The sequence below is a fragment of the Paraburkholderia sp. RL17-383-BIF-A genome, from assembly GCF_046028015.1.
Classification (GTDB): domain Bacteria; phylum Pseudomonadota; class Gammaproteobacteria; order Burkholderiales; family Burkholderiaceae; genus Paraburkholderia.
This window is the reverse complement of the sequence record NZ_JARESR010000037.1, coordinates 1-57671: the sequence shown is the minus strand read 5'-3', so window position 1 is coordinate 57671 and position 57671 is coordinate 1. Positions and strand designations below refer to the sequence as shown.

Here is a 57671-nt window from a genome sequence, read left to right as displayed (position 1 = left end):
GAGAAGCGACTTCAGTTGAACCCCCGAATACGGTGGATGAAACCGCTTCGGCGCAGGCGAGCGCTGCATCCGCCGAGCCGATGCCTGCCGCGCAGACATCGACGAATTCATCGGCATCCGCACAAGCGAGCGCCGAGTTCGCCACGCCGTGGCGCGAAGCCCGGCGCGCCGAAGCGGCCGCGGCCGCGCTGCGCGCCGCGCCGGAACTCGATCGCGCGCGGGCCACCGCCTTTGCCGATACCGTCGACGCGCTGTATGGCGTGATCGCCGATCAGCGCCGCGCCGCGACCGATCATTCGCGCCGCATGAAGTGGATGCTGTCGATCGTGGTGGGCGCGTTGCTGGTGACGGTTGCGATCGGCATCACGCAGACCGTGTTGCTGATGCGCCTGACGCGTGAAACCACTGCCCAGCAGCATCGCATCGAACAGATGATGCAGAACCAGCAAGCGGCGATGGCCAGTTTGCTCGACACGCATATGGCGATGGCGAATGCCGCGGCCGCCAGTGCCGCTTCCGGCGCGGCCGCGGCCGCCGCCGCCACTGCTCCGCAAGCTGCCGTCACGGCGGCGCATACCAAACGCGCCGCGCGGGCGCAGCATTCGCATAGGCCGAAAGCGGTTATTCCGCAGTGATGGTCAGTGACCGCCGCGCTGGTAACGCACCGGCCGCGGCGATCCGAACAACGATCGCCGACCGGCGGTGTTCTTGCTCCCTTCCCCTCTCAAAGCCGGTTTCAACAGAAATCGCGTCAAGACCGCGCTGCGCGCGGCTCTCCCTTCCGGCCCTGAATGCCCGAAAACGGGGACGTTGTCATGATGCGACGCACAATGTGGGAAATGCGCCGTGACAAGACGCCGCGCCAAAAAATTGCTGCATTGCACTAGCGTTAATCTAGGGAAAACCCTATAATGCTTCTTAAGGGAAAACCCTAGCTAATGCAGTAACCAACCGGGAGTCGCCATGAGCTTCATCTTTGCATTGTTCCAAAAGGTCAGCGACCTCTTTGCGTCGCCCCATCTGCCGCTGGACGCTGAGTATTCGTACGAAGCACGCAGCCGCGAAGCAGAACGCGTGCGCAGGGCACAAGCCACGTTGTTCGGCATCAAGCTGACCGACTAAAAGCCACGCTGCACCGGCCTGAAGCGCGGATCACCGCGTACGGGCGCGCACTTCGGGTGCGCATCGAATGATTGAAGCCACAGTTCGCGAAACGCGTACCGTGGCTTTTGTTTTTTGGGGCCCATTTTTCGCCCGCAGGCCTGCTGTCCGAATATTTCTACCCCGAAATGAATGTAACGGCGGCTGACACTGCGCCGGTTTGCCGCACGGTCAAATCATCTCGCATGGCCTGACGGACGGGCGTTGACCGCTAAAACGCGGGCCTTTCATCCGTCCCCTTCTTTGAAATGAGCGCTTACAAGTGCTCACGTCTTCACGCGGTTTGCGCCGCTAAAGTTGGTCTCAAGCGTACGGCGTCTGGTTCGAGCCTGACATTGCAGTTCGAGGCCGATCGACGGACGCCGGCTTGATACAAAACTTTGATGGGAGGTCACTATGAAAACCTTTAACAAGACATCGCGTTCGATCATTGCAACGCTGCTGGCGGGCGGCGCGCTGCTCGCAGCCGGCAGCGCATTCGCCCAGGAACGGGTGGTCGTGGAGAACGGTCCGGGACCGGCGGTGTACGGTCAGCCGCACATGACGCCTGTTGGCGTGTCGATCAATATCGGCTGGCATGGCGATCGTTACTACGACGGCCACCGCTACTGGGCTCATGACGACTGGATGCGCCATCACCCGCACGATTACGACCCGCACCACCACGGCGACCATCGTCCGCCGCCGCCGCGCTACTGATGGCCGCATGACCGCGCCGCGCGACGCGGCGTGAAGTGCACAAAGCCGGTCCTTCCTCGCGGAAGACCGGCTTTGTCGCGTTCGGCCTTGCGAATCGGCGCGCTGCGCTATGCTTCGAAGCTTTTATCGACGGCAGCGGGAGAGCGGCGTGGACAAGGCAGTCATAGGCGTAGTTGGCACAGGATTGATGGGCGTCGGCATTGCGACGCAAAGCGCGCTGCACGGACACAGAACGATCGTCCACGACGTCGATCCGGCGCGTCTTGCGAGCGTTGCGTCGAAAGCGGAAGCGGTGCTCGACGAGCTGATCGACGCCGGGCGCATCGATCAGGCGGCACGGCAAGCGGCGTTGGCGCGCATCGAAACCCATGCGCAACTCGACGTGATGGCGTCGGCGCAATTCGTGATCGAGGCGATTCCCGAAGTGCTCGAACTGAAGCATCGCCTGTATGCGGCGCTGACTGAGTTGCTCTCCGATGACGCGATTCTCGCGAGCAATACCAGCGGTTTCCCGCCTGATCAACTGGTCACGCCGTTGCGCGCGAAAGAGCGCTTCGTGATCGCGCATTTCTGGAACCCGCCGCACATGATTCCGCTCGTCGAAGTCGTGCCGGGCACGGCGACCGCGCCGGAAGTGACCCAGCAGACCGCCGCGTTGATGAGCGCGATCGGCATGGAGCCGGTGGTGCTGGCGAAGGCGATTCCGGGCTTTGTCGGCAACCGCTTGCAGTTCGCGGTGCTGCGCGAGGCGTTGAACATTGTCCGATCCGGGGCGGCGACGCCTGACGTGGTCGACCGCGTGATGAAGGCGTCGCTCGGACGCCGCTGGGGGATCGTTGGGCCGCTCGAGGGTGCGGATATGGGCGGGCTCGACACCTTCCTCGATATCTCCACGCATCTGATGCCCGAACTGGCCAAAGACGAAGACGTGCTCGACTTATTGCGCGAGCAGGTCGACGCGGGGCGCGTCGGCGTGCGCAGCGGCGCCGGTTTCTACGAATGGGACGACGCGCATCTGGCGCAGGTGAAAGAAGGACGCCGCCGCGTGATCAGTCGCGGTTGATGAACGGACACGGCGACGGCGGCTGATTGCCGGAACGGGGGCGAGGCTTCTTGCGCATCATCACGGCCTCACCGGAAATGGCGCGGGGTGCCTTGCGGGAAATGCCATGCCCAGCAGCGGCCGCCGCTCTGCTGTATAAATGCCCTCTAGCCCACAATCCAGGCTCAATCCGTCAAGCCGACTCAGCGCCATGTCCCACTACTTCTACGATCCCGCCACGGGCCACGGCCTTGCGCACGATCCCTTCAAAGCCATCGTCGCACCGCGGCTGATCGGCTGGATTTCGTCGCGCGACGCCGAAGGTACTTTGAATCTCGCGCCATACAGTTTCTTCGGCGCGTTCGCCACCTTCCCGGCGATCATCGGTTTTTGCAGCGAAGGTCGTAAAGACAGCGTCACCAACATAGAAGCCACCGGCGAATTCGTCTGGAACCTGGCCACCAAACCGCTCGCCGAGCAGATGAACCGTTCGTCGGCGCCGGTCGCGCCGTCTGTCGACGAATTCGCACTCGCGGGTCTCACGCCTGCGCCGGGCCGTAACGTCGCCGTGCCGCACGTCGCCGAATCGCCGGCCGCGCTCGAGTGCAAGTTGCTGCAAGTGGTGCGTCTGCATACACTCGACGGCAAACCGATGGACAACTACCTGTCGCTCGGCCAGGTGGTCGGCGTGCACATCAACGAGGCCTATCTGAAAGACGGCCTGTTCGACACGCATGCGGCGCAGCCGATCATGCGCGCCGGCTATCGCGGGGACTATGCGGAAATCGGCGACATGTTCCAGATGTTCCGCCCGAGCGCCTAAGCACCGCAGCGTTTGAAACCAGATCGCGCCGCGCGAGGCGGCGCGGCAATCAGCGCAGCGCCTGCGAATCGTGCAAAACCGGCTCCAGTGGACTGGCCCGCTTGATGCTTGCAACCGACGCTCCAATGCGTCGTTTTCAACTGCCGGCTCACTCGCGAGGAGCGCGATCATGTCCACCGAATTCGCCACGCAATTCAGCCATGTCCGTCCGCAAGACACGTCCTACGTGGATCAGGGCTTACGCGACTTTTTTCTCTACCGTGATTTAGGCATCGCGCAGGCGACCGGCGGCAAGGTGCTCGCGCAACTCGTCAAGGCGAATCACGCACCAGAGCAAGGCACCGGCTGGCACCGTCATGAGGCCGACTTCCACATTGTGATCATGCTGAAGGGCTGGGCGCGCTTCATGTACGGCGACAAGGAGACGCTCGTTGCCGCCGGCGATTGCGTGCATCAGGCGCCGGGCATCGTTCACTATCTGTTCGATTATTCGGAAGATATGGAGTACATCGAAATCGTCTCACCGGCCGATTTCAAATCGATCGACGTCGAAGGGCCGTGTGACGTGCCGCCGGTGACGCCCTGGAAGAGCGTCGCGGCATAGCGAAGGGAACGCGTCTGCGTGTGCAGCGCGCATCAACGCGCGGCCACGCACGCAGACCGCCCATCGAGACAGCGCCGCTAAAGGTGCTGGGAAAGCGCTAAGAAAGCACCAAGAAACGCGCATTACGCTGCAGGCGGCCGCCTGCGCGGAGCGCGCGGCGTCTGCGGCTTGATGGCAGCGGCCGCCCCTTCACTCGATGCAGCGCCCGATCCATTCGACCCGACCCTCACCGCCGCATCCACTTCCACATCGACCACCGCCGTCGCGGCCGGCGCTGCCGCCGTGACCTCGGCAGCCTTGGCCGCGGGCACTGGCTGGATCGTGCGCGCCCGCGAACCGACCAACACCGCGCGCGGCTCATTGTCGTAAATCACGGCCCGCACGCGCGGATAGATTTGCCGCTCCCAGCGGTGTCCATTGAACACGCCGTAATGCCCGACGCCGGTCTGCACGTGGTGCGTCTTCAGATAGGGCCGCAATTTGTCGCACATGTCTTGCGCCGCGAGCGTCTGCCCGACGGCGCAGATATCGTCCTTCTCGCCTTCCACCGTGAGCAAGGCCGTGCGGCGAATTTTCGACGGCTCGACGAGACGCCCCTTGACTTCGAGCGCATGCAACGGCAGCGCATGCCGCTGAAAAACCGTATCGACGGTCTCCAGGTAGAAGTCGGCCGTCAGGTCCATCGTCGCGAAGTATTCTTCGTAGAACGTGTGAATCGTGTCGGCTTTCGCGGGATCGCCTTTGGCGCGTTCGTAATGCATCGTCTCGAACGAATCGAGATGGCGGTTGAGATTCATCGCCATGAACGCGGTCAACTGTACGAAGCCCGGATACACGCGCCGGTGCGCGCCCGCAAAACCGAACGGCACCGCGCTGATCAGATTCTGCTCGAACCACTCGATCGGCTTGCTCTTCGCGAGGTCGTTGACGCGCGTCGGGTTGATGCGGGTGTCGAGCGGACCGGCCATCAGCGTCATGCTCGCAGGCTGCGCGGGATGATCGTCGGCGGCCATGAGCGCGACCGCTGCCAGCGCGGCAACGGTCGGCTGGCACACGGCCAGCAGATGCGCGCCGGGCCCGATCGCTTCAGTGAAGTCGATCACGTGCTGCACGAATTCGTCGAAGCCGAAGCGGCCTTGGCTCAATGGAACGTCGCGCGGGTTGTGCCAGTCGGTGATGTAGACGTCGTGTTCGGTCAGCATGGTGCGCACAGTGCCACGCAGCAGTGTCGCAAAGTGACCGGACATGGGTGCGATCACCAGCACACGGGGCTGCGGCACCGACGGCGGGGTCTGCTTACGGAAATGCAGCAGCGAGCAGAATGGCGTGTGCGCCGCGACTTCTTCGACGATCGCCACGGATTTGCCCTCTGACACCACGCTATCGATGTCGAACGGCGGCCGCACGGGCGTGAGACCGGCGAGTGTCAACAATTCGCAGGCGGCGCGGATCGATCGGCCATGCGACGTTTCGCCGAACGCGGGCCACGCGTCGAGCGAATGATTCATCAGTGCCGCACCGTGCCGCATGGGCAGCATCATGTCGGCGAAAGCCTGATATGTGGGATATGCGAACAGGTTCATAACCTTCGCACGAATGCTGAAGAGGATGGAACCCAAATAGAGGCAAGTCATGTGCCAATCAGCATAAGCACGGGGGCGGCCCTGCCTGCACGTTGGCATAGCATTTGCGCGAGTCAGGGCAACGGGCCGAAATTGCCGCGCTTTGGTGCGCGCGCGCACGGCAACGTGCACGCATGGCGTCAGGCGCCGACCGAACGCCTCATCTGGAGGAGAATCGTATGGCGAATACCACGCTCACTATCAGCAGCAAGAATTATTCGTCGTGGTCGTTGCGCGGCTGGCTGTTGACCCGGTTTAGCGGATTGCCTTTCGAAGAAGTCGTCATGCCGATCGACGATCCAGCGGCACGCGCCGAACTGCTGCTGCTGTCGCCATCGATATTGGTGCCGTGCCTCGTTCACGACGGCATCGAGATCTGGGACACGCTGGCGATTGCCGAATATCTGAACGAACTCAAACCGGACGCAAAGCTGCTGCCGGAAGACATTCGCGCACGCGCGCATTGCCGCTCGATTTGCGGCGAGATGCATTCGGGTTTCGGCTCCCTGCGCTCGGCCTTGCCGATGAACCTCAAAGCGCATTTTCCAGGCTTCAAGGTGTGGGCGCGGGCTCAATCGGACATCGACCGGATCGTGACGATCTGGAGCGAATGCCTGAAGCAGTATGGCGGGCCGTTTCTGTTCGGCGAGCGGACCACGGCGGACGCGATGTACGCGCCTGTGGTGACGCGATTCGTCACCTACGACGTCAAGCTCGATCCGGAAATCGTCGAATACGGACAGCGGATCATGGCGCTGCCCGAGATGCAGGAGTGGATCGCCGACGCGCAACAGGAAGTGGAAGAGATCGACGAGCTGGACGTCGAATTCTGAAGCGGGTGTATTGAAGAAACGCTGTTGCTGCTGCAACGGCGCGCGGCGCGCTGCGGCACGCAACGCCGTGCCGCGATGCTCACCCTCAATCGCGCGCGCTTTCCAGCTTGAACACGCTGACCACCTGCGCAAGGCGCGCGGCCGGATCGCGCAACTCGGCCGCTGCAAGTTCCGCTTCGCCGACAATCGTAGCGTTCTGCTGCGTGGCTTCGCCGATCTGCGTGACGGCGAGATTCACCTGTTCGATGCCGCCCGATTGCTCGCGCGAGGCGACGCTGATTTCGCCCATGATCGCGCGAACCTGGCCGACCTGTTGAACGATGCCCTGCATCGTCGAACTGGCTTCTTCGGCTATCCGGAAGCCGCTTTGCACGGTCGTCGTGGAACTCGCGATCAGGCTCTCGATCTCCTTCACCGAGGCCGCGCTGCGCTGCGCCAGCGCGCGCACTTCCGAGGCCACGACCGCGAAGCCCTTGCCGTGCTCGCCGGCGCGCGCCGCTTCCACGGCGGCGTTCAGCGCGAGGATATTGGTCTGGAAGGCGATGCCCTCGATCACGGTCGTGATCTCGGCGATTTTCTGCGACGAGCGGCTGATCTCGCCCATGGTCGACACCACGCGTTCAACCGCGCGGCCGCCTTCGAGCGCGGCGTCGGCGGCGCGCGTGACGAGCGTGTTCGCTTGCGCGGCATGGTCGGCGTTCTGCTGCACGGTCGAGGTGATCTCTTCCATGCTCGCCGCTGTTTCTTCGAGGCTGCTCGCCTGCGTGGCGATTCGCGCCGCGATGTTGCCGCTGCCGGTGGCGATCTTTTCGGTGCCGTGGGACATGTCCGTCGACGCATTGCGCACTTGCGAAACAATGCGCGCGAGTCCTTCGCCGATGCCGTCGATCGACTGCATCAGGCGGCCAATTTCATCGGCGCGCGCGTTTGCGCCATTCGCCACGCGCACGCTCAGATCGCCCGAGGCGAAACGTTCGGACGCCTTGGCGGCTTCTTCGAGCGGACGGCTCACGAGGCGCCGCACCGCTATCAGGAACACCACCGCGAACACGCCGACGAGGATGAAGCCGAGCAGTAGAAATTCATTGCGGGTGGCGACGACGTCGGCCATCACTTCGTCGCGCGGCGCGACGCCGCCAACCAGCCATTGCCATTCCGGCACGGTAACGAACGACACGAACTTGTCGCGCGAGCCGCGCTCGCCGAGCGTGGCGTCGGCCGAGCTGTATTCGAGCTGGCCGTCCTTCATGTCGAGCATCTGCTGATACGGTGCGTTCGCGTTGTCGGCGTTCTGGCCGGCCGCTGCCGGATGCACGATCAGCTTGCCGCGCTCCGCGCCCTTCGACGCATCGACAACAAAGTAGTAACCGCTGTCGCCGATCTTCAGATTGCGAATCCCGTCTTCGACCGACTGAATTTCCTTGTCCACATTGACGCCGACAAACAGCGCGCCGATCACGCGACCGCTCGCGTCGGTGATCGGGCGGTATTGCGTGATCAAACGTTTGCCGAAGAGCGCGGCGAGTCCCGTATAGGGTTTGTTCGCGAGGAGTAGTGCGTAGGCCGGTGCCTTGCGGTCGAGCAGCGTGCCGATGGCGCGCGAGCCGTCCTGTTTCTTCAGCGAAGTGGTAACGCGTACGAAGTCGTCGCCATTGCGCGCGAACACGGTGGCGACCGCGCCGCTGCGTTCGAGAAACAGATCGGGGATGGAAAAGTCCAGGTTCAGGACTTTGTCGCCCGCCTTGATGGTCGGCGTGGCGACACCGCCGATATCGACTTTCTGGGTCTCGTCGAGCGTGTAGCCGGTGGGCAGGAAACTCGCGAACAGCGACATTGAGCGGTCGACCTCGTTCGATAAGGCCTTGTCGAACAACTTGATCATCGCGGCGATCGAGCGGTCTTTATCGGCGATGCGTTCGAGCACCTGGTCGCTGATCTGCTTGCCGGCGGTGCGGGTGAGCGCCCATGTGAACGCGGCGAAGATCAACGCGACCAGCACGCACGAAAGGATAGCGAGCCGCGCGCCAACGCTGGCACGGCGCAAAGAGAGAAATTCCATGGGCGGTTGCGGAGTAAAGAAGCACAAGCGGAATGCGTGGTCCATGCATAGGCATGACCGGCATCGATGGCTGGTTTACGGCCGCTGCGTCCGCCTTCTTTAAAAATTCGAAAGTAGTTCGTAATAACCGTACGGCCCACAGGGTATTTAGGCTCGTACTCGCTTAGCGTGCCGAACCATCCTGCGCACCGCGCCACGTGCGCAGCAGCAGCGCATTGGTGACTACGCTGACGCTCGAAAACGCCATTGCCGCGCCGGCCAGCATCGGGTTCAGCAGGCCGAAGGCGGCCAGCGGAATGCCGATCAGGTTATAGACGAAGGCCCAGAACAGGTTCTGCTGGATCTTGCGCCAGGTCCTGCGTGAGATGTCGATGGCGTCGGCCACCAGCGCCGGATCGCCGCGCATCAGCGTGATGCCGGCTGCATGCATGGCGACGTCGGTGCCGGTCGCCATGGCAATGCCGATGTCGGCGGCGGCGAGCGCGGGCGCGTCGTTGATGCCGTCGCCGGCCATCGCGACAATGCCGGCGCTGCGAATTTTCAGGTCGCGGATAACGCGGGCTTTGTCGTCGGGCAGCACTTCCGCGTGGAATTCGTCGATGCCGAGCGCCTTGGCGACGCTCGCCGCGCTGCCGCGGTTGTCGCCGGTGACCAGCACGCTCGTGATGCCCATGCGTGCCAGCCGTTCGATGGCCGCGCGCGCCGTCGGTTTGACGGTGTCGCCGAACGCGATCAATGCCAGAGCCGCGGGCGCTTGCGGATCGCGCTGCATGAGCCAGGAGACGGTGTTGCCGGCGGCTTCGAGTTCGTGAGCCCGCGCGGCAAGTTCAGGCGGCAATTCGATGCCGAGTTCGTTGAGCCAGCGTCCGCTGCCCAGCGCGAGCGTGCGGCCGTCGACTTCCGCTTCGACGCCGCGGCCCGCGACCGCGCGTGCGGCGCTGGCGTGCAGCGCGCGCGTCTGCGTGGGAGCCGCAACGGTGTCGCCAATCGCCGCGGGCATGTCGGCGGACTGCGTCGTAGCTGCTTCATAGGCTTTGACCACCGCGCGCGCCAGCGGATGATCGCTGTTGCGCTGAACCGCTGCCGCAAGCTCCAGCGCCTCTGCGCGGCTGATGCCGCCAATCGGCTCGAACGCGGTGACAGACGGCTGGCCGAGCGTCAGCGTGCCGGTTTTATCGAACGCGACAATCGTCACCCGATGCGCGGTTTCCAGTGCCTCGGCGTCTTTGATCAGCACGCCGCGCCGCGCCGCGACGCCGGTGCCGGCCATGATGGCCGCCGGCGTGGCGAGTCCGAGCGCGCACGGGCACGCGATCACCAGCACGGCGACCGCGTTCAGAATCGCGGTTTCGCCGCCCGCGCCGGCGATCAGCCAGCCCACCAATGTGAGCGCGGCAATCGCCAGGATCGCCGGCACGAAGATTTCGCTGACCCGATCGACCAGCCGCTGGATCGGCGCCTTCTCGGCCTGCGCGCTTTCCACGAGGCGGATGATGCGCGCAAGCGTGGTTTCCGCGCCGATCGCCGTGGTCGTCACGGCAATCGCGCCTTCACCGTTGATCGAGCCGGCAGTGACCGGGTCGGCCACCTGCTTCGGCACCGGCAGGCTTTCGCCGGTGATCAGGGATTCGTCGATATGCGTGCGGCCTTCGAGCACCGCGCCGTCGACCGGCACGCGCTCGCCAGGACGCACGAGCACCACCGTGCCGACCCGCACTTGCGCGAGCGGCACGTCGCGCTCGTCGGCGCCGACACGAATGCGCGCGCGATCGGGGCGCAGCGCGTTGAGGGCGCGGATGGCGTCGGTGGTCTGGCGTTTGGCGCGTGCTTCGAGCCACTTGCCGAAGCGCACCAGCGTAATCACGACCGCCGACGCTTCGAAATACAGATGCATCATGTCGCCGGGATGGGTCGCCAGTTCGTAGACGCTGATGCCATACGCCGCCGATGTGCCGAGCGCCACCAGCAAGTCCATGTTGCCCGCGCCGGCCCGCACCGCTCGATAGGCCGCGCGATAGAAGCGCGCGCCGAACACGAACTGCACGATCGAGGCGAGCGCGAATTGCAGCCAGGGCGACAGCATTGCGTGCAAACCGAACCATTCGCCGACCATCGGCACGGCGAGCGGCAGCGTCAGCGCGGCGGAGGCGAGCACGGCGGCCAGCTCGCGGCGGGTCTGGTCGCGCTTGCGGTCGGCGGACGCGGCCTCGTCGGCGGCGGTGGAGGTATCCGGCGGTGCGCTCAACGTCGCTTCGTAGCCCGCTTTCTTGACGGCGGCGATCAGCGCGTCCGGGCCGGCGGCTGCGCCGTCCAGATCGACAGTCGCGGTTTCAGTCGCCAGATTCACCGACGCGCTCACGACGCCCGGCACTTTGGCGAGCGCCTTTTCGACGCGCATCGCGCACGAGGCGCAAGTCATGCCGCCGATGTCGAGTTCGGTGGTGTGGGCGGAAGCGTCGGCGGCATCCGCGGGGCGCTGGGCGGTGGCAAGTTCGGTCATGGTAGGCAAGGCTCGTGGCGGCATCAGGCCGCATCATGAGGCCAGTATTGACCTTCCCATAATGGGAAGGTCAAGGACGAATTGCAGTGCGTGCTTCAACGGCGCCGGTATGGCGCTGATTTATCGCGGAAACGTCCGCTCAGTACGCGGGCGGCGCGTCCAGCATGGCTTGGCCGACCGCCTGCTGTTCGTCGCTTGAGCGCGCGAGCAGGGTGTCGGCCGCGCCGCGACGGTCGGCCGCCGCCTTGTTTTGACCGAGTTTCCACTTGCCGACGAGGCGCGTCACCTCGATTTCGATGCCGACGATCGCACCGAGCATCTGCGCGATGAAGTCGGCGGGAGCGTCGCCCATTTTCCACGGCACCGGTTCGCCGGCTTCCATCTTGCGGGTCAGGCGCGCGACGAGGCCGCGCACGAACGACTCGTCGTCGCGCACGACGATCCGGCCGTGCGCATGCACCACCATATAGTTATAAGTCGGCACCTGCCGATGCGCCTCGTGCTTGCTCGGATACCAGTTCGGCGAGATGTAGGCGGCCGGGCCCTGAAAGATCACGAGCGCTTCCGGGTTCGCCGCGGCTTCCTGCCACACGGGATTGGCGCGGGCGACGTGAGCGCGGAGGATACCGTGCGTCTCACCCGTCGCCGCATCGGACTGGCTCCCCGCAGCGGGCGCTTCGAATTCGAACGGCAAATGATTCGCGTCGAGTCCGGTCGGTCCGTGGGTAATCAACGCGCCGAAAGGCTGCTCGGCGATCAGGCGGTGGAGAACCTCTGAACGGTTCTCTTCGAAATGGGCAGGCATGTACATGAAGCGCTCCGGATACGAGGGGGCGAAAGAGCAGCGATGAAAGTCGCCCGAGGCTTCGACGCCCGGGCGGATGTAATAAAAAAACGTCAACGGTACTGCAAAAAGGACTGTATGCGCGCGCGAACCGGCGCTATTGCTGCCTTTGCGCTTGCCTGGTGACCAAGGATACGATACAACCCGGTGTTGTCGGCATCGCGAACCGCGGACTGGATGCGTTGGGCTTTGGGAGGCCGCGCAAGCAGGGCTCGTCGCGCACCGGCGTCTCCCTTAGGACCACACGTTCCGCCACCTGAACGAATGATAAAAAATCGCCGAGAGCTGTACTCGAGTCATTGGACCTGCGCATCGCTCGCAGGCCTCGTATTTCTGGCGGGTTGCGCGTCGACTCCCACCGCAACGCAGAAATCCACCGGTTGGATCAAGGACGAAGTCGCCGATTCGTACGTATTCGGCTATCCGCTGGTGCTGATGGGCGTCGCGCGCGACGCGGCGGTCGGCACCGATCCCGGCCGTGCGCCGCTCAATACGCTGCGCCACGCTCAGGCATTGCCGCCGATCGGCGCCGCCAATCCGATGCAGCCGAGCCTCGATACGTTCGATTCGACCGGCTGGCTGGACCTCGGCAGTGAACCGGTGATCGTGGCGCTGCCCGACTCGCACGGCCGCTACGTGGATGCCCGCGTGCTCGACATGTGGACTAACGTGGTCTGGTCGACCAGTTCGCAGTTCGCCACTCGTGCGGCTGGCATCAAGCCGCAGGCGATTGCCTTCGTCGGCCCGGGCTGGCAGGGCGAGTTGCCCAAGGGCGTGAAGCGGGTCGACGTGCCGACCCGGAATGCATGGGTGAGCGTGCGCATTCAGTCGAACGGCACACGTGATCTGACGGCAGTCCGCAAGCTGCAGCGCGCCATTCGCGTCGCGCCGCTGAGCGTCTACGCGGGCGACACGCGTTCTGCTTCCATCGCCCCCGCGCGCAGCAATGCCGCCGATGCCGCCGTGCCTGCTTCCGGCACGCCGGCCGCGCAAGTCGCCGCGCTCGATGCCAATGGGTTCTTCAACCGGCTCGCGCAGGCCTTGCCCGACAATCCGCCGACGCCGGCCGATCCGCACGCGCTCAAATTCCTTTCCGACCTCGGCGTGACGCCCGGCGAGCCGGTCAAGCTGCCGAATGCGCCGGAAGCCATTACGGCGGGTCTTGCCGACGGTCATGAGCGCGTCGTCACGCCGCCGTCCAATCTGCTGAACGGCAACGGCTGGAGCTGGTTCGGCGACGGCGTAGGCACCTACGGTCCCGACTACGCGCTGCGCGCCTATGCCGCATACGCGCAACCGGGTATCGGCACGAAAGACGACGAAGTTCGCGCGGTCGTCACCCAGGACAGCGACGGTCGGGCGCTCAACGGCGCAAACCGTTACGTGATCCACTTCGCGCCGAATCAGCTGCCGCCGGTGCGCGGCTTCTGGTCGATCACCGCCTACACGAAGGACGGCGCGTTGGGCGAAAGCGCGCCGGCGCGTCTCGCGGTCGGCGACCGCAACGGCGCGCGCCGCAATCGCGATGGCTCGCTCGACGTGACCGTGTCGTCCGCTCGCAGCAAGAGCGGCAACTGGCTGCCGGCGCCGCGCGCCGATCTGCAACTCGTGCTGCGTCTGTACGCGCCCAAGGCGCAAGCCACCGACGGCAGTTGGCAACCGCCGGCCGTCGTGCGTCAGTGAGCGTGTCCGTGACGTGATAGCCGTGCTTCAATAGCGGCCGGCTAGAGACGACCCGCGGACTACTCGCTAACAACCCGCTAACGCATCGAGCAAAGCATGTCCGCCAACTCACCGCGGCGGACATGCGGCGCTATCGCGCAGGGGAATGTGTAAGCCTCGCCTTACATTTATATCCCGCGAAACATTCAAGACTTATACTGCCGCTTGCGGGATTTTCGTTTTCGCGGCGGGCTTGCCGCCGCACTACCCAAGACCGAGCATGGCAAGCCTTAATAAAGCATCACTAGCATCGTCCATGCAGACCGTGCGCGATGTCGCGCAGTCACGCCGCACCCGGCGTGTCATTACCGGCCTGCTGATCTTCCTCGTATTGTTCGGTCTGCTGGGCTTCTTTGCTGCACCGCCGCTGATTCGCCACATTGCCGAGCAACAGCTCAGCAAACAACTCGACCGTCCGGCCACCATCGGCCGTATTGCGCTCAATCCGTATACGCTCCGGCTCGAAGCCGATCGCGTGCATATCGGCGAGCGCGGCGGCGCGGGTGACTTCGTGGATATCTCGCGGCTCATCGTGCAGCCGTCATGGAGTTCGCTGTTTCGCGCGGCGCCGATTATCGACGAAGTGCAGCTCGATTCGCCGCGCTTCCATATTGTTCGTTACGACGCGCAGCGTTTCAATTTCACGGATCTGATCGAGAAATTCTCGAAGCAGCCGGCCAAGCCGGACAGCAAACCGACGCTATTTTCCGTATCGAATATTCGCCTCGAAAACGGCCAGATCACATTCGACGACAAACTCCTCGGCGCCACGCACGTCATCGATCAATGGAAGCTCGGCATTCCGTTCATCGCTACGCTGCCTTCGAAAACCGATATCTTCGTCGAGCCGCTGCTGCGGGCGCGCATCGACGGCAGTCCGCTTGCCATCGACGGTAAGACCAAGCCGTTTGCCGCGTCGCGTGAGTCGGAGGTGTCGTTGCGCTTCGACGGGCTCGATGTGCCGCGTCTCATCTCCTACGTGCCGACCAAACTGCCGGTGATCGTGCAGTCCGGCAAACTGTCCACTGATCTCAAGCTCAACTTCGTGGTCTCGAACGACGCGCCCTCGCTGCGCGTGGCGGGCACCGTGGATATGAACGACGTGGACGTGCAGGATCAAAGCAAGGCGCCGTTCTTCGCGGCGCGCGCCGTGCATGTGGCCGCCGCCACGCTGGAGCCGTTCAAGAGCCTTTATCACTTGGACGAGATCCGTATCGACGCGCCCACCGCCAATCTCGCGCGTGATAAAGACGGCGTGCTGAGCGTCGAGAAGATGTTCGCGCCGGAACCGGCTGCTGCTGCCGCACAACCGGCCGCAAGCGCGCCGGTTGCCGCATCCGCCGCCAATGCCACCGCGAAGGTAGCGCCGCCACTGGACCTGGCGATCAAGCGCTTCGTGCTCAATGACGGCACCGTCAATGTTCGCGACAACGCCGCCTCGCGTCCCGTCGATGTCGGTATGCAAAAGCTGGCCGTGACGCTGACCGATTTTTCGACGCTCGCCACTGCACCCGCTCATTACACGCTCAATACCGATTTCAAGGACAGCGGTGGATCCCTTGGTGTGGCCGGCGCGTTCGGCTTCGTGGCGAAAACGGCGAGCGCGAAGCTCGACCTGAAGGCGTTGAACCTGCCCAAGTTGCAACCGTACCTCGACACCGCGACTGCGGCGCAAGTCATGGACGGCACGCTCTCCGCCACGGCCAATATCGGCGCGAACTGGTCGAAGTTGCCGGCGGCCGTGATGGTCACCGACACCCAAGTGAATCTGCAGTCGCTGAAGCTCGCGGCGCGCGGCAGCAAGGATCCGGTGATTGCGCTCACGCAAGGCAGCGCAAAGGTCAAGCAGGTGGATGTGACGGCGCGCACCGCCGAAGTGACCAGCATCGACACGACCGGGCTCGCGGTCGATGCCCAGCGTCTGAAAGACGGCAGCATCAACCTCGCCGCGCTTGGCGGACAGCACGAAGCCACGCCGGAGCGCACCGCGATCCATGCGGTCAAGAAGGCGCACGCGGAAGGGCCCGCGTGGCGTTACAAGATCGGCGAGTTGATCCTGAAGGACGCCACCGCCAATTTCACGGACAACACCACGCCGCAGCCGGTGAAACTGAACATCACGCCGCTGCAACTGAAGGTGCAGAACATCAGCGACGACCTGAGCCGTCCGCTGCCGGTCGATCTGCAGGCCACGCTGAACAAGAAGGGCACGCTGGGCGTCAAGGGTGACGTGACGGCGACGCCGCTCAAGGTGGCCGTCAAAGTGAATGCCAACCGGCTCGACGCGGCGGCCTTCGAACCGTACTTCGGCAGCAAGCTGAATGCGGTGATCGCGAGCGCGCTGCTCAATGCGGACGGCGATCTCGCGTTGAGCCAGGCGAAGTCGCTGAAGGCGACCTATCACGGCGACATGGCGCTCGTCGAAGTGCGCATGCTAGACAAGGCGACCTCGGATCCATTCGCGGGATGGGGCTCGCTCGCGTTGTCCAACCTCAAAGCCGATTACGACGAGCATGGCACCGTGGTCGACGCGGGCCGCGTCACGTTCACGAAGTTCTATGGTCGCGTGCTGCTCGACGCGCAGGGCAAGCTCAACCTCAAGGACGTCGTCGCGCACGAATCCGGCGCCGCGCAATCGCTGACGCGTGACAAGAGCGGCGCCGAACCCGTGCCGCTGACGCCGCAAGCGGCTTCGACGGTGGCGGCCGCATCCGCACCGCCGCCGGCGTCGGCCGCAAACGCCACGGTCACGGCTGCTACGCCGCCGCAAAGCCCGGTCAAGCTGCACTTCGGCCAGCTGGTTCTGCAACAGGGCCGCGTGACGTACACGGACAATTTCATCAAGCCGAATTTCACGGCGAACCTGGTCGGCATTCAGGGCACGGTCGGCGCGTTCGGCACGCAATCCACCACATCCGCGCCGGTCGACATCGCCGCGAAACTGGCCGCCAATGGTCCGCTATCGATTCGCGGCACGGTCAATCCGCTGATTGCGAAACCGGCGCTCGATCTCACGGCGGTCGCGCACGATATCGAGCTGACCAATCTCACGCCGTATTCGGCGAAATACGCCGGTTATCCGATCACCAAGGGCAAGCTGAATGTCGATCTGCACTACCAGCTCGAAAACGATCAACTGAACGCGAACAATCACATTTTCATCGATCAACTCACGTTCGGCGATCACGTCGACAACAATACGGCGACCAAACTGCCCGTGCGTCTCGCGATTTCGCTGCTAAAGAACTCGCGCGGCGAAATCGACGTGAACCTGCCGGTGTCCGGCTCGCTGTCGAATCCGGAATTCAGCATTGGCGGCCTGATCTGGCATGCGGTGCTCAATCTGCTCGAAAAAGCGGTGACCGCGCCGTTCTCTCTGATCGCCAATGCGTTCGGCGGCAAGGGCGAGGAGTTGGGTTATGTCGAGTTCGAGCCGGGCTCGGCGAAACTCACGGACGCCGACACCCAGAAGCTCGACACGATCGTGAAGGCGTTGAGCGACAAGCCGTCGATTCGCATGGACCTGATTGGCCGCGTGGATCCGGCTGTGGACGAACCCGCGTTGCGCACCGGCTATGTGGACCGCCTCGTCAAGCAGCAAAAGATCAAGGACGTGGTGGGCAATGGCGAGAGCGTTGATCTCTCGACCGTCACCGTTGATCCGAAGGAGTACGACAAGTACCTGAGCAAGGCCTACAAATCGGCGGACTTCAAGAAACCGCGTAACTTTGTCGGCCTGACCAAGAGCTTGCCGGACGACGACATGAAGAGCGCGCTCGCCGCCAACGCACCGATCGATGACGCCAGCCTGCGCCAGCTCGCGCAACAGCGGGCGCAGAGCGTGCAGCAGTATCTGGACGGCAAGATCGACAGCAGCCGCGTGTTCATCGTCGCGCCGAAGCTGACCGCGGAGGGCATCAAGGACAAGGGCGCGACGACGCGAGTCGACTTCGGCCTGAAGTGAGCAGACTCAGACCCGGCGCTCAAGCGGCGCGCGTCGGCGTCTTCAATGCGGTTTGCTCGATGACGCGCGCAAGGGTGTCGAACGCGGGACCAATCTTGTCGTTCGGCACGCACGCATAGCCGAGAAGCAGTCCGCGCCGCGCGGGCGGGTCGCTGCTGTAGTAGCTTGCGAGCGGGCGCACGATCACGCCGGCGTCGAAAGCGGCGGCCGTCACCGCGCGATCGTTCGCGTGATCCGGCAGGCCGAGCACCAGATGCAGTCCGGCTTCATCGCCCATTACCGGCAACTCGGTGCCGAAACGCGCGGTAATCGCGTCGATCAGAATCTGCCGGCGCTCGCCGTATAGCGCACGCATGCGCCGAACGTGCGAGGTGAGGTGGCCGTCCATGATGAAGTCGGTCATCACCGCTTGCTGCATCAACTGACCTTCGCGGTATAACTCGGCCACGCCCGTGCGGAACGTGTCCACCAGATGCTCCGGCGCGATCATGTAGCCGATCCGCAGGCCCGGAAACAGCATCTTCCCCAGACTGCCGACGTAGATCACCTGGCCGGCATCGTCGAGTCCTTGCAGCGAGGCGAGCGGACGGCTGCCGTAGCGGAACTCGCTGTCGTAATCGTCCTCGATGATCCACACGTTGTGCTGGCGCGCGTATTCGAGCAGCGTGCGGCGGCGCGCGAGGCTCATCACCATGCCGAGCGGATATTGATGCGACGGCGTGACGAGTGCGAGCCGCGGCGGCTGTTGCAAATCCTGTTCGCGCGGATTCAGACCTTCGTCATCCACCGGCACCGGCACAAGGGTAATCCCCGATGACTGCAGCACACTACGCGCGCCCCAATAGCAGGGTTCTTCGACCCACGCGCGGTCGCCCACATCGGTCAACAGGCGCACAGCCAGATCGATCGATTGATGAATGCCGGTGGTGATGATGATCTGATCGGGCGTGCAATTCACCGAGCGCGCGACGCGCAGGTAATCCGACAATGCCCGCCGCAATGGCCGGTAGCCGCCGCCGGGCGCGTAGGTCAGCAGATCGGGATTGGCCTCCTTCCACAAACGTGCCTGCAAGCGGCTCCACGTGCGCGCCGGAAATTCCGCGACGTCGGGCACGCCTGGCATGAACGCGCCCCATTGTTTGGCGGACACGCCGGCTTTATCGATCAGATGCCGTCCCCGGGTCGACAGGTCGCCTAGATCGCGCTTCGGCGGCTTTGGGGTTTCCGTGACCGTACTGCCTGCCTTGTCGACGCTCGCCACTGCCGGCTTCGTGCGCGTATTCACGGCTGCCGTGTCCGGACGCGTGTCGGCGACGTAAGTGCCGCTGCCGGTGGTCGAGATCACGTACCCCTCAGCGGTCAACTGGTCGTAGACGTGCAGAACCGTGTTGCGCGCAATGCCGAGGTCTTCGGCGAGCGTGCGCGAACTGGGCAGTTTGGTGCCCGGCGGCAACTGGCCGGTCAGAATGGCCTGCTGCATGAGCCGCAACGTCTGCCTGTAGACCGGTTCGGCGGCCATGCGGTCGAGTCTCGCGGCCAGCCAATCCGACAAAATCACGGTGTCCAAGTGGTTCTATCCGGAATAATGAAATGGTTCCATATTGTAGAACCGTAACGGTCTATAGTGAGCCACGCAATGGATGCAATCCCGCTGCTTTGCAGGGGAGCCAGCCAGACCGCAGAGGAGACTTAACCGATGAAAACCGATGACGTGATCGTCAGCTTTCGGGGTGTGCGCAAGACGTACGACGGCGAAACGCTGGTCGTCAAACAACTTGATCTGGATATCTATCAGGGCGAATTTCTGACCCTGCTCGGGCCGTCCGGATCCGGGAAAACCACCTGCCTGATGATGCTGGCGGGTTTTGAGTTTCCCACCGGCGGCGAGATCTGGCTGGACGGCACGCTGCTCAACACAGTGCCACCGCATAAGCGCAACATTGGCATGGTGTTTCAGAACTATGCGTTGTTTCCGCATCTGACAGTCGAACAGAACGTTGCCTATCCATTGACCGTGCGCAAGATTTCGGCGCAGGAGCGCGCGGAACGCACCCATAACGCGTTGAAGATGGTGCGCATGGAGAGCTTCGCAAAGCGCTATCCCGCGCAACTTTCAGGCGGACAGCAGCAGCGCATCGCGCTCGCCCGCGCGCTGGTGTTCGAACCGAAGCTCGTGCTGATGGACGAGCCGCTCGGCGCGCTGGACAAACAGTTGCGCGAACACATGCAGTACGAACTTAAATCATTGCACGAGAAACTCGGCGTGACGTTCGTGTACGTCACGCACGATCAGGGCGAGGCACTGACCATGTCCGACCGCGTCGCCGTGTTCGATAAAGGCATCGTGCAGCAACTCGATACCGTCGATCGGCTGTACGAATCGCCATGCAATGAGTTCGTGGCGAACTTCATCGGCGACAGCAACAAGCTGCGCGGCACGATCGCGAATGTCGAGGGTGAGTTCTGCGAATTCCGTCTGAGCGACGGCACGCGGCTCACCGGTCGCAATATCGGCGGCGCGCGGGCGGGTACGCCGGCGGTTGCATGTATTCGCCCCGAGCGCATGAAGCTCGCCAACGGCCTGTCACGGCCAGGCGCCAATGCGCTGGCCGGCGAGGCACGCGGGCTGATCTATTTCGGCGACCACGTGCGCATGCGTTGTGGTTTGCATGAACAGGACGAGTGCTTCGTCAAGGTGCCGCTCGGCACCGACGCGCTCGACACCTTCGCGCCCGGCGCGCCGGTCGCACTGGAGTTCGCACCCGAGCATCTGCGGGTATTCGCAGGGGCGTGAATGCGCCGGACACGCACTGTGTTCGACGCAGGCAGGTCAGATCAGGCCGCACATAACAAAGTCGCACTGTATTGAGCTGGAAGCACACCACCAAAGGAGAGCAACACACCATGAGCAAGATCGGGAAATCGCGCTGCGCCATCGCTGTCGGTGCTGTGGCGCTCGCACTGGGCGCCGCGCAAGTCAATGCGGCCGAATTGACGGTCGTCAATTTCGGCGGCGCGAATGGCGACGCGCAAAAGGTCGCCTTCAACCAGCCGTTCGAAAAGGAGACCAGCAATAAAGTCACCGCTGTCGAATACAACGGTGAGCAGGCCAAAGTCAAAGCGATGGTCGAAGCCAAGCATGTGAACTGGGATGTGGTGGAAGTCGAATCGGGCGATATCGGCCGCGGCTGTGATGAAGGGCTGTACGAGAAACTCGACTGGTCGAAGATCGGCAAGAAGTCCGATCTGATTCCCGAAGCACCGCAAACCTGCGGCGTGGGCTTCTTCGTGTGGTCGACGGCGCTCGCATACAACGCCGACAAACTGAAAACGGCGCCGACCGGCTGGGCCGATTTCTGGGACGTCAAGAAATTCCCGGGCAAGCGCGCCATGCGCAAGGGCGCGCGCTATAACCTCGAATTCGCGTTGATGGCCGACGGCGTGCCGCCGAAGGAAGTGTACAAGGTGCTCGCCACCAAGGCAGGCCAGGACCGCGCGTTCAAGAAGCTCGACGAACTGAAGCCGAACATTCAGTGGTGGGAAGCAGGCGCGCAGCCGCCGCAATTCCTCGTGGCGGGCGACGTGGTGATGTCCACGGCGTACAACGGCCGGATCGACGCCGCGCAGAAGGAAGGCAAGAACCTGAAGGTAGTGTGGAACGGCAGCATCTACGACCTCGACTACTGGGCGATTCCGAAGGGCACGCCAAACAAGGCGCTGGCCGAGAAGTACATCGCCTATTCGATTTCGTCGAAGCCGCAACAGGACTACGCGCACAACATTGCGTACGGTCCGGTGAACGTGACGGCTATCAAGGCGCTCGATGCGAAGACGCTCTCCAATCTGCCGAACTCGCCGGCTAACGGCAAGAACGCGGTGCTGCAGAACCTCGCGTTCTGGACCGATCATGGCGATGAACTGGAGCAACGCTTTTCGTCGTGGGCTTCGAAGTAGGGCGTGAGGTGTGAAGGCGCGGGTTGACCTGGGGTGAACCCGCGCTGGGTTGTTGTAGTGAACGCATGGGGCGGGAGTAAGCGCTGAAGCGCTAACTCCCGCCGACAGCCTTGCATGGGACCCGAGTAAGCGCTAAAGCGCTAACTCGGGTCGACAAAGGAGACGGGTTTGACCTCGATGACCATTGCTGCCGATTCGACGCCTGAATCAAGTGGCCGGCTCAAGCGCGAGCTGAAGGCCGCGGAATCCAGAAAACGGGCCATGGCCCTGCTGCTGATCGCGCCGCTCGCGATCTTTCTGCTGCTGATCTTTGTCGTGCCAATCGGCGCGCTGCTCACGCGTGCCGCGCAGAATCCCGAAGTGGTCAACGCGCTGCCGCATACCCTCGCGGCGTTGAGCGCCTGGGATCGCAAGAGCACGCCACCAGACGCCGCCTATACTGCCCTGGCCGTCGACCTTGCCGCAGTCGCCGACAGCGACGGCATGGGCGCACTCGCGCGACGCCTGAACGTCGAGATTCCGGGTTATCGCTCGCTGATCGCCAAATCCGCGCACGCCATGCCGTTCGTCGACGACAACAGCAAACCCTTGCAGCTGACGCCCGCCCAGGTCCACGCCAAATTCGTCGAACTGGACGAACGCTGGAACGACATTACGTACTGGCAAGCGATAGCCAAAAACGCCGGCGCGTATTCGCCGTTCTATTTGCTTGCTTCACTGGATCACAAACAGGACGCGTTCGGCCACATCATCCCGACCGATCCCGATCAACAGATCTATCTCGCCGTGTTCAGCCGCACCTTTGTTATCGGCGCCGCGGTAACGGTCTTCGCGCTGCTGCTCGGCTACCCGCTTGCATACTGGATTTCCACGCTGCCCGAACGTCGCGCGAATCTGGTGATGATTCTCGTGCTGATTCCATTCTGGACCTCGATCCTCGTGCGCGTGGCGGCATGGATCGTGATTCTGCAAAGCGAGGGGCTGGTGAACAAAGCGTTGATCGGCAGCGGACTGTTGCATGACCCGCTGTCGCTGCTGTTCAACCGCACCGGCGTCTACATTTCGATGACGCATATTCTGCTGCCGTTCATGATCCTGCCGCTCTATAGCGTAATGAAGTCGATCCCGCCGACCTATCAGCGCGCCGCGGTCTCGCTCGGCAGCCATCCGTTCGCCGCATTCTGGCGCGTGTATGTGCCCCAGACTTATCCGGGCATCGGCGCGGGTGCGCTGCTGGTCTTCATTCTGGCAATCGGCTACTACATCACGCCGGCCTTGCTCGGCGGACCGAACGATCAGATGGTCAGCTACTACGTCGCGTACTACACCAACGTGACGATCAACTGGGGCATGGCGTGCGCGCTCGGCGGTCTGCTGCTCGCCGCGACACTCGTGCTGTATGTCATTTACGGGCGCTTCACGCGTTCGTCACTGAGCCTCGGCTGAACGGAGCTTATTGCGATGAAACTTGCCAAGCCATTGTTCGCGCCGCATACGTCATGGGTCGAGCGCGTCTGGTATTTCGCGCTGCGCGGTCTCGCCGTGCTGACGTTGCTGTATCTCATCTTGCCCGTGCTGGCGATCGTGCCACTCTCGTTTTCGTCGAGCACGTTCCTGGTGTATCCGATTCCGGGCTGGTCGCTGCGCTGGTATCAGAACCTGATCGCATCCGATGAATGGCGCATGGCCGCCAAGAACAGCTTTATCGTCGCGCCCTCGGCGACGGTGGTCGCAACCGTGCTCGGCACGCTCGCGGCAATCGGACTGACCAAAGCGAATTTCCGCGGCAAAGGCTTGCTCATGGCGATCCTGATCTCGCCGATGATCGTGCCGGTGGTGGTGGTCGGCGTGGGCATGTATCTGTTCTTTGCGCCGCTCGGGCTGGCCAATACGTACATCGGACTGATTCTCGCGCATGCGTCGCTCGGTGTGCCCTTTGTCGTGACGACGGTCGCGGCGACGTTGCAGGGGTTCAACTACAACCTGGTGCGGGCGAGTTTGTCGCTGGGCGCGAATCCGTTGAAGACGTTTTTCCGCATCACGTTGCCGGTGATCGCGCCGGGCGTGATTTCGGGCGCACTGTTCGCATTCGCGACTTCATTCGACGAAGTCGTCGTGACACTGTTCCTTGCGGGCGCGGATCAGACTACGTTGCCCCGTCAGATGTTCACCGGCATTCGGGAAAATATCAGCCCGACTATCGCGGCGCTGGCGACAATTCTGATTGTGTTCTCGACCAGCCTGTTGCTGGCGCTCGAGTGGCTGCGTGGGCGAAACGCAGCACGGGCGGTCAAGGCCTGAATGCAATGCGAACGGCAACGCGTTGTTGTTCGCATCGCATGATGCGCAACAAATTTCAGACGATATTCTAAGATTGTTCCCATTCCCTGCGTATCAGCGTCTCTTCATACTCGTAGCCGTCGATAAGAAGATGCGCTCGTCGCAGAGAATCAATGAAACACCAGCTAACGGTGCTTGTGTGCGCGCTGGCCTTGACAGCCTGCGCGGACCACGCCGCGCGTGAACGGCTCGGCATCCAGGATGCCACGTTGCTGCAAACCGGCTTCGGCGCCACGCAAGACGAAGCCGCAGGCGCGGTCAACGCGCAATGGGTCAGCACCTACGCACCCATCGCAAGCAGTAGTGCGGCGCTGACCAGTCTGCAAGCGCGGCTCGATCGGTTGCCGGGCGACAAGAACGGCTATTTTCACGCCAAGGCGCAATGCTGGATCACTGCCGCCCAACAGGCGCACCAAGCTAACGACCACTGGGGCTTCGTCGAAGAAGCGATCGGCCAGGCGGCCACGATCACGCTCAGTCTGGAGAATGGCACGCCGTTATCCGCAGCCAATCCCGCCCTGCGCACGGTGTCCACGGTGCGCCCCGATCTGTGGAAAATCGTCAATACCATCAAGTCGGATCCCGCCGTCGCTTCATGTCCGCCGGCGCAGCTGCCGCTCGCATGCGCTGAAGTCGAACTGATGCAAGCCGGGCATGACGCATGGCGCCGCAGCTTCACCAACGCCGAAAAGCGCTTGCCGGAGGTGCAGGACAACTTGCGCCAATCGGCGCAGCGGGCTTTGCAATGCGGGCAGCCAACACCAACCCCGCCATCGGCTCCTGCCTCTGCTGCAAAGTCGCAGCAAAAGATCACGCTAAAGGCCGATTCGCTTTTCCGCTTCAACGGTGGCGAAGAAGCCGCCATCCTGCCTGCCGGCAAGCGCCAGCTTGACGACGTGGCGACAGACCTTAGAGCCGTTCCCGCATTGCACGCGCTGAAGATCACCGGCTACGCCGACCGCCTCGGCGACAAGTCATACAACCTTGGCTTGTCGCTGCGACGTGCGCGCACGGTCGAGCGATATCTGCGAGCGCGTGGCGTGAGCTTGCCGATGACCGCGCTGGGCAGAGGCAGTGCGGACCCGCTGGTCGATTGCCGGCAGACCGGGCGTGATGCCTTGAGGCGATGCCTCGCGCCCAATCGCCGCGTCGAGATCGAACTTGTCTCGGCGCGTTCCTAGTGCCCTTGCAGCTAACACGATCCTGCGTTCCGGCGCGCGAACAACAGCGCGCAGAAGGTCGATCGTTTCGACGAGTCCGTGTCGTACCACCATTCGCCACGGGCAATTGTGCCCGCACACATACGTGCGTTCTCAAGCTTGACGCTGACAACAATCGGCGTCGCAACGCGTGTTCAGAAGGATTAGGAGATATGTCAACTATTCTGGTTATCGATGACCATCCGGCGTTCCGTATGGTCATCAAAATGCAGCTCATGCAATTGCTCGGCGTGGAAGAAGTGATCGAGGCCGACAACGGCCAGACCGCCGTGGAGATGGCCCGTGTGCACACCCCGGAACTCGCCATACTGGATCTCGACATTCCGCGCATTAGTGGGCTCGATGTGATTCCCCGTCTCAGGCTCGTTCATCCACCCATTCGAGTGATGGTGTTGTCGGGCCACGACCCGGCCACGTTCGCGCCGCGCGCAATGCGCTCGGGCGTCCACGGTTTCGTGGGCAAGTCGCAGGAAATGAAAGAGATCATGCGCGGCGTGGAGGCGGTGCTGGCCGGCTATACCGTGTTCCCCGTGGCGGCCAACGGAGCCGGCATAGCGGCGGCCGCTGGTGCCGGCGGGGAAGAGCAAAGGATCGGACTGCTGTCGGATAAAGAACTCGTGATACTGCAGATGCTCTCGAAAGGCATGTCGAACAAGGCGATTGGAGATGCCTTGTTCATCAGCAATAAAACCGTCAGCAGCCACAAGACGCGCATCATGCAAAAGCTCGGTGTCAAATCGCTCGTTGAACTCATCGATCTGGCGCGGCGTTGCCGGATCGCCTCCGTGCAATGAAAGTCACTGGTGCGACAAACCAGGTCGTGCCTGCCGGCGACCCCTCCATGTTCCGGCAGAAAGCGCTGGAACTGGCGGGTGGCGACCAGGTCACCGCTCGGCGTCTGCTCGAAATGATCGCGCAGACCAATCGAACGACGCTCGCCGCGTTGCACGACAGTTTCAGGGCGGCTTCATGGGATAGCGTGGGCAGCGCGGCACATCGGATTGCGGGATCGGCGCGTATGCTCGAATGCCACGAGGGGATTACGCTGCTGACGCGGCTGGAAGCGGCGGCGCGTAAGCGCGATATCGTGCTCGCAACGGCACTGCTGCCGCGTGTGGCCGACGCGCTTGGAGAGTTCGACACGTCGATCGGAAAAGCGCTGACCAGTACCGACTAGCGGGGATTCGGGAGCGCTTCTTCGCCAGGTTACGTTCAGTCGGCGCCGCCTGAGCCCACCAGTAGAAAGCGTCCCCGAGTGCCGCTGGAGACCGCTTGCACCAATGCCGGCCCGGGAGAAGACGAGGCGTCCCGATACCACCGGTATCGCGCGATCACTTTGGGCACGTAAGCCATGGTTTCCGCATACGGCGGTATCTGTCCGCCGTATTTTTGTACGGCACCTTCACCTGCGTTGTATGCCGCCAAGGCAAGCGGAAGGCCGCCGAACTGGCGCATCAGTTCTTTCAGGTAGCGTGCTCCGGCCGCGATGTTCTGGCGCGGATCAAACAGATTGGACGCGCCGTGCTGCGCGCCCGTGGCGGGCATCAACTGCATGAGGCCTGTCGCGCCCCTGGGCGACACGGCTAGCGGATTGCCGCCGGACTCCACCTCGATGACCGCCATCAGCAGCGCGCTGTCGACATCGGCGGCGTGGGCGGCTTCGCTGATGATCGGCGAAAGTGCCATGACACGCGAAGCGGCCGAAGCGGAGATTTGCCGTGCCGCGTCGTTCCATGCCACGCTGCCTGGCTGGAGCACGACAGACTGCGCGCCGGCGTCGCCGGATGCCGCAACGGGTGCGACCGTTGCCGCGCGCGCCGGCGGCGCGATGGCATCTTCGCCGCGTGTCATTCCACCAATCATCATGACCACGCCAGTCGAGCGACGTTCGTGCGCGGTGGTGGTGGTGGCGGTGGCGGTGACGTCGGCGGCCTTGGCTCCGAGCGGCACACACGCACTCGCGGCGATCAGGCCGCCGAGCAGCAGTGCACGGCTCGGCGTCATGCTGCATCCCTTTGCCCTTGGGCCTCGCAACGCAGGTAGTTCGTCCTCAACGTGATGCGACATCAATTGCCCGTCGGGTTCGGAGCGTCGTTCAATGCGGATGACCTAAGCGGGGACTGCATACGCACCATCGCCTCAGAATCGAGCGCGATCGGCCAGTGGCCAGTCGCGATACCGTCAGCGAGTTTGGTCTTGCAGAGATAGTCACCCTGTTGCGGATCGCCGTACGGATCCTGACTCACGTTGGCCGGCTCACGAGTCAGAATGCCTCCCGCACCGATCGTGCCGATCACGTTGGTGGCGTAATAGATCACTTTGTTCACCACGGGCACGTACATGTTGTAGCAGTAGTGCACATGAATTTTCAGCAGGTTGGCGTCCTGGATGTTCATGTGCGACGTTGCACCCGGTGGTACGGAGGAATCGCGATACATCAGCGAGTCGTTGGGTATTTCCGAATAGGTAGCCGCCTGGTCCTCGTAGTAGTGCGGTCGCGAATAGTCCTGAATGGCCGCGGGAGTCGGGTTGAGCACGGTGATGCTGCTGAATCTGGCGGCGTCGGCTTGCGCGCTCGCGAGCGCCGCTGCGACGCCGTCGGCGCTTGCCTGATGCGCGTAAATGGGCGCTAGTCCGCGTGCGAGACCGCTGCGCATGGACTGCATCGAGCCGTGGTTGACCGCGCCTTCGCGCGCGGCCTCCAGAACGGCCACGTCCAGCGTCGACTTCGCCTGATAGAGCAGCACGAACTGCAGAATGCCAAAACAGACGAACAGCAGAGCGGGTGCGACGATGATGAATTCTGTCATCGACTGACCCGACTGCGTGGTCCTGCGTGCATTGCCGATCAGTCTCGTGTGGCGGCTCGGAATCCGCAACGAATTTAAAGATGGACGTTTCACGAGGTCGCCTCGAATACAAGTGGGTCGCCGATAGCCAGTCCATGCCGGCGCGCCGAGTCGGCCGACATTTCCAGGGTGTGGCTCGCGCGCAGGCTGAACACCATGCGCCGCTTGGGGACGCAGTGATGGATCGCGACCACGCGCTGCTGCCGGTCGAGAAACACCACGTCGATGGCAAAGCGCATGCCGAAGGTGTGGACCGATCCGCAACGATTGAGTAGCAGCGCCTCGCCGGACGCGAGCGCGGCGCGCCCCAGCAGACCGCGCATGCGTTCCCCCGCGGTCTCGGTGATCGACACTTCGATGCCGATGTCGCATCCACGAACGAGAAGGCGGGCTGACTTCACAGCAAACCCTCCTGGACGAACTTCATCGCGATCGGGAATCCCAGCACAATGAACGTGATAGGAAAAATGAACACCAGCAGCGGGAACACGAGTTTCACGGGTGCTTCCATCGCCTGTTTTTCGGCCCGCTGGAAGCGTTCCGAGCGGCGCTGTTCGGACTGGAAGCGCAACGACTTCGCGAGCCCTGAACCCATTCGTTCCGCTTGCACGACGGTGCCCACCAGATTCGTGACTTCCTTGATGCGCAACCGGTCGTCGAGTCGGCGCAGTGCTTCCATGCGGTTCAGGCCGGACTTGAGGTCACGCAGCACGTGTTCGAGCTCCCGGCGCAACGGACCTTCCGGGCCTTTTTCAACGGCCTTCTGAATTGCACCATTGATATTGAGGCCGGCTTCGACGGCGAGCGTCAGAAAGTCGAGATAGATCGGCAGATGTTTGAGAATCTGACCGACGCGACGGCGGCGCACGTCGCGCGTCCAGATGCGCGGATAGAAGTAGCCGAGGACGGCGACGGAAATCAGCACCAGCAGCGAGAACCAGCCTACCAATAGCATCAGCAACAGCGTAACAAGCGACGCCAGAACCGAAGCGATAATCGACAACGCGATGAACTGGCGCGCGTTCATCAGGAATGTGAGCGAGGTGAGCCGCAATTGCAGATCGGTCTTTTCCACCAGCTTTGCGCTGAACGAGTTGCCGAAATGGTGAACCACAAAATTGACGAGTGGCCATAGCGGACGAAGCGATTTCGGCAATGGGTCGAGGAAGATGCGGTCCTCCTCGGGCACGGCGCCAGCCAGGCCGTTGAGCGACTTGTAGCCGACGGCGATAAATACGATCAGGCCGAAGCTGACCATAAAGGCAATGAATAGCAGCATAGGTCACACGTCGATGTTGGTGATCTTGGTAATCCAGATGTAGCCGAGGAGCTCCATCACCCCGATGACCGCCAACGTGGCCCAGCCGACCGGCTCGTTGAAAAGCGGCGCCATGGCCTTGGCTTCCATGAAGCGCAATACCAGCATCAGGAAGAGCGGCAGACAGGTCATCACGATGCCTTGCATGCGGCCCTGCGATGTCAGTGCCCTGATCTTGCCTTCCATCTGCAGCTTCTCGCGCAAGGTGCGCGCAACGGACTCCAGCGCCTCAGCGAGATTGCCGCCCACTTCACGCGCGATCGTGACGGCCGCGGTCATCATCAGCAAGTCGGGAATCGGCATGCGCTTTTCGAGGTTGCGCATGGCGATGTCGAGATCGATGCCGAGACGGATTTCCCGCATCAACAGGTCGAATTCCTGGGAAATAGGCGGCGTCGTCTCGTAGACGACTGCCTCGAGCGCGGAGGGAAAGCTCGCGCCGGCACGCAGCGCGCCGGACATCATCAGCAGCGCATCCGGCAGCTGTTTTTCCAGCGCTTCGATCCGCTTCTTGCGCATGCGCTTGAAGTACTTCTTCGGCAGCATCATGGCGAGTGGCACCGACGCCAGCGCCAACAGAATGCTATGGCTGAACACAAAGACAATGGCCGGCAAGCCGACCATGACAACCATGCTCCACGCCGCGGCTTTCTGGCGGTTGACGAACACGAAGGCGTCGGCGAGCGACGACTCGATTTCGCCCGCCATCTGGCGCGAGCCGGCCCTGATAGTGGACGTGCCCATGCGCGAGAGCAGAAATATCAGGAACAGGGTGCTGAAGAACGCCAGCGCAAGAATAATGGGAAGGCTCATGACGAAGCGCTCATTCGGCGCGCGTGAAGATGTCGGTATTCACCGGGATGCGCCTGCGAATCAGCTCCTGATAGAAATCGGGCACATAGGCCGTGGGGACGAATTTGCCCTGAATCTTGCCGTGCTCGCTGAAACCTTCCTCCTTGAACACGAACACGTCTTGCAACGTGATGACGCCCGATTCCATGCCACTTACTTCGGTGACGTGCGTGACGCGACGCGAGCCGCAGGAGAACCGCGACTGTTGCACGATGATGTCGACAGCGGAGCAGATCTGTTCGCGAATGGCCTGCACCGGAAGATCGAGACCCGCCATGAGCGTCATCACTTCGAGACGCGCAATACAGTCGCGCGGCGTGTTCGCGTGGGCGGTGGTGAGCGAACCGTCGTGGCCCGTGTTCATGGCCTGCAACATGTCCAGCGCTTCGCCGCCGCGGCACTCGCCGATCACGATCCGGTCCGGACGCATCCGCAGGCAGTTTTTCACCAGATCGCGTATCGGGACGGCGCCTTTGCCCTCCATGTTCGCGGGGCGCGCTTCGAGCGAGACGAGGTTCGGTTGCGAGAGTTGAAGTTCCGCGGCGTCTTCCACGGTGACGATGCGCTCGTCGTCGGGAATGTAGCTCGACAGCACGTTCAGCAAGGTGGTCTTGCCCGAGCCCGTGCCGCCCGAAATGACAATGTTGGCGCCCTGCTTGACGGCCGTGTGCAGGAACTCCAGCATGCTGGCCGACATCGAGCCGAACCTGATCAGGTCTTCGCTGCCGAGTTTCTGCCTGGAGAACTTCCGGATCGTGATGCTGGGGCCTTTCAGCGCGAGCGGAGGAATCACGGCGTTGACCCGTGAGCCGTCGGCGAGCCGGGCGTCGACCATTGGCGAGCTTTCGTCGATACGGCGGCCGATAGGCGCGACGATCCGTTCGATTGCGCCGAGCACCGCGCGGTCGTCGGTGAAGATCACGGGCGAACGGGTGAGCTGGCCGTTCTGCTCGATGAAAATCTCGTTGTGGCAATTGACCATGATTTCCGACACCGTCGGATCGGCGATCAGTTCCTCGAGCGGCCCGAGTCCGATGATTTCATCAAACACACTCTTCTTCAGGTCGCCGAGCGGAATGTCCGCTGTCCGAAAGCTGGGGTCGTGATTCAGTATGTCGTCGAGCGCCGCGCCGACAGTCTTACGCAATTCGTCCTCTTCCATACGCGCAACATTCAGGCGACGCAGGTCGAGTGCCGCGATCACCTTCATGTGCGCCTGTTTGCGCAGTTCGATACCGAGCGGACTGTTGATCGGCGCAACCGGCAACGCCGCCGCGGCGGTCTTCTTCGCCTGGGCGGGTTGCATGCGCAGCGGGGCTTCGGCTGCGGGCTGCTTCGGCGTAGGCAGACTCTCGTGCCGCGCGGGCGTGGGTTGGCCGGCGGTCGCGACGTTGTGCGCATAAGAAGGCTGTGACGACGAAGACACCGGAGCCGTAACGGCAAACGAGGGCTCCCTATGCGCCAATGCATGAGCTTGCAGCGGCAACGGGGCTGGCGGCGCGCTCTGGTCGGCATGACCCGCCGCAACCGGCTGCTGCGCCTGTTGCCCTTGCTCAACCACTTGATGCGCCGGCGGCGTCGTGACCGCGGCACGAACGATCCTGATCGTCGTCACACCGATTTCAATCTGATCCACCTCGGTCAACGGGCCATAACGGGTGATCGGCGAACCGTTGACGAGCGTGGCCGCGATGCCGCCCTGGTCTTCGATGTAATAAGCGTTGTGTTCTCTGACGATGCGCGCCTGCAGCTTGCCGATCAGCATGCCCTTGACGATCACGTCGCAGCTCGCGTCCTTGCCGATCGTGCAACCCTGTTCGACCTGTAGTGCGCGAACGGGCGCATTTCGCGCGTGTACCTGAAGATTGAGCATGATGCTTCTCCGCGAAGTCCGTTCAGTTGTTCGACGTGCCGAGCACGCCGATTTGCTGCTGCGGCACCTTGCCGTTCGAAGCGGGTTGCACGGCGTCATGTGTCGGCACGGCTTGCGGATGCTGCTGTGTGTCGTTCAACATACGCAGCGCTTCGGCGACGCCGGCTGGCGGCATGCTGGCCGGCGGCTGTGGCGGCTGTGGCGGCTGTGGCGGCGGCAGTTGAGCCGGCGCGCTGACGGCTTGTGTCTCGGCCTGTGTCTTGGCCGGAGCCTGAGCCGGGACTTGTTCCGTTGCCGGTGCTGGGATCTGCGACGAAATCCGGGCTGATGTTTGACGTGACACCGGAACCTGCATCTGCGCTGGACCTTCAACGCCAGCCCCGACTGATGCGCTCGCCTGCGGCATCGCCGGCACTTGCGGCGTGCTGCGGATAGGCGTGGGAAGAAGCGCGGGCGTGGCCCCGATCGGCTGACGCGGCGTGGTGACATGTTTCGCCTTGTCGTCGTCCGCGACAAGCGGGTCGGTGTTGCCATACTTTTTGCGGAAGTTCTCGTCGAGCTTATCGGCACGCGCGAGCAAATCCGTATTGGGCGAAAGATCGGGATCCGAAATGACCGGCGTCACGAAAATCACGAGATCGCTTTTCTTCGCACGGAAGCTGTCCGAGCGGAACAGCTGCCCGATGATCGGCACCTGGCTGAGAAAGGGCATGCCATTGGAATCGTTGGCGGCGTCCGCGCTGACCAGCCCGGAAATGGCCAGCGTCTCGCCGGCTCGCATGGAAATGTCGGAACTCGTGTTGCGTGTCAGGAAGCCCGGCATGCCCGCGTACGTCACCGAGGGGTCGATCTGACTGATCTCCGTGGTGAGATGCGCGGAGATGATGTTGTTCGCGTCGACAACGGGAACGATGCTCAGCTTGATACCGTAGTCCTTGTATTCAATGCTGGTCGTGCCGAGCGCGCCCGACTGCGGAATCGGCACCTGGCCGCCCGCCAGAAAGCTCGCCGTCCCGCCGCTCTTCGTATTGAGCTCGGGCGCGGCGAGAACGTACGCGTCGCCGTTCTCCACCGCGAAGTTGATTTGCGAGGTGATGTTCGAAGCGATGCCGGCAAGAAAGTAGCTCGTGCCCGCCGTGATGGCTTTGGCGGCGCCCGTTGCGACGCTCGCGGCGCCGCCGATCTGTGGACCCTTGAAGGCGCTGTCCCACGCAATACCGAGATTGCGCTGGCCGGTGCGGGTCACTTCCATGATCTGCACCTTGAAGTGGACGGTCTTGCGCAACGCGTCGCCTTCGTCGACCGTGGTCGTGTCGACCACGTTCTTCATCTCTTGCGTGGCCGCCTTGACGATGCCCGCCATGTCGCGGTGAACGACGCCCGACAGCACGATATTCGAACCGATTGCGTCGATACGCAGCCCCGCGACGGACTTGAGCACGGCCCGCAACTGTTCCAGCGAAGCGTTCACTTCCGCTTTGGCGATGCGCACCGTGGTCTGCAACGCAATGCCCTTGTCGTTCCACACCACGAGCGACGTGATGCCGTCCTGCTCGCCGAGCAGCATCAGGCTGCCGTCGACTACATTCGCGGTCAGCAGCTTGCCGTTGCCGATGGCAATGCGCTTGATCGTGCCGGGAATATGCAGGATGCGCACTTCGCCACGAAACATTTCGAGCACACGGGTGCTCGCCGACGCGCTGTCCATGGCTGCGGTTGACCCTGTCTGGGCGAGCGCCGCCGGGGCGGCCTCGCACAACAACATGCCGGCGAGGACAGACGGCAGGACCCGGCGGCGCCATTGCGCCGCATTGTTTTTGACTTTCATGGTGTGAAACCTGGGCTCAGTACTTTAGTTCTGCTTCGACGTGCCGGGCGCAGCGGCCTTCTGCAGTTGTTGGGCAATGGCGTTGGCCTGCTCATACAGGCTCGGCTGACGCTGCGGCGAAGCGGGCGCCGGCTGGCCTGCATCGGCCGGCGCGGCCGCCTGCGGTTGCTGGGCGGATGCGCTCGGTGGGCCTTGGGAGACGAGCACGTTAGTGCTATTCGCACCGCCGCCCGAAATCACTTCGACCGTTTGGGGCGCGGGGCCCGTGCCGCCGGTGACCCGTCCGCGGGCCGGGTCGATGAACACGTCGCTTTCCTGAACCAGGGACGGGCCGTCCGCGCCTTTGTCGTCCGAATTGCGCAAGATCAGTCGCAAACCGCCGATCTTCTGCGCAAGGGCGACGCGCGGGACGTCGTCTACCGGCACTTCCAGCGTGACCGTGGTGTAGCCCATGCCCGCCTGCCGGCTCATGGCGCTGCTGTTGGCGTTCGCCTGATCCTGCTGGGCGGCCTCGCCCGCGTCGCGCGGGCGCATTTCCTCGCCGGTCGCGAGAACCAGCACGTTGGGCATGACCAGTTGCGCCACTTTCTTTTCATCCGAGGCGCGATCCTGATGGAAGACCTTGCCGACCCAGTACACGTCGACACGATTGCCGGGACGAAGCAACAGAGCCGTGGAGTTGACCGTGTCGATTTCCACCGTGAGCGCGCGCGTACCGGGTCGCAGGACGTCGGAAAAATCGCGGCCACGCAACGCGTCGATGTCGCCGGCGCGCAAAGGCAGGCCGCGGCGTACCGGTTTCACGAGATGCGACGTGCGGTATTGGTCGAAGTTGTCCGCGCGGATCGTGTCGTCATAGACCAGATCGCCGGAAATCTCGCGCGCGACGAAGTCGCCGCTGGACAAAGGCGTGCCGACAGGAACATCCTGCGCCGGAACCACGACTACCACGCCTGCGCGCACGCGGTGCGCGTCCAGGTCCGCCTTGAGTTTTTTCTCGCGGTCGTTGAGGTATTTGTAGAGGAGGAACGTGAGCCCACCCGCAACCAATACGGCGAGAAACAGCAGTACCCATGAATTCGCGAGAAGTGAGCGGAGTTTTATTTTCTTAAGCATGACAAATTGACCGTTGCGGGTCAGGGAAGCGAAAGGGTGAAGCTGTAGGCGCTGAAGAACGACTTAAGGCTCGAGACGAGAGCAGCGAACGGCGCTATGGAGTTGGTATCCGCCAGCAGCAACGCCCCGGCAAGAACAGAGGTGACCACGAGATACTCCGCGTAAGCCTGGCCACGCTGCCGGCTGCGCTGCGTCGCAAAGGAAGAAAGACGTTCTGCTTTTGACATTTCAACGATTCCTGATTGCATTGACGACGGCGGCCGTTCTGCCGCCGCGATCCGAAAAACTGACATCCACACTGTCAGCGCCGTGCTGCATGGCGAATGCGGTTCCTTGCGCGGCGCGGGTGCCGGTGGACTGATAATCCGGTTGGCGGGCAACGTTCACCCAACCTCGCGCGGCGAGCGTGTTGCGATATCGTTGTGCATTCCATTGCGGATCTCCCGGCATATCGAGGAGCCAGGTGCGTCCCGTCTGGCCAGGATCATGGCTTTCGACGTCCGAGAGGATCGCGCTTTCTTCGGGCAGCGGAATCGCGGAGTCGGGAATCCGATGTTTGGCCTGGTCGCTGCCGAGGCGGACCACGCTCATGAGTCCACGGGTGTGGTCGCCCTCGTTTTGAGGCGGGATACTGAGTATGTACAGGCACTGATCGTCCAGCGCGCTGAGCAGCAGTCCGGAGGCATTGCTCCGGCCCTTCGCCGGCACATCTTCAAGAATCCAGAATTCGCGAAAGGCTTTGGATACGTCTTCGGTTGTTCCTGCGAATTGCATGCCGACTACCGACGTGGGCACACCGTTCACGATCATGTCGCGCCCGATCGCCTGGACGCTTTGCGGCTGCACGGGTGTTTTGTTGCACGCATTGCCCGCCACCGCGTTGCCGACGAACAGCAACGCGCTGCCGATGCACACGCCTCGCGCGAGGTGATAGACATGTCGATTCATTGTTTCAGCCGGCTTGCAGGTACGACGTCTTGCTGGACGACACCGAACTGGAGCGATGAAATCTCCGGCGCGTACTTCCGCAAACTCTGGTAGCCGTTCGATGGCACCAGTGCGACCTTGGCGGCCGGCACGGCCTGACTGAACAGAGCCTTGTTGCTGGCGGAGCCGTCCGGCGTCCAGCTGTTGGTGATCAGCACATTGGTGTCAGAGAACGTAAGGCCGCTGAATGCCGGCAGCGGGTCGTCTTTCGGCCAGAACCGCTTGAGCACGTCGCTGTTCCGGCCGACCGAGACGCTGAGCGTGCCGGATCGCATCGTGCTCGTTGGCAAGCTCAGGTGGGCGAGATACTGGCCGCCGGCTGCGGTCGAGACGGACCACTGGGAGAGCGCGGTGCCGTTCAGACTACTCGCGGGATCGGCGGCCACGCCGGTACTGACCGCGATATCGGACGACGAGGCGAGCAGCGGATTGCCACCATAGTCGTTCCACATGGCAGGCAGTGAAGCGGGTAGTTGGTTTTGCTTGAGATCGGCGCTGGAAATTGGCGAGCTGTCGTGTGCCATCAGGCGCTGCATCAGCTCGCCCTTGAGTTCGGTGTCCAATTTGTTCGCCGCCAGGGCCGAGCCGCCATAGGTGCTCGACCAGCCTTCCGTGGTGCTCGGATCGCTGGCGAGATTCTTCGAGGCGTCGCCGTCCGACCACACGGTGCGTTCCCATGCGAGGTAACGCGAGCCCATGAGCGTTCGGTTGCGGATATCGTTGAATTTGCCGAGCATGACGATGGCGAGCAACAGCACGCTCATGACCATGGTCATGGAAATAAGGAACTCCACCATCGCCTGGCCCGACTGCGCCGTGCTTCTCATGTCGATTCGCTTCATGGTTTCTGGGCCTGCGTTGCTGCGGAGATCTGGCTCGCCTGGGCGGCTGCGCGTTCACTGGCGCTGACCGGTGCAAGCCGCGCTTGCCAGTAAGGACTGAAGAGGCTTGGATATTCGGTGGCATGATCGGCGCGCGCCCATTGACTGCTGTTCAGCAGGCCGCCCATGAGCGAGCCGCCGAAGGAGGTCTCATCGGGTCGCACAAAATAGGCGTTGGCGCTGGACAGCGCGCGCATGGCACCCGCTGCCGCGTTGTCGGCAAGCTCCATTCGCCCACCGCCTTGCAGGCCTATGGTCTTCACCAGCGTGTTGCTGTTGCGCGTGACTTCGATGGTGATGCGTGGGGCCTCACTGGCAAGGGTTGCGCCAGTCACTTCCTGATAAGGCAGCAGGCCGCCGTTGGCCGGGTCGAGCGAGGGGCCGGGGCCGGCGCGGAATTGCTCCGCCATCGCTTCGGGCACTTGCCATCCCGGCGACAGACTGCCCTGATATCCGAAGTTGAAATAGCCGCCATAGCCTTGCCAGTCTTGCCACGCGGCAAAGGGCGGGTTGGTCATGAAACTGGTGATGTTGCCGTTGGCGCTGCCGCCGGAGCCGGCTACGTCGCCAAAGGCCCCGAAACAGCTCACGCTCAGTTGCGCAGTACTCGCGTCGATGGATTGCCAGCCGGATTTGTCGCTGCGTAATTGGGTGCCCCCGGCATGCGTGACGTTCACGGTAATCGTGCTATTCGCGCTGCCGCATATGCGAATGGCCGTGTCGTTCAGTTGCTGGAAATTGGGTGCGACGCTGCGATTGGAGTTGCGGTTCTTAACGAAGCCGTCGAGGGTGGTCGGAGCCGTCACCACGTCGGCGAATTCATCGGGTCCGATCGTCCCCGCGGGAGTGACCGTGGCCGTGTAGGACGTCCACGCCGCGAGTTGCGCTGCGTTGCGCAAACCCGTGAAATATCCGCTCGTGACGTGCGTGTCGGGTTGATTGAGTTGCGCGACCGCGTCCGCGGTGTCGGGGACCGTGGTCACGACCGCCGCGTGGTAGTTGGCCTGCGCAACGCTCAAGGCTCGATTGAGCGAGCCGATATTCCTGGCCACTGTGGGCAGCAGTGCGTCCAGCGCTGCGCGCACCGGCGCGATGTCGGCCTTGCCGAGTTGTTTGGGCGTGCTCCATTGAGCCGGATGATCCGCTAGCGAATTGACCACATTGTCGAGTTCCGACTGCGAGTAAGTGGCGTCGAGTTCGTCGATCCACGACTTCAGTGCGACCACCTGGGCGGCCGTGACCTGATTGGCGATCATTGCCCGGTTGGTGTATGCGGAGAAGTTGTAGTCGCGCGCCTGCAATACGGCGGCGCTATAGGCGGCGGCGTCGGCAGTGTTCTGAAGTTTGATCCTGGCGCTCGTCATCTGGAACGAGTTGAATGCCACATAGAGGCCGATACAGCCGGCCAGAAGAAAAATCAGCGCAGGGACCAGCGCCTGCCCGCTAGCGCCGGCGACCCTGGCCCTGCCCTTGCGGGCAGAGCGTTTCATCATGGATATGGCTAATCTGAAAAGATTAGTTGCCCGTGTTGTTGCTGTCGTTATACGTACCCATGTTCTTCGTGTGATTGGCGTTGGTGGTCGCCGTGTCGGCGTTGGTCTGCGCCGTCGAGATGTTGCTCTTGGCGTCCTTGCCGGACATTTCAATCGCGAGGCCGGAGGTCTGGTTACGCAGCGTTTGGCCGAACAGCGAATACACGCCGATTGCCGACACGGCGATCAGGGCGACGATGATGATGTACTCGGTCATGCCTTGACCGAGTTGCTTATTTTTGCGACAGATTGGAGAAATTTTCATAATCTCGTTATTGAAAAGGTGAAACAGATGATTGAGTAATGCCTGGACACGGTTTTGCGATTCTTCGTGTCTTGAACAGAAATAGAAAATATAAATTCACTGTTCAAAACGCACGGGCAATGGTGTCGGGGCGGAGTATAAGAATCTGTGGACTTCTTAGGGTTGCGAAGTTTCTGAGGCTTGGCGGCGTAATTCCGCATGCCGAGCTGCATATCCGGAAGAGGCTTTCAATTCATGAATCAGGCGGGCTGGCAGGCAAATGCGGTGCTGTATAGCCGCTTGTTTTGTCGCGGCGACGCCACAGAAATGCAAGAAGACGGCTTGGCTTATAGGTAGTGAAAGCACTGCAGATTCAAGCTGGCTGCGGTAATTAGGCGAGCTATGACTTATCTTGCGCCAATTCAGAAAATTCCTACGCGCATTTCGCGTGCTCTGATTTTTAGGGATAGGGCTGACGGTTAGATTTGCACCGCATGAAAGAGCGGGGCTGGCCCGTTAGTCATACTGGGAAATTTATGAATAAGTCTTATATCAGCGTCTGGAACGACGCTTCAGGAACGTGGGTGGCTGCGCCCGAGACTGCCAAGGTGCACAGCGGTTCGGGCTCTGCGTCTTCCTGCACGATCTCGTCCGCGAGTGACGTGGCGAGCCGTCAGGGAGCCCCGTTGAAAACAGCGTTCATGCCGCTTGCCATGGCAATCGGCGTGGCCATGCTGCCGGGCACGGCAGCCGCCCAGGCGGTCACCGGAAACGGCGGACTGGAGTTGTGCCCCGCAGGCGTGGGAGGCCTAGGTTCTTCGTGGGGACCGCTGTCGAGCGCCGTCGGTTTCATGAGTTGTGCTCCTTATGGTGGCGGGAATGCGTCCGGTGACGGCATGTCGTTCTCGTTGAACAACGCGGCCTCCACCGACGGTGCATGGGGTTTCAACAGTGGTCAAATCACTGCCCGCGTAACGGGCTATCAGGATGGCCACCTGGAGCTCGCGGCCGAGACTGGCATCTACATGATCAACGATGTCAACATGAGCGGCAACAAGATCACCGCGTTGGCGCCCGGCGACATATCGTCGACGAGCACGGACGCGGTGAACGGCGCTCAGGTCTATCAGCGCACGCGGTACTTCCAGGCTAACTCCCCGTCGAGCGACCCGTCTACAGACGCGCGAGCGATTGGCACGAGTTCCGTTGCTTCCGGACCGTCGTCGCTGGCGATTGGCAAAAATTCCAGCGCATACGGTGCAAACACCTCCGCGATCGGCACCAATTCAGTTGCGCTCGGCGCCGGTTCGGTCGCCAGCCGCAGTGACGCTGTGTCGGTGGGCTATCTGTCGGCGGATGGAAAATCGCAGTACACGAGACAGATCGTCAACGTGACCGCGGGCGCCGCGGGCACGGACGCTGTCAACGTCGACCAGCTGAACGCCGCGATCGCAAGCGTCAGCGGTGGTGGGGGCGGTGAGGTCACTCCCAACGCCGTGACGTACGACACTTCGGCATCGACGCAGATCACGCTCAAGGGAGCGGGCGGCACCAAGATCACGAACCTGACGGCTGGCGACATCTCGTCCATCTGGAGTACGGATGCGGTGAATGGCTCGCAGCTGTACCAGACGAATCAGAACGTAACGAACGTCGTCAATAACGTTGCGAACGTGGCGGGCAATCTTGCCAACGTGACGAACGTCGTCAACAACATCGTGAACAACGGCATTGCGGGCTCGCCGCTCGTGGTGACCTACGACACATCGGCGCGTGACAAGGTCACGCTCGGCGGCACCGACCACACGACGACGGTCAAGCTCACGAACGTGGCGCCGGGCGATATTTCGTCGGCCTTGAGCACGGACGCGGTGAACGGCGCACAGTTGTACGCGACGAACCAGAACGTTAGCGCGCTGGCAAGCAATGTCGGTGACATTGTGGTGAATCTGTACAACCGCGGCGCCAAGTACTTCCACACGAATTCGTCGCTGGCCGATTCGTCGGCAGTCGGTACGAATGCGGTGGCGATCGGTGGTGCGGCGATCGCGACGGCAGCCAACTCGGTGGCGCTGGGTGCCAACTCGTTGTCCGACCGTGCGAACTCGGTGTCCGTGGGCGCGACCGGTTCGGAACGCCAGATCATCAACGTGGCGAACGGTACGAGTGCCACTGACGCGGTCAACCTGCAGCAGTTGCAGGCCGTGGCAGCAAGCATCAGCAGCAGCACGGTGGCAGACAGCTTCGTTGCCTATGACGACTCGACCAAGGGCTCGGTCACGCTGAAGGGCGCGAGCGGATCGACGATCACGAACCTGAAGGCAGGTGTACTGACGGCATCGAGCCTGGACGCGGTAAACGGCAGCCAGCTGTACCAGACAAACGCGAACGTGGCGAATGTCGCCGGCAATGTCGCAAACGTCGCGGGCGACGTCACGTACGTGACCAACACCGTCAACAATATCCAGAACGGTGGCGGCATCAAATATTTCCACGCGAATTCGTCGCTGGCCGATTCGTCGGCAACGGGCGCGAATGCCGTGGCGATCGGCGGTGCAGCGAATGCGTCGGCAGCCAACTCGGTCGCACTGGGCGCCAACTCGGTGGCGGGCCGTGCGAACGCGGTATCGGTAGGCGCGACCGGCTCTGAACGCCAGATCATCAACGTCGCGGCGGGTACGCAAGATACCGACGCGGTGAACCTGGCGCAGATGAACACGGCAATTACCAACGCCTCGATTAGCGGCGGCGGTTCGCCTGACGCGGTGGTCTATGATTCGTCCTCGCATACCAGCCTTACGCTGGGCGGCGTGGGCGCTTCGGCTCCGGTAGCGCTGACGAACGTGGCGGCCGGCCGGATCGCATCGGGCAGCACCGACGCAGTGAACGGCGCTCAGTTGTACAACGTGTCCAACAGCGTGGCCGCCGCACTCGGCGCCGGCTCGACGGTCAACAAGGACGGCACGGTCTCGGCGCCGGGCTACACGATCAGCGGCGCGACATACGGCAATGTTGGCGACGCGCTGAACGCGCTCAATACGGCCGCCGGCGATCTGGTCGGCGCGGCGAAGTACGTCAAGGTGGTCTCATCGGCGGGTGCGGCATCGGCAAGCGGCAGCGAATCCGTTGCGATTGGCGGCAATGCAATGGCGACCGGCTCCAACTCGCTGGCGATCGGCGCAGGCTCGACTGCAAAGTACAACAATTCGACGGCGATCGGCGTGAACGCCACCACGGACGCGGACAACACTGTGTCCGTTGGCGCCCGTGGTGCGGAAATGCGCATCACGCACGTGGCAAACGGTCTCAACGACACCGACGCAGCCACGGTGGCCCAGCTTAATGCGCTTCAGTCAAAACTGCAGAGCACGCAACAAAGCAGCGGTGTGAAATCCTTGCTGCTGGGCGCCGCAGTGCCGGTGACGAGCTACATCGCAGTGAGCTCGAACGTGACCGGCGGCGGAAGCACGTCCGCTTCGAGCGACCTGAACGCAATGGCAATTGGTCCGGTCGCGGCTGCAACCGGTGTTGGCGCGCTGGCTGTAGGCTCGGGCTCCGCCGCCGGCAGCGATGCTTCCACGGCAATCGGCACGGGCGCTGGCGTGGCGTCGGTGGCCTCGACTGCAATCGGTTACAGCGCGATAGTCGGTGCCAACTCGGTCAACTCGCTGGCGATCGGCTATAACTCGCGTGCGAATTCAAACAACACCATGGCTCTTGGCTCCTTCGCCAGCGCCACGAGTGCCGGTTCGGTCGCGCTTGGGTACGCAGCCTTCGTGAACCAGTCCGCCACGAACGGTTTGGCATTGGGGCTGAATGCGTCAGTGAGCGCCGTGAATGGCGTCGCGATCGGCTACAACTCGGTCGCGGATCGGGCTAACGTCGTGTCGGTGGGCAGTTCGAGCAAGCAGAGCCAGATTACCTACGTGGCGGCTGGTACGAGCGGCACCGACGCGGTCAACGTCAACCAGTTGTCGGGCGTGACCTCCATCATCGGCGGCGGCGCGGCTGTGAACTCGGACGGCACGATCAAGAAGCCGAACTTCACGATTGGCGGTCAGACCTACACCGACGTCGGGTCGGCCATCAACGCGGCGGTATCGACCGGCACGGCCAACGGCGTGCAATACGACACGACGGCGCGAACCAAGGTGACGCTGGGTGGTACAAGCGCCACAAACGCGGTGACGCTGACTAACGTGGCAAACGGCGTGGCGAATAGCGACGCAGTCAACGTGGCGCAGCTCACAGCCATGGGTGCGGCCATCGGCACCAGCGGTGTGGTGACGAACAGCTTCGTCGCCTATGACGACACGACGCTCGGCAAGATCTCGCTGAAGGGTTCGAGTGGCACGACGATCACGAACGTGAAGGCGGGGGCATTGACGTCCACGAGCCTCGACGCGGTGAACGGCAGCCAGCTGTACTCGACGAATGCGAATGTGGCGAACGTTGCGGGCAACGTGACGAACGTTGCAGGAAACCTGGCCAACGTGACCAACGTGGTGAATAACATCACCAACGGTGGCGGCATCAAGTATTTCCACGCCAACTCGACGCTGGCCGATTCGTCGGCAACCGGCACGAACTCGGTGGCGATCGGCGGTGCAGCGAGCGCGTCGGCGACCAACTCGGTGGCGCTGGGCGCGAACTCGGTGGCTAGCCGCGCGAACGCGGTGTCGGTCGGTGCGGTCGGTTCGGAACGCCAGATCATCAACGTGGCGAATGCGACGAACAGCACCGACGCGGTCAACCTGCAGCAGTTGCAGGCCATGGGTGCGAACGTCAACAGCAGCGGCGTGGTGACGAACAGCTTCGTTGCCTACGACGACACGAGCAAGGGTAAGGTCACCCTTGGCGGCTCGGGCTCGACGAAGGCGGTGACGCTGACGAACGTGGCAAACGGCGTGGCGAATAGCGACGCAGTCAATATGGCGCAACTCACGGCCATGGGCGGCACGATCGACAGTAGCGGTAACGTAACGAACGCATTTGTCGCCTACGACGATACGACGCTCGGCAAGATCTCGCTGAAGGGCACGGGTGGCACGACGATCACGAACGTGAAGGCGGGGGCATTGACGTCCACGAGCCTCGACGCGGTGAACGGCAGCCAGCTGTACTCGACGAATGCGAATGTGGCGAACGTTGCAGGCAACGTGACGAACGTTGCAGGAAACCTGGCTAACGTGACCAACGTGGTGAATAACATCACCAACGGCGGCGGCATCAAGTATTTCCACGCCAACTCGACGCTGGCCGATTCGTCGGCAACCGGCACGAACTCGGTGGCGATCGGCGGTGCAGCGAGCGCGTCGGCGACCAACTCGGTGGCGCTGGGCGCGAACTCGGTGGCTAGCCGCGCGAACGCGGTGTCGGTCGGTGCGGTCGGTTCGGAACGCCAGATCATCAACGTGGCGAATGCGACGAACAGCACCGACGCGGTCAACCTGCAGCAGTTGCAGGCTATGGGTGCGAACGTCAACAGCAGCGGCGTGGTGACGAACAGCTTCGTTGCCTACGACGACACGAGCAAGGGCAAGGTCACCCTTGGCGGCTCGGGCTCGACGAAGGCGGTGACGCTGACGAACGTCGCCGCCGGCGTGGTGAGCGCGGACGCGGTGAACCTCGGTCAGCTCAAGCAGATGGGCGTGACTGTCGACACCAGCGGCAACGTGACGAACTCATTCGTCGCCTACGACGATACGACGCTCGGCAAGATCTCGCTGAAGGGCACGGGTGGCACGACGATCACGAACGTGAAGGCGGGGGCGTTGACGTCCGTGAGCCTCGACGCGGTGAACGGCAGCCAGCTGTACGCAACGAACGCGAACGTGACGAACGTCGCGGGCAACTTGACGAACTTGACCAACGTGGTGAACAACATCACCAGCGGTGGCGGCATCAAGTATTTCAACGCGAAATCGACGCTGGCCGATTCGTCAGCAAGCGGCACGAACTCGGTGGCGATCGGCGGTGCAGCGAACGCGTCTGCGACCAACTCGGTGGCGCTGGGCGCGAATTCGGTGGCTGGCCGCGCGAACGCGGTGTCAGTGGGTGCGGTCGGTTCGGAGCGCCAGATCATCAACGTGGCGAACGCGACGAACAGCACCGACGCGGTCAACCTGCAGCAGTTGCAGGCCATGGGCGCGAACGTCAACAGCAGCGGCGTGGTGACGAACAGCTTCGTCGCGTACGACGATACGACCAAGGGCAAGGTGACGTTAGGTGGCGCCGGCTCGACAACGCCGGTAACGCTGACGAACCTCGCCGCCGGTGCGGTTACTTCAACGAGCAGCGACGCCATCAACGGCTCGCAGCTGTACCAGACAGCCAACAGCGTGGCTGGCGCGCTCGGCGGTGGCGCGGCGATCGCCAAGGACGGCACGATCACGGCGCCGGCCTATGAGATCACCGGCTCGACGTACAACAACGTTGGCGATGCACTGGCTGCCGTCGATACCCAGCTCGGCAATATCAACACGAACTTCTCGACTAACCTGAAGTACGTGAAGATCATTTCGCAGAGCGGCGCAGCACAGGCAAGCGGTAGCGAATCCATTGCAATCGGCGGCAACGCAATGGCGACCGGCACCAACTCGCTGGCGATCGGTTCAGGCGCGACTTCGAAGTACGACAATTCGACAGCCATCGGCGTGAACGCTTCTACGGATGCGGCGAACACGGTGTCGGTCGGTGCGCGCGGCGCGGAAATGCGGATCACCCACGTAGCAAACGGTATCAACGACACCGACGCGGCTACGGTGGCCCAGCTGGACGCACTCCAGTCCAAGCTTCTGCAGTCCACGCAGCAAAGCGGTGCGAAGTCGCTGCTGCTGGGTGCGGTGCCGGTGACGAACTACATTGCCGTTAGCCAAACCATCACTCCGGGTCTGACCACGTCTGCCTCGAACGACCTGAACGCGATGGCGATCGGTCCGGGCGCGGCGGCAACCGGTATCGGCGCGCTGGCTGTAGGCGCTGGCTCCATTGCCGGCAGCGATGCTTCCACGTCGGTCGGTACGGGAGCGGCGGTAGCGTCGGTGAATTCGACGGCAATCGGTTATAGCGCGTCGGTCGGTGCTAATTCGGCCAATTCGCTGGCCATCGGTTACAACTCGCGAGCCCAGGCGCTCAACTCGCTGGCGATCGGCACGGAAGCGAGCGCCACGAGCGCGGGCTCAGTTGCGATTGGCTACCGTACGTTCATTAGCCAATCCGCCACGAACAGCATGGCGCTAGGTTTGGGCTCGTCGGTGAGCGCAGCGAATGCTGTCGCGATCGGCTACAACGCAGTGGCTGACCGCGCGAACGCTGTCTCGGTGGGTAGCAGCACTCAGCAAAACCAGATCATCAACGTCGCCGCCGGTACGGCGAATACCGACGCGGTGAACCTGGGTCAGATGAATGCTGCGATCAACGCGGTTGCGGGCGGCGGCTCGCCTAACGCGGTGGTCTACGACACATCGGCGCATACGTCGGTGACGCTGGGCAGCGCAGGCACGCCGGTGAAGGTGTCGAACGTGGCCAACGGTGTGGCGAACAACGACGCGGTCAACGTGGCGCAGTTGCAGGCCATGGGCGGCACCATCAACAGCAGCGGCGTGGTGACGAACAGCTTCGTGGCGTACGACGACACGACCAAGGGCTCGATCACGCTGAAGGGCACGGGTGGCACGACGATCACGAACGTGAAGGCGGGCGGCTTGACGGCCAACAGCACGGACGCGGTCAACGGTGGCCAGTTGTATCAGACCAACGCAAACGTCGCGAACCTGGCGGCTAACGTCGCAAACATCACGGGTAACGTGACCAACACGGTCAACAACATCGTGAACGGCGGCGGCATCAAGTATTTCCACGCCAATTCGACGCTGGCCGATTCGACGGCAACGGGTGCGAACTCGGTGGCGATTGGCGGCGCAGCGAACGCGACGGCAGCCAACTCGGTGGCGCTGGGTGCGAACTCGGTGGCCAGCCGTGCGAATGCGGTGTCGGTGGGTGCGGTGGGTGCGGAACGCCAGATCATCAACGTGGCGAACGGTACGAACGGCACGGACGCGGTGAACCTGCAGCAGTTGCAGGCCATGGGCGCGAACATCAACAGCAGCGGCGTGGTGACGAACAGCTTCGTCGCGTACGACGATTCGACCAAGAGTAAGGTCACGTTGGGTGGCGTTGGCGCATCCGTTCCGGTCGCGTTGACCAACATTGCGGTGGGTCAAGTCACGTCGGGCAGCAAGGACGCGATCAACGGCTCGCAGTTGTATGGCGCGATGACCAGCACGGCGGCCGCGTTGGGTGGTGGCTCGACGATGAGTTCCAGCGGTCAGATTTCCAAGCCCACGTACACCGTTGCTGGCAACTCGTACAGCGGCGTCGATTCGGCGATTGGCGCACTCAATGCGGCGATCGCCACCGGCGGCAATCCGGATGGCGTGATTTACGACACGACGGCACATAGCAAGCTGACCTTGGGCGGTGCGGGTTCGACCACTCCCGTGACAATTGCAAACCTCGCCGCCGCGACGAGCGACGATCAGGCAGTGAACCTTGCGCAATTGAAGGCCGCTGGTTTGAACGTCGACACGTCGGGCAACGTGACCAACTCGTTCGTCGCCTACGACAACCTGGCCAAGGGAACGGTAACCTTCAACGCGGGCGGTGCGCCGACCCAGTTGAAGAACGTAGCAGCGGGCACGGACCTGACCGACGCGGTCAACTTCGGCCAGATGCAATCGTATGTCGCGGAGAACGGCGGCGCAGGCGGCACCACGAACGGCGTTTCGTACGACGACGCATCGAGGGGCAAGGTAACGCTCGGCGGCGCAGGTTCCACGACACCGGTGACGCTGACGAACGTAGCGGCGGGTTCAGCCGCAACGGACGCGGTCAACTACTCGCAGTTCTCGACCCTCGAAAGTCAGGTGAACAACCTGGCGAACGGCGGCGCGGGCAGCTCGACCTTCGTCAACATCAACACGCCAGCTTCGGGCGGTACGGCAGCAGTCGCCTCGGGTTCGGACTCGATCGCGATCGGTAACGGTGCTTCGGCAACCGGTAGCGAATCGATTGCAATCGGCAAGAACACGGTGACGACGGGCAACAACTCGGTCGCGATGGGTACGGGCGCTTCGGCTCCGAACGCCAACGCGGTCGCACTGGGTGCCAACTCGACGACGGATCGCGACAACTCGGTGTCGGTGGGTTCCGCCGGTGCAGAGCGTCAGATCACCAACGTCGCAGCCGGTACGCAAGGCACCGACGCGGTCAACCTGAATCAGTTGAACAGTGCCATGGGCAACATGAGCAACTCGATCAACAACGTTGACCGTAACGCAGCCAAGGGTATCGCTTCGGCATCGGCGCTGAACATCGTTACGCCGTATCTGCCGGGCCGTACCACGCTGAACGCGGGTGTCGCCAACTATCGCGGCTACCAGTCCGTCGGTCTGGGCGTGTCCCGCTGGAATGAGAAGGGCACGATCAACTACAACCTTGGCGTGTCCACCTCGGGCGGCAATAGCACCATCGTTCGCGCTGGTATCGGTATCGTCCTCGGCAACTAAGCAACTGCCGCGAGGCTTTGATTAGAGGCTCGAAACGTTAGCCGTCTGGGTCGCACGGGAAGTTTCCGTGCGACCCTCTTTCCATGAGAAACAGACATGAAGTATTCGTTAATTGCCATCGCGCTTGCCGCGATGCTCGCAGGATGTTCGTCGTCCGCGACGCGTGACCGGCTGCAGATTCAGGACCCTACCGTTCTGCAGAACGGGTTCAGCGCGACGCAGAGCCAGGCAGCCGGCGCCGTGACGCCGCAGTGGATCGCAACCTATGGCGGCATCAAGAACGGTGCGATGTTGAGCGCCGTGCAGACTCGTCTGAATGCACTGGGTGAGCGCAAGAACAACTATTTTGGCGACAAGGCGCAATGTTGGCTGAACGCGGCCGCCGATGAACGCTCCAGTCACGACGGTTGGGGTTTTGTCGAAGAAGCGTTGACCCAGGCCAATCGCCTGACCACCGCACTGGAAAGTGGCCAGGGTCTCTCAGCGGACAATCCCGACTTGCGGACCGCTTCGGTACTCCGGCCGGATTTGTGGAAGCAGATCCTTGCGGTCAAGACGTCGCCGCTGTTCCCGCAATGCCAGGAAGCGCAGCGCCTGACAGCATGCTCTGAAGTCGAGTTGATTCACGCCGGCCACGAGGCGTGGACGCGTGACTTCGACGAGAGCAAGCGCCTGGTCGATGGCGTCGAAAAGAGCATGCCCGGCGTCGGTGCCGCGCTCGAAGCCTGCACGCCGCCGCCGGCCGCCGCACCAATCGCGGCGATTCCGCAGAAGATGACGCTGCAAGCCGACGCGACTTTCAGATTCGATCGGGGCGACCTCGCCGGCATGCTGCCGGCCGGTAAGGCCAAGCTCGACGAACTGATCCGCAATCTCAAGCAGACTGACGACGTGACGAGCATCCGCATTGATGGCTATACGGACCGACTCGGCACCGACAGCTACAACCGGCAGCTGTCAGCCAAACGTGCTGAGACTGTGAAGCGTTACTTGCAGAGCGGCGGTGTCACCACACCGATCTCGGCACGCGGTCGCGGTAGGGAAGACCCGGTGGTGCAGTGTAACGAACGCAACCACGAGGCTCTGATCGCCTGTCTGGGACCGAACCGTCGCGTCGAACTGGACTTCGTGCACGCAAGTGCGGCGAGCGCGCGGACGTCGGCCCTGCCGCAGTACCAGCGGACGCAAAACCAACCCGATCTGCAAGACCAGCAGGAGCATTGAGGGTGAAGAATGGCCCGGCTGTCACGGCCGGGCCATTCCTGCTTTCGCGAGTGTTGGCAATGGCGGTCTGCACGTAAGGAATTTCAATGTTCCGTGAAAGAAAAATCCCCTGAATATTGCGGAAATATCGCTGTGTCGCCTCGAAGAAATGTTTTCGCAATATTGCTAATATTTAATTTGATTCTTGTTGGGCTATGTCGATTCGGTTTCGCCCATTAATTAATATCAGAAAATGGAGCGGCTAATGAAGAGAATCGTGATTATTGACGATCATCCGATCATTCGGGGGACAATAGCCAGCGTGTTGCATGCTGACCCGGAACTGGAACTGGTCGGCGCATGCGGCGACGGGGAGGAAGGTCTGGCCATGGTCTTCACGGAAAGTCCGGATCTGGTTATTATCGATCTCGACTTGCCGCGGCTCGACGGGCTTTCCTTGATTCGCCGAATTCGAGATAAAAATACAAAAATATGTATTCTTGTTCTTTCTGCCAAACCGGAACATATTATGGCCGGTTATGCGCGCAGCGCCGGCGCAAATGGTTATGTCGGAAAAGGCCGGGAAATCAGTGAACTGCTCACTGCGCTAAAAACGGTCTTGTTTGGCTACGACTGCTTCCCGGCTGACAGCGCCGAAGCTGAGGCCGTGAGCGGACTGAGCGCCTTGTCAGCGCGAGAGGTGGAGGTATTGCAATATCTGGCGCGCGGTGTGAGCAATCGGGATATTGCCGGCCGCCTATCCTTGAGCGACAAAACTGTCAGCACTTACAAGAGCCGCATCCAGGAAAAACTCGGTCTTTCGTCACTGGCAGGACTCATCGAGTTTGCGACTTCGCATCGTTTGGTCGATTAGGTTGTGTGGGTTATGACCATAGTGAGCCTGTCCCGTTCTTCCGCGTGTACGTGGAGTCAAACGCTTAACGATCTGCTGGATGCCTCGCCATTGGGATCCCGCGCTTTCGTTCTTGACGAGAGCATGACGGATCTGCGCGAAGTGATAGGTGGTGTTATCGCTCTGCTCACTCCATTCGCACGTCGTCGCGACTTGCGTTTGCGCGTGTGTGTCGATCAATCGGTAGCTGAAACGATTCTTGCCGACGGCGCCCGCCTGGGGCAGCTCGTTTTCCATTTGCTCAATCGAACGATTCAACTCACCGTGCAGGGAGAGATTTCGCTCGTCGTGCGGGCACAGCCGTTGAGTTCGAACTCGCAACGAATTTTTATCAGCGTGGTCGATGCGCCCGTCAAACACGCGCCCGCTGTCCCGCAGCCACTTTACGCTCCAACTATTGAAGACCCACAGATGGCCAGATGGCTTGGCGACGCTGAAGCATGTTTGTCGCTTTGCAGAATATTGGCGCAACGCATGCGCGGCGAACTCCGCGTCTCGAGCGGTCTTGAGGAAGGCCCTCGAGCAATCTTCAACGCGCCGTTTTGCGTCGAACAATCGGTGCGGTCCGCGCAAACGACTTGCGGTAACGTCGAGACGCCTCCTTTCTCCAGAGCCGCGCAGCCACGGGATCGCTCAACGAGCGGCTCCTTTGAGCCCTTCGACAGCCGTTATCTGGATGCCTTGTCTGAAGAGGGAGTCGATCTTCAAGCATTTATCACCAACTGGCGTGACGCAATGAACGACGACCTCGGGCGGCTCAGCGGGTTGCTTCGTGAAGGTCACTTTGAGCATCTCCAAGGTGTGCTGCACCGTTTGAGTGGCGCAGTGGGGCTCGTCGGCGCGCGAGATTTGATGGACGCGTTGCGGCGCGCGAGCGTATCGCCTCGTGAGCACAGAGCCACCTTAGCCGACGCGCTAATGGCGCGCGCGAGAATCCTTGTCACGCAACTCGAAGCAACGGCCTGCGCGTACCGGAGCACCTCACGATGAGCCGACCGCTGGCTTTGATCGAAGGCGATCTGGCGCTTCCGGTCGCGCGGCCGTTCGATGCATTGCCGCCGCCCTTCGGATCGCGGCGGCGGCCGGCGCAGACCGCGGCGCAACGCGAACCGCAACCCGGAGCACGCACCGGCGCTCAACAGGTAATCGAGAATGCGGTACAACGCGGGGCGTCGGCGGCACGTCGCGGGCCGTTTCCACCGGGCGTGAAGTTTCTGTTGTTCTATAAACTGCCTCAACGGCGCGACCACTCGCGCCGCTTCGACGAACAGCTGGCCGAAGCGAGGTATTACCTGGAGATGGGGCGTGTGCGCCCGCGTTCGACGCGGTCGGATCATGTGCTCGGAGCGGCGATCTTCGCGGGCTGCAGCATTGCGCTAGCCTGGCTGCTGACCACCTGTACGACGCACGACGCGGGCAAGCTGGCGGCCACGGCGGTAACACGGCCGGTGGCGCTTCGTTCGCCAGCTGAATTCGCCGGAACGATTGCGCAAGACGAAGCCTTGGCGGCTAGTTCAATATCGACACCAAAGGCTGCTGTGTCCGGAACGCCCGCGCAGACCAATGCGACACCAAAGGCCGCAGTGTCCGGAGCGCCTACGCAGACTAATACGTCCCCGCGCACTGCGTTTGGCCATGTCCCGACTGCAAAGCCGCAACGTATCGAACAGATCGCGTCACATGCCGAGCTGCGAGAGCCGATGCATCGAACGGCGCCGAGCCGTCCCGCGAAGGTGGATCACCCGCTTCCGATCGTGCGCTTCAGCAAAGCGCAAGTCGACGGGCGCCTCGCATTGAGCCGCACAGCCAACCCGGCCACGCGGCCCTCCGCGTCGAAGTCATCCGAGTGGACTGCACGCTCCTCGTCCGCAAATGAAACGGCCGAGCGCACGGCGCTGCTCGATTGGGCGGCGCAGATGCGTCGCGCGACAATCACAACGCGCACCGGCGCGCCGACGCCGGGTGATACCGACTGGAGCGTCCACATGACCCAGCGCAGGATCACCGACAACCCGGACGCGTTCCAGACAGGTCGCATCCCGAAGTAGCGGCGAAAAAAAAGCCCGACCAATGGTCGGGCTTCAAAGTCGGCCACGTCCTCCACAGGACGCAGCCCCTGCAAAACAGCCAAGCTGTTTGCGCTATCGCCAGCCTTAAGCGGCCAGCAGCGAACGCAGCACGAACGGCAGAATCCCGCCGTGCTTGTAGTAGTCGACTTCGATCGGCGTGTCGATACGCAGCAGTACCTGCACGCGTTTCTCCTTGCCGTCCTTGCCGCGAATCACCAGCGTCACTTCCTGTTGCGGCTTGAAGTCAGCGCCGAGGCCTTCGATGTCGTACGTTTCTTCGCCGGTGATACCGAGCGACTGCACGCTATCCGAGCCCTTGAACTGCAGCGGCAGAACGCCCATGCCGACCAGGTTCGAACGGTGGATCCGCTCGAAGCTGCGTGCGACCACAGCCTTCACGCCCAGCAGTTGCGTACCCTTTGCAGCCCAGTCACGCGACGAGCCCGTGCCGTACTCTTCGCCCGCGAACACGACGGTCGGCGTGCCGGCGTCGATGTACTTCATTGCTGCGTCATAGATCGACAGTTGTTCGCCGCTCGGCTGGTGAATCGTCAGGCCGCCTTCCACGCGCGAGCCGTCTGCCTTCGCCGGGATCATCAGGTTCTTGATCCGCACGTTCGCGAACGTGCCGCGCATCATCACGTCGTGGTTGCCGCGGCGCGAGCCGTAGCTGTTGAAGTCGGCCTTCTGCACGCCGTTTTCCTTCAGCCACTTGCCCGCCGGCGAGTCTTCCTTGATCGAGCCAGCCGGGCTGATGTGGTCGGTCGTGACCGAGTCACCGAAGATGCCCAGTGCACGCGCGTTCGTCACAGCAGCAATGCTGTCGGCCGGCGTCATCGAGAAGTCCTTGCCGAAGAACGGCGGCTCAGCGATGTAGGTCGACTTCGGCCAGTCGTAGACTTGACCTTCTTCGCCTTCGATCTTGCTCCACAGGTCGCCCTTCTTGGTCAGCGATGCGTAGTTCTTGCGGAACGCGTCGGCGTCCAGCGCGAACTTGAGCAGCGCGTTGACTTCTTCGCTGGTCGGCCAGATGTCGCCCAGGTAGATGTCCTTGCCGCCCTTGCCCTTGCCGACCGGTTCGGTCATCAGGTCGCGCGTGATGTTGCCGGCGATCGCGTAAGCGACGACCAGCGGCGGCGAGGCCAGGAAGTTGGCGCGGATGTTCGGGTGAATACGCGCTTCGAAGTTACGGTTGCCCGACAGAACCGCTGCCGCGACGATGTCGTTCTTCGTGATCGCTTCGTTCAGTTCCGGCGTCAGATCGCCCGCGTTACCGATACAGGTCGTGCAACCGTAAGCGGCCAGCGTGAAACCGAGCTTGTCGAGATACTTCATCAAGTCGGTCTTCGTCAGGTATTCCGTGACGATACGCGATCCCGGCGCCAGCGACGTCTTGATGTGCGGAGCGACCGTCAGGCCGGCTTCGACAGCCTTCTTCGCCAGCAGGCCGGCGGCGAGCAGCACGCTCGGGTTCGAGGTGTTCGTGCACGACGTGATGGCCGCGATCAGGATGTCGCCGTTCTTCACGTCGACGCCGTTGCTCGTGGTGTATTGCGCGTCGAGGTCTTCCGCCTTCTTCGCAAAGCCGTTTTCCGCCACCGGCTTCGAGAACAGGTCGCTGAAGGTCGACTTCACATGACCGATTTCGATACGGTCTTGCGGACGCTTCGGACCTGCCAGCGACGGCGTGACCGTGCCGAGATCCAGCGTGACGACCTTGGTGTAGTCGATCTGGCCGGCCTTCGGAATACCGAACAGACCTTGCGCCTTGAAGTAGTTTTCGAAGGCGGAGATTTCTGCGTCGGTGCGGCCCGTGCCCTTGAAATAGTCGATGGTCTTTTCGTCGACCGGGAAGAAGCCCATCGTTGCGCCGTATTCCGGCGCCATGTTGCCGATCGTTGCACGATCCGGCAGCGACAGCGACTTCGTGCCTTCGCCGAAAAACTCGACGAACTTGCCGACTACCTTCTCTTTACGCAGCAGTTCGGTGACGGTCAGGACCAGATCGGTCGCCGTCAGGCCTTCGCGCAGCTTGCCCTTCAGTTCGACGCCGACCACGTCCGGCGTCAGGAAGTACACCGGCTGGCCGAGCATGCCGGCTTCCGCCTCGATGCCGCCCACGCCCCAGCCCACCACGCCGATACCGTTGATCATGGTGGTGTGGCTATCGGTGCCGACCAGCGAATCCGGGTAGTACACCGTGTCCGCGCCTTCAGCCTTCTTGTGCACGCCGCGTGCGAGGTATTCCAGGTTCACCTGGTGAACGATACCGACGCCCGGCGGCACGACCTTGAACGTGTCGAATGCCTGCATGCCCCACTTCATGAACTGGTAGCGCTCGTTGTTGCGCTGGAATTCCAGTTTCATGTTCAGGTCGAGCGCATTCTTTTCGCGGAAGTGATCGATCTGCACCGAGTGATCGACGACCAGATCGACCGGGACCAGCGGTTCGATCGACTTCGGATCCTTGCCCATCTGTTTCGCGACACCGCGCATCGCGGCGATGTCGGCGAGCAGCGGCACGCCAGTAAAGTCTTGCAGCACGACACGCGACACCACGAACGGAATTTCATCGACACGCGCTGCGGTCGGCTTCCAGTTCGCGAGTTGCTCAATGTGTTCTTCGGCGATTTTCTTGCCGTCGTAGTTACGCAGCACCGATTCCAGCACGATACGGATCGAAACCGGCAGGCGGTCGATCTTGATGTTCAGTGCCTTGCCGAGTTGCGGCAGGGAGTAGAACTTGCCTTTGCCGGAACCGCTGTCGAATTCCTTGAGCGTTTTGTGGAGGTTGTGGGCCATGGTGTTTTCCTTGGTTTGATCGCGGAACTACTGTACCTGACTAGATGACGTACAAATCGACGTATTCATTGACCGGCATGGCTTCGAGCCTTGCCTGATCCAGCGACGCGTCGAGAATCGCCAGTTGTTGCTTGACCGGAAAGCGGCGCGCGAGGTTGGTCTTGAACTTCTCGACCAGCAACGGAATCCCGTCTTCGCGACGACGTTTATGACCGATCGGGTATTCGACTACGACTTCGTCGAATGTCGAACCGTCGTTGAATTCGATCGTCAGTGCATTGGCGATCGAGCGCTTCTCCGGATCGTGGTAATCCTTCGTGAACTGCGGGTCTTCGACACATTCCATCTTTGCGCGCAGCACGTCGATGCGCGCGTCCTGTGCGGTCGAATCTTCATAGTCCGCGGCCGTCAGGCGGCCGTGGATCAGCGGCACGGCGATCATGTACTGAATGCAATGATCGCGGTCGGCCGGATTGTTCAGCGGGCCTTTCTTATCGATAATGCGAATCGCGGCTTCATGCGTGCGGATCGTGATCTTGCGAATGTCGTCCACATGCTTTCCGGCTGCGTTGAGTTGCGCGTGCAACTTCATCGCGGCTTCCGCCGCCGTTTGTGCGTGGAATTCTGCCGGAAAAGAAATCTTGAAGAGCACATTTTCCATCACATACGAACCGTACGGACGCTGGAACCTGAATGCGTTGCCTTTGAACAGAACGTCGTAAAAGCCCCACGTCTTCGCCGTCAGCACCGACGGATAGCCCATCTCACCGGTCTTCGCGATCAGCGCGAGACGCACCGCGCGCGATGTCGCATCGCCCGCGGCCCACGACTTGCGCGAACCGGTGTTCGGCGCGTGGCGGTACGTGCGCAGCGCATGCCCATCGACAAACGCCTGCGAGACCGCATTGATCAGCTCGTCGCGCGTGAGACCGAGCAACTGGCCGACCACCGCGGTCGACGCCAGTTTCACCAGCAGCACATGGTCGAGCCCAACCTTGTTGAAGGAGTTCTCGAGCGCGATACAGCCTTGAATTTCGTGCGCCTTGATCATGGCGATCAACACGTCTTTCATCGCCAGCGGCTCTTTGCCGGCTGCGATGGCGCTGCGCGAGAGCCAGTCGGCTGTCGCGAGAATGCCGCCGAGGTTGTCCGACGGGTGGCCCCATTCGGCGGCGAGCCATGTGTCGTTGAAGTCGAGCCAGCGGATCATGGCGCCGATATTGAAGGCGGCCTGAACGGGATCCAGCTGGAACGACGTGCCGGGCACCTTCGCGCCGTTGGGGACGATCGTGCCCGGCACGATCGGTCCCATCAGCTTGGTGCAGGCTGGGTAGGTGAGCGCCTCGAGTCCACAACCGAGCGTATCGATCAGGCAGTGACGCGCGGTTTCCAGCGCGAGCGTGCTGTCGATCTGATACTCCAGCACGTAATCGACGATATCGACCAGGACTTGGTCCGGGTCGGGTCGCACGTTGGAAATCGGAGCGGACATCGGGACGTTTTCCTGATGACGATACTTAGTTGCTGCTCTTGTTGATCGCGTTCGATTGCGTCGGAGCCGGAGCGCCTTCAACCATGGCTGCTGTCTTGCACTCGTCGGCCAGGCGCGAGCTGTCCTTGTCTGAGAACAACATGGCCTTCGTCGGGATCACGACGAGATCCATGCCCGTTGCGGCGTCGTGGAAACGGTCTGCGCCCGTGGTGGTTGCTTCGCGCGGCAGATTGTAATTTTTGTTAGCCCAGTGAACCGTGACGATCTGGTCACGCTTCATGTCGCCCTTCAGTTCGAACGCGAGGCCTTCGTTGCACGACCACTTTTCCGCGCCTTCCGGCACCGGATCGACCTTTGCTTCCTTGGCCGGGTTCGGTTTGCGCTTGATCAGGCGCTTCGGCTGCGGTTTTTTCGGGACAGCGTTGGCTGCCGGCTTCGTGGTGGTCGCCGGTTGCGCGACGGCGTCAGTCGCGACGGCCAGCATCGTCGTGGACAGGGCGCCAATCACGGCGGCGATCATCAGCTTTTTCATGGAGAAAACCTTTCTATCTAGTTTCAGTTAAACATTCCGCGGGCTACCGGTCCTGGCGACCGCGTGGTTAAACTGCACGCGCTTTGAAAGCGCACAGCGACCGCTATTTTCTCCTATTTAGCGGCAGGTACTTCAAATTCTCGGGTCCGGTGTAATTTGCGCTCGGACGGATGATCTTGTTGTCGATGCGCTGCTCGATGATGTGCGCGCTCCAGCCGGCCGTA

General features: G+C 62.4%; 42 protein-coding genes and 1 pseudogene (1 of these 43 running past the window's edge). 21 read left to right on the top strand and 22 right to left on the bottom strand.

The window, feature by feature from the left end:
* The 6 genes from P0D71_RS30550 to P0D71_RS30525 all read left to right on the top strand — a co-directional run.
* Positions 1 to 635: the 3' end of a hypothetical protein gene (locus P0D71_RS30550; protein WP_408483368.1), read on the top strand. Its footprint begins 700 nt before the window's first position; the window shows 635 of its 1335 coding nt (coding positions 701-1335); the start codon falls outside the window, past its left edge; it ends in the stop codon at positions 633 to 635.
* A 328-nt stretch (positions 636 to 963) separates the two neighbouring features.
* Entirely contained in the window at positions 964 to 1122 is a 159-nt protein-coding gene (locus tag P0D71_RS30545) for a hypothetical protein (RefSeq protein ID WP_177205136.1), read from the top strand.
* Between the two features lie 435 nt (positions 1123 to 1557).
* Positions 1558 to 1860 carry a hypothetical protein gene (locus P0D71_RS30540; RefSeq protein WP_408185070.1) on the top strand — a complete coding sequence of 101 codons (303 nt, stop codon included), beginning with the start codon at positions 1558 to 1560 and terminating at the stop codon, positions 1858 to 1860.
* 109 nt (positions 1861 to 1969) lie between these two features.
* Positions 1970 to 2923 (top strand): 3-hydroxyacyl-CoA dehydrogenase family protein, encoded by a 954-nt coding sequence (locus tag P0D71_RS30535; protein WP_177205135.1) that lies wholly within the window; start codon positions 1970 to 1972, stop codon positions 2921 to 2923.
* Positions 2924 to 3113: 190 nt separating this feature from the next.
* Complete coding sequence (locus P0D71_RS30530) at positions 3114 to 3725, top strand: flavin reductase family protein (protein ID WP_091805081.1); 612 nt, start codon at positions 3114 to 3116, stop codon at positions 3723 to 3725.
* A gap of 169 nt (positions 3726 to 3894) precedes the next feature.
* A complete protein-coding gene (locus P0D71_RS30525; RefSeq protein ID WP_408483367.1) occupies positions 3895 to 4329 on the top strand; it encodes a cupin domain-containing protein in 435 nt (144 codons plus the stop codon).
* Between the two features lie 122 nt (positions 4330 to 4451).
* Here the strand turns inward: P0D71_RS30525 and P0D71_RS30520 are convergent, their stop codons facing one another.
* Positions 4452 to 5912 (bottom strand): polyhydroxyalkanoate depolymerase, encoded by a 1461-nt coding sequence (locus P0D71_RS30520; protein ID WP_408483366.1) that lies wholly within the window; start codon positions 5910 to 5912, stop codon positions 4452 to 4454.
* A 218-nt stretch (positions 5913 to 6130) separates the two neighbouring features.
* Between P0D71_RS30520 and P0D71_RS30515 the strand changes: the two genes are divergently transcribed.
* On the top strand, positions 6131 to 6784 hold the full coding sequence (locus tag P0D71_RS30515; RefSeq protein WP_091805076.1) for a glutathione S-transferase family protein: 654 nt from the start codon (positions 6131 to 6133) through the stop codon (positions 6782 to 6784).
* 85 nt (positions 6785 to 6869) lie between these two features.
* Here the strand turns inward: P0D71_RS30515 and P0D71_RS30510 are convergent, their stop codons facing one another.
* The 3 genes from P0D71_RS30510 to P0D71_RS30500 form a co-directional block, all read right to left on the bottom strand.
* Entirely contained in the window at positions 6870 to 8843 is a 1974-nt protein-coding gene (locus P0D71_RS30510) for a methyl-accepting chemotaxis protein (protein ID WP_408483365.1), read from the bottom strand.
* A gap of 163 nt (positions 8844 to 9006) precedes the next feature.
* A complete protein-coding gene (locus P0D71_RS30505; RefSeq protein WP_408483364.1) occupies positions 9007 to 11343 on the bottom strand; it encodes a heavy metal translocating P-type ATPase in 2337 nt (778 codons plus the stop codon).
* Between the two features lie 139 nt (positions 11344 to 11482).
* Complete coding sequence (locus P0D71_RS30500; RefSeq protein WP_408483363.1) at positions 11483 to 12154, bottom strand: FMN-binding negative transcriptional regulator; 672 nt, start codon at positions 12152 to 12154, stop codon at positions 11483 to 11485.
* A gap of 297 nt (positions 12155 to 12451) precedes the next feature.
* On the opposite strand from P0D71_RS30500, the gene P0D71_RS30495 reads away from it, so the two are divergent.
* Positions 12452 to 13870, top strand: a complete 1419-nt coding sequence (locus tag P0D71_RS30495) for a DUF1254 domain-containing protein (protein WP_091805067.1) — start codon at positions 12452 to 12454, stop codon at positions 13868 to 13870.
* A gap of 259 nt (positions 13871 to 14129) precedes the next feature.
* On the top strand, positions 14130 to 17873 hold the full coding sequence (locus tag P0D71_RS30490; RefSeq protein ID WP_408483362.1) for a DUF748 domain-containing protein: 3744 nt from the start codon (positions 14130 to 14132) through the stop codon (positions 17871 to 17873).
* A gap of 19 nt (positions 17874 to 17892) precedes the next feature.
* Here the strand turns inward: P0D71_RS30490 and pdxR are convergent, their stop codons facing one another.
* A complete protein-coding gene (gene pdxR / locus P0D71_RS30485; RefSeq protein WP_408483361.1) occupies positions 17893 to 19440 on the bottom strand; it encodes a MocR-like pyridoxine biosynthesis transcription factor PdxR in 1548 nt (515 codons plus the stop codon).
* 129 nt (positions 19441 to 19569) lie between these two features.
* Between pdxR and P0D71_RS30480 the strand changes: the two genes are divergently transcribed.
* The 7 genes from P0D71_RS30480 to P0D71_RS30450 all read left to right on the top strand — a co-directional run bounded on the left by P0D71_RS30480 (position 19570) and on the right by P0D71_RS30450 (position 26564).
* Positions 19570 to 20667 carry an ABC transporter ATP-binding protein gene (locus P0D71_RS30480; protein ID WP_091805058.1) on the top strand — a complete coding sequence of 366 codons (1098 nt, stop codon included), beginning with the start codon at positions 19570 to 19572 and terminating at the stop codon, positions 20665 to 20667.
* Positions 20668 to 20777: 110 nt separating this feature from the next.
* Positions 20778 to 21827 carry an ABC transporter substrate-binding protein gene (locus P0D71_RS30475; RefSeq protein ID WP_408185078.1) on the top strand — a complete coding sequence of 350 codons (1050 nt, stop codon included), beginning with the start codon at positions 20778 to 20780 and terminating at the stop codon, positions 21825 to 21827.
* 177 nt (positions 21828 to 22004) lie between these two features.
* Positions 22005 to 23273 (top strand): ABC transporter permease, encoded by a 1269-nt coding sequence (locus P0D71_RS30470; RefSeq protein ID WP_408483378.1) that lies wholly within the window; start codon positions 22005 to 22007, stop codon positions 23271 to 23273.
* Positions 23274 to 23288: 15 nt separating this feature from the next.
* Positions 23289 to 24128 (top strand): ABC transporter permease, encoded by an 840-nt coding sequence (locus P0D71_RS30465; RefSeq protein ID WP_091805049.1) that lies wholly within the window; start codon positions 23289 to 23291, stop codon positions 24126 to 24128.
* Positions 24129 to 24280: 152 nt separating this feature from the next.
* Entirely contained in the window at positions 24281 to 25348 is a 1068-nt protein-coding gene (locus P0D71_RS30460; RefSeq protein WP_408483360.1) for an OmpA family protein, read from the top strand.
* Between the two features lie 191 nt (positions 25349 to 25539).
* Positions 25540 to 26181, top strand: a complete 642-nt coding sequence (locus tag P0D71_RS30455) for a response regulator transcription factor (protein ID WP_091805042.1) — start codon at positions 25540 to 25542, stop codon at positions 26179 to 26181.
* The gene (locus tag P0D71_RS30450; RefSeq protein WP_408352431.1) at positions 26178 to 26564 is read left to right on the top strand and encodes an Hpt domain-containing protein; all 387 of its coding nucleotides are present in this window, start codon (positions 26178 to 26180) and stop codon (positions 26562 to 26564) included. The genes P0D71_RS30455 and P0D71_RS30450 overlap by 4 nt, the downstream gene beginning before the upstream one ends.
* A 35-nt stretch (positions 26565 to 26599) precedes the next feature.
* Here P0D71_RS30450 and P0D71_RS30445 read toward each other — a convergent pair whose 3' ends face one another.
* The 13 genes from P0D71_RS30445 to P0D71_RS30385 form a co-directional block, all read right to left on the bottom strand.
* The gene (locus P0D71_RS30445; protein ID WP_408483359.1) at positions 26600 to 27391 is read right to left on the bottom strand and encodes a lytic transglycosylase domain-containing protein; all 792 of its coding nucleotides are present in this window, start codon (positions 27389 to 27391) and stop codon (positions 26600 to 26602) included.
* Positions 27392 to 27453: 62 nt separating this feature from the next.
* A complete protein-coding gene (locus P0D71_RS30440; RefSeq protein WP_408295190.1) occupies positions 27454 to 28197 on the bottom strand; it encodes a TadE family protein in 744 nt (247 codons plus the stop codon).
* 89 nt (positions 28198 to 28286) lie between these two features.
* Complete coding sequence (locus P0D71_RS30435; RefSeq protein ID WP_408483358.1) at positions 28287 to 28637, bottom strand: DUF192 domain-containing protein; 351 nt, start codon at positions 28635 to 28637, stop codon at positions 28287 to 28289.
* A complete protein-coding gene (locus P0D71_RS30430; RefSeq protein WP_408483357.1) occupies positions 28634 to 29515 on the bottom strand; it encodes a type II secretion system F family protein in 882 nt (293 codons plus the stop codon). Before P0D71_RS30430 ends, P0D71_RS30435 begins: the two co-directional genes overlap by 4 nt.
* A 3-nt stretch (positions 29516 to 29518) precedes the next feature.
* The gene (locus P0D71_RS30425; RefSeq protein ID WP_408294491.1) at positions 29519 to 30367 is read right to left on the bottom strand and encodes a type II secretion system F family protein; all 849 of its coding nucleotides are present in this window, start codon (positions 30365 to 30367) and stop codon (positions 29519 to 29521) included.
* 10 nt (positions 30368 to 30377) lie between these two features.
* On the bottom strand, positions 30378 to 32279 hold the full coding sequence (locus tag P0D71_RS30420) for a TadA family conjugal transfer-associated ATPase (protein WP_408483356.1): 1902 nt from the start codon (positions 32277 to 32279) through the stop codon (positions 30378 to 30380).
* Positions 32280 to 32301: 22 nt separating this feature from the next.
* The gene (locus P0D71_RS30415) at positions 32302 to 34107 is read right to left on the bottom strand and encodes a type II and III secretion system protein family protein (RefSeq protein ID WP_408483355.1); all 1806 of its coding nucleotides are present in this window, start codon (positions 34105 to 34107) and stop codon (positions 32302 to 32304) included.
* 24 nt (positions 34108 to 34131) lie between these two features.
* Positions 34132 to 35223 carry a Flp pilus assembly protein CpaB gene (gene cpaB, locus P0D71_RS30410; RefSeq protein ID WP_408483354.1) on the bottom strand — a complete coding sequence of 364 codons (1092 nt, stop codon included), beginning with the start codon at positions 35221 to 35223 and terminating at the stop codon, positions 34132 to 34134.
* A gap of 20 nt (positions 35224 to 35243) precedes the next feature.
* A complete protein-coding gene (locus tag P0D71_RS30405) occupies positions 35244 to 35450 on the bottom strand; it encodes a hypothetical protein (RefSeq protein ID WP_091804936.1) in 207 nt (68 codons plus the stop codon).
* Position 35451: 1 nt separating this feature from the next.
* Positions 35452 to 36120, bottom strand: coding sequence for a hypothetical protein (locus P0D71_RS30400; protein WP_408483353.1), 669 nt, complete (start codon positions 36118 to 36120; stop codon positions 35452 to 35454).
* A 47-nt stretch (positions 36121 to 36167) separates the two neighbouring features.
* Positions 36168 to 37052, bottom strand: a complete 885-nt coding sequence (locus tag P0D71_RS30395) for a hypothetical protein (RefSeq protein ID WP_408483352.1) — start codon at positions 37050 to 37052, stop codon at positions 36168 to 36170.
* A complete protein-coding gene (locus P0D71_RS30390; RefSeq protein WP_408483377.1) occupies positions 37049 to 38581 on the bottom strand; it encodes a pilus assembly protein TadG-related protein in 1533 nt (510 codons plus the stop codon). The genes P0D71_RS30395 and P0D71_RS30390 overlap by 4 nt, the downstream gene beginning before the upstream one ends.
* Before the next feature lie 25 nt (positions 38582 to 38606).
* Positions 38607 to 38888, bottom strand: coding sequence for a Flp family type IVb pilin (locus P0D71_RS30385; RefSeq protein WP_091809009.1), 282 nt, complete (start codon positions 38886 to 38888; stop codon positions 38607 to 38609).
* Between the two features lie 515 nt (positions 38889 to 39403).
* On the opposite strand from P0D71_RS30385, the gene P0D71_RS30380 reads away from it, so the two are divergent.
* The 5 genes from P0D71_RS30380 (at position 39404) to P0D71_RS30360 (ending at position 52600) form a co-directional block, all read left to right on the top strand.
* Positions 39404 to 48436, top strand: coding sequence for a YadA-like family protein (locus P0D71_RS30380; RefSeq protein ID WP_408483351.1), 9033 nt, complete (start codon positions 39404 to 39406; stop codon positions 48434 to 48436).
* Positions 48437 to 48532: 96 nt separating this feature from the next.
* On the top strand, positions 48533 to 49660 hold the full coding sequence (locus P0D71_RS30375; protein WP_408483350.1) for an OmpA family protein: 1128 nt from the start codon (positions 48533 to 48535) through the stop codon (positions 49658 to 49660).
* A 244-nt stretch (positions 49661 to 49904) separates the two neighbouring features.
* Positions 49905 to 50513, top strand: a complete 609-nt coding sequence (locus P0D71_RS30370) for a response regulator (protein WP_408483349.1) — start codon at positions 49905 to 49907, stop codon at positions 50511 to 50513.
* 123 nt (positions 50514 to 50636) lie between these two features.
* The gene (locus P0D71_RS30365) at positions 50637 to 51542 is read left to right on the top strand and encodes a sensor histidine kinase (RefSeq protein WP_408483348.1); all 906 of its coding nucleotides are present in this window, start codon (positions 50637 to 50639) and stop codon (positions 51540 to 51542) included.
* The gene (locus P0D71_RS30360) at positions 51539 to 52600 is read left to right on the top strand and encodes a hypothetical protein (RefSeq protein ID WP_408187991.1); all 1062 of its coding nucleotides are present in this window, start codon (positions 51539 to 51541) and stop codon (positions 52598 to 52600) included. Before P0D71_RS30365 ends, P0D71_RS30360 begins: the two co-directional genes overlap by 4 nt.
* 105 nt (positions 52601 to 52705) lie before the next feature.
* Here P0D71_RS30360 and acnA read toward each other — a convergent pair whose 3' ends face one another.
* The 4 genes and pseudogenes from acnA to P0D71_RS30340 all read right to left on the bottom strand — a co-directional run.
* On the bottom strand, positions 52706 to 55423 hold the full coding sequence (gene acnA / locus P0D71_RS30355; protein WP_091804913.1) for an aconitate hydratase AcnA: 2718 nt from the start codon (positions 55421 to 55423) through the stop codon (positions 52706 to 52708).
* Positions 55424 to 55463: 40 nt separating this feature from the next.
* Entirely contained in the window at positions 55464 to 56915 is a 1452-nt protein-coding gene (locus P0D71_RS30350; protein ID WP_408483347.1) for a bifunctional 2-methylcitrate dehydratase/aconitate hydratase, read from the bottom strand.
* 25 nt (positions 56916 to 56940) lie between these two features.
* A complete protein-coding gene (locus tag P0D71_RS30345) occupies positions 56941 to 57447 on the bottom strand; it encodes a hypothetical protein (protein ID WP_091804907.1) in 507 nt (168 codons plus the stop codon).
* Positions 57448 to 57550: 103 nt separating this feature from the next.
* Positions 57551 to 57671: pseudogene (locus P0D71_RS30340) on the bottom strand (2-methylcitrate synthase); the annotation flags it as partial.

Coding starts and splice junctions, on each gene's coding strand:
- P0D71_RS30545 (WP_177205136.1), top strand. CDS start 964: ATGAGCTTCATCTTTGCATTGTTCCAAAAGGTCAGCGACCTCTTTGCG.
- P0D71_RS30540 (WP_408185070.1), top strand. CDS start 1,558: ATGAAAACCTTTAACAAGACATCGCGTTCGATCATTGCAACGCTGCTG.
- P0D71_RS30535 (WP_177205135.1), top strand. CDS start 1,970: ATGCTTCGAAGCTTTTATCGACGGCAGCGGGAGAGCGGCGTGGACAAG.
- P0D71_RS30530 (WP_091805081.1), top strand. CDS start 3,114: ATGTCCCACTACTTCTACGATCCCGCCACGGGCCACGGCCTTGCGCAC.
- P0D71_RS30525 (WP_408483367.1), top strand. CDS start 3,895: ATGTCCACCGAATTCGCCACGCAATTCAGCCATGTCCGTCCGCAAGAC.
- P0D71_RS30520 (WP_408483366.1), bottom strand. CDS start 5,912: ATGAACCTGTTCGCATATCCCACATATCAGGCTTTCGCCGACATGATG.
- P0D71_RS30515 (WP_091805076.1), top strand. CDS start 6,131: ATGGCGAATACCACGCTCACTATCAGCAGCAAGAATTATTCGTCGTGG.
- P0D71_RS30510 (WP_408483365.1), bottom strand. CDS start 8,843: ATGGAATTTCTCTCTTTGCGCCGTGCCAGCGTTGGCGCGCGGCTCGCT.
- P0D71_RS30505 (WP_408483364.1), bottom strand. CDS start 11,343: ATGACCGAACTTGCCACCGCCCAGCGCCCCGCGGATGCCGCCGACGCT.
- P0D71_RS30500 (WP_408483363.1), bottom strand. CDS start 12,154: ATGTACATGCCTGCCCATTTCGAAGAGAACCGTTCAGAGGTTCTCCAC.
- P0D71_RS30495 (WP_091805067.1), top strand. CDS start 12,452: ATGATAAAAAATCGCCGAGAGCTGTACTCGAGTCATTGGACCTGCGCA.
- P0D71_RS30490 (WP_408483362.1), top strand. CDS start 14,130: ATGGCAAGCCTTAATAAAGCATCACTAGCATCGTCCATGCAGACCGTG.
- P0D71_RS30480 (WP_091805058.1), top strand. CDS start 19,570: ATGAAAACCGATGACGTGATCGTCAGCTTTCGGGGTGTGCGCAAGACG.
- P0D71_RS30475 (WP_408185078.1), top strand. CDS start 20,778: ATGAGCAAGATCGGGAAATCGCGCTGCGCCATCGCTGTCGGTGCTGTG.
- P0D71_RS30470 (WP_408483378.1), top strand. CDS start 22,005: ATGACCATTGCTGCCGATTCGACGCCTGAATCAAGTGGCCGGCTCAAG.
- P0D71_RS30465 (WP_091805049.1), top strand. CDS start 23,289: ATGAAACTTGCCAAGCCATTGTTCGCGCCGCATACGTCATGGGTCGAG.
- P0D71_RS30460 (WP_408483360.1), top strand. CDS start 24,281: ATGAAACACCAGCTAACGGTGCTTGTGTGCGCGCTGGCCTTGACAGCC.
- P0D71_RS30455 (WP_091805042.1), top strand. CDS start 25,540: ATGTCAACTATTCTGGTTATCGATGACCATCCGGCGTTCCGTATGGTC.
- P0D71_RS30450 (WP_408352431.1), top strand. CDS start 26,178: ATGAAAGTCACTGGTGCGACAAACCAGGTCGTGCCTGCCGGCGACCCC.
- P0D71_RS30445 (WP_408483359.1), bottom strand. CDS start 27,391: ATGACGCCGAGCCGTGCACTGCTGCTCGGCGGCCTGATCGCCGCGAGT.
- P0D71_RS30440 (WP_408295190.1), bottom strand. CDS start 28,197: ATGACAGAATTCATCATCGTCGCACCCGCTCTGCTGTTCGTCTGTTTT.
- P0D71_RS30430 (WP_408483357.1), bottom strand. CDS start 29,515: ATGCTGCTATTCATTGCCTTTATGGTCAGCTTCGGCCTGATCGTATTT.
- P0D71_RS30425 (WP_408294491.1), bottom strand. CDS start 30,367: ATGAGCCTTCCCATTATTCTTGCGCTGGCGTTCTTCAGCACCCTGTTC.
- P0D71_RS30420 (WP_408483356.1), bottom strand. CDS start 32,279: ATGCTCAATCTTCAGGTACACGCGCGAAATGCGCCCGTTCGCGCACTA.
- P0D71_RS30415 (WP_408483355.1), bottom strand. CDS start 34,107: ATGAAAGTCAAAAACAATGCGGCGCAATGGCGCCGCCGGGTCCTGCCG.
- cpaB (WP_408483354.1), bottom strand. CDS start 35,223: ATGCTTAAGAAAATAAAACTCCGCTCACTTCTCGCGAATTCATGGGTA.
- P0D71_RS30405 (WP_091804936.1), bottom strand. CDS start 35,450: ATGTCAAAAGCAGAACGTCTTTCTTCCTTTGCGACGCAGCGCAGCCGG.
- P0D71_RS30395 (WP_408483352.1), bottom strand. CDS start 37,052: ATGAAGCGAATCGACATGAGAAGCACGGCGCAGTCGGGCCAGGCGATG.
- P0D71_RS30390 (WP_408483377.1), bottom strand. CDS start 38,581: ATGAAACGCTCTGCCCGCAAGGGCAGGGCCAGGGTCGCCGGCGCTAGC.
- P0D71_RS30385 (WP_091809009.1), bottom strand. CDS start 38,888: ATGAAAATTTCTCCAATCTGTCGCAAAAATAAGCAACTCGGTCAAGGC.
- P0D71_RS30380 (WP_408483351.1), top strand. CDS start 39,404: ATGAATAAGTCTTATATCAGCGTCTGGAACGACGCTTCAGGAACGTGG.
- P0D71_RS30375 (WP_408483350.1), top strand. CDS start 48,533: ATGAAGTATTCGTTAATTGCCATCGCGCTTGCCGCGATGCTCGCAGGA.
- P0D71_RS30370 (WP_408483349.1), top strand. CDS start 49,905: ATGAAGAGAATCGTGATTATTGACGATCATCCGATCATTCGGGGGACA.
- P0D71_RS30365 (WP_408483348.1), top strand. CDS start 50,637: ATGACGGATCTGCGCGAAGTGATAGGTGGTGTTATCGCTCTGCTCACT.
- P0D71_RS30360 (WP_408187991.1), top strand. CDS start 51,539: ATGAGCCGACCGCTGGCTTTGATCGAAGGCGATCTGGCGCTTCCGGTC.
- acnA (WP_091804913.1), bottom strand. CDS start 55,423: ATGGCCCACAACCTCCACAAAACGCTCAAGGAATTCGACAGCGGTTCC.
- P0D71_RS30350 (WP_408483347.1), bottom strand. CDS start 56,915: ATGTCCGCTCCGATTTCCAACGTGCGACCCGACCCGGACCAAGTCCTG.
- P0D71_RS30345 (WP_091804907.1), bottom strand. CDS start 57,447: ATGAAAAAGCTGATGATCGCCGCCGTGATTGGCGCCCTGTCCACGACG.